The sequence below is a fragment of the Streptosporangium sp. NPDC006930 genome (assembly GCF_040635605.1).
Classification (GTDB): domain Bacteria; phylum Actinomycetota; class Actinomycetes; order Streptosporangiales; family Streptosporangiaceae; genus Streptosporangium.
The window spans coordinates 342,917-400,178 of sequence record NZ_JBEYID010000006.1 but is presented as its reverse complement, the minus strand read 5'-3'; the positions used below and the strand labels follow the sequence as shown (position 1 = coordinate 400,178).

At 69.1% G+C, this 57,262-nt stretch carries 51 protein-coding genes and 2 tRNA genes (2 of these 53 cut by a window edge); 23 read left to right on the top strand and 30 right to left on the bottom strand.

Annotated elements, in window-relative coordinates; genetic code table 11:
- The 3 genes from ABZ664_RS14210 to ABZ664_RS14200 form a co-directional block, all read right to left on the bottom strand.
- Nucleotides 1-904: the 5' portion of a BTAD domain-containing putative transcriptional regulator gene (locus ABZ664_RS14210; RefSeq protein ID WP_362508243.1), read on the bottom strand. It extends 1,967 nt beyond the left edge of the window; 904 of the gene's 2,871 nt are visible here — the first part of the coding sequence; its start codon is at nt 902-904; its stop codon lies off the left edge, out of view.
- A 334-nt stretch (nt 905-1,238) separates the two neighbouring features.
- Nucleotides 1,239-1,841 carry a DUF998 domain-containing protein gene (locus tag ABZ664_RS14205; protein WP_362508241.1) on the bottom strand — a complete coding sequence of 201 codons (603 nt, stop codon included), beginning with the start codon at nt 1,839-1,841 and terminating at the stop codon, nt 1,239-1,241.
- Between the two features lie 149 nt (nt 1,842-1,990).
- Nucleotides 1,991-2,064: transfer RNA gene (locus ABZ664_RS14200), tRNA-Lys, on the bottom strand.
- Nucleotides 2,065-2,356: 292 nt separating this feature from the next.
- Here ABZ664_RS14200 and ABZ664_RS14195 point away from each other — a divergent pair.
- Nucleotides 2,357-2,725, top strand: a complete 369-nt coding sequence (locus ABZ664_RS14195) for a PRC-barrel domain containing protein (RefSeq protein ID WP_362508238.1) — start codon at nt 2,357-2,359, stop codon at nt 2,723-2,725.
- Nucleotides 2,726-2,870: 145 nt separating this feature from the next.
- On the opposite strand, the gene ABZ664_RS14190 is transcribed toward ABZ664_RS14195, so the two are convergent.
- Nucleotides 2,871-3,470 carry a hypothetical protein gene (locus tag ABZ664_RS14190; protein WP_362508235.1) on the bottom strand — a complete coding sequence of 200 codons (600 nt, stop codon included), beginning with the start codon at nt 3,468-3,470 and terminating at the stop codon, nt 2,871-2,873.
- Nucleotides 3,471-3,527: 57 nt separating this feature from the next.
- Between ABZ664_RS14190 and ABZ664_RS14185 the strand changes: the two genes are divergently transcribed.
- Nucleotides 3,528-4,046 (top strand): DUF6328 family protein, encoded by a 519-nt coding sequence (locus tag ABZ664_RS14185; RefSeq protein WP_362508232.1) that lies wholly within the window; start codon nt 3,528-3,530, stop codon nt 4,044-4,046.
- A 25-nt stretch (nt 4,047-4,071) separates the two neighbouring features.
- Nucleotides 4,072-4,221 carry a GPGG-motif small membrane protein gene (locus ABZ664_RS14180; protein WP_184719841.1) on the top strand — a complete coding sequence of 50 codons (150 nt, stop codon included), beginning with the start codon at nt 4,072-4,074 and terminating at the stop codon, nt 4,219-4,221.
- Between the two features lie 406 nt (nt 4,222-4,627).
- Here the strand turns inward: ABZ664_RS14180 and ABZ664_RS14175 are convergent, their stop codons facing one another.
- The gene (locus ABZ664_RS14175; protein WP_362508228.1) at nt 4,628-5,341 is read right to left on the bottom strand and encodes a metallophosphoesterase; all 714 of its coding nucleotides are present in this window, start codon (nt 5,339-5,341) and stop codon (nt 4,628-4,630) included.
- Complete coding sequence (locus tag ABZ664_RS14170) at nt 5,338-5,583, bottom strand: BON domain-containing protein (protein ID WP_362508225.1); 246 nt, start codon at nt 5,581-5,583, stop codon at nt 5,338-5,340. Before ABZ664_RS14170 ends, ABZ664_RS14175 begins: the two co-directional genes overlap by 4 nt.
- Before the next feature lie 94 nt (nt 5,584-5,677).
- On the opposite strand from ABZ664_RS14170, the gene ABZ664_RS14165 reads away from it, so the two are divergent.
- Nucleotides 5,678-6,949 (top strand): glycosyltransferase, encoded by a 1,272-nt coding sequence (locus ABZ664_RS14165; RefSeq protein ID WP_362508222.1) that lies wholly within the window; start codon nt 5,678-5,680, stop codon nt 6,947-6,949.
- 98 nt (nt 6,950-7,047) lie between these two features.
- Here ABZ664_RS14165 and ABZ664_RS14160 read toward each other — a convergent pair whose 3' ends face one another.
- The 6 genes from ABZ664_RS14160 to ABZ664_RS14135 all read right to left on the bottom strand — a co-directional run bounded on the left by ABZ664_RS14160 (nt 7,048) and on the right by ABZ664_RS14135 (nt 11,671).
- On the bottom strand, nt 7,048-7,299 hold the full coding sequence (locus ABZ664_RS14160; RefSeq protein ID WP_350944918.1) for a DUF4235 domain-containing protein: 252 nt from the start codon (nt 7,297-7,299) through the stop codon (nt 7,048-7,050).
- 127 nt (nt 7,300-7,426) lie between these two features.
- Nucleotides 7,427-7,693 (bottom strand): DUF6458 family protein, encoded by a 267-nt coding sequence (locus tag ABZ664_RS14155; RefSeq protein ID WP_362508219.1) that lies wholly within the window; start codon nt 7,691-7,693, stop codon nt 7,427-7,429.
- Nucleotides 7,694-7,977: 284 nt separating this feature from the next.
- Complete coding sequence (locus tag ABZ664_RS14150) at nt 7,978-8,814, bottom strand: MetQ/NlpA family ABC transporter substrate-binding protein (RefSeq protein ID WP_362508216.1); 837 nt, start codon at nt 8,812-8,814, stop codon at nt 7,978-7,980.
- An 89-nt stretch (nt 8,815-8,903) separates the two neighbouring features.
- Complete coding sequence (locus tag ABZ664_RS14145) at nt 8,904-9,671, bottom strand: DUF305 domain-containing protein (RefSeq protein ID WP_362508213.1); 768 nt, start codon at nt 9,669-9,671, stop codon at nt 8,904-8,906.
- 89 nt (nt 9,672-9,760) lie between these two features.
- Entirely contained in the window at nt 9,761-10,627 is an 867-nt protein-coding gene (locus tag ABZ664_RS14140) for a lytic polysaccharide monooxygenase (protein WP_362508210.1), read from the bottom strand.
- 120 nt (nt 10,628-10,747) lie between these two features.
- Nucleotides 10,748-11,671 (bottom strand): NADP-dependent oxidoreductase, encoded by a 924-nt coding sequence (locus tag ABZ664_RS14135; protein ID WP_362508207.1) that lies wholly within the window; start codon nt 11,669-11,671, stop codon nt 10,748-10,750.
- Nucleotides 11,672-12,016: 345 nt separating this feature from the next.
- On the opposite strand from ABZ664_RS14135, the gene ABZ664_RS14130 reads away from it, so the two are divergent.
- Together ABZ664_RS14130 and ABZ664_RS14125 are read left to right on the top strand one after the other, a co-directional pair.
- A complete protein-coding gene (locus ABZ664_RS14130) occupies nt 12,017-13,270 on the top strand; it encodes an MFS transporter (protein WP_362508204.1) in 1,254 nt (417 codons plus the stop codon).
- Between the two features lie 2 nt (nt 13,271-13,272).
- Nucleotides 13,273-14,115: a MerR family transcriptional regulator gene (locus tag ABZ664_RS14125; protein WP_362508201.1), complete on the top strand. Its 843-nt coding sequence runs from the start codon at nt 13,273-13,275 to the stop codon at nt 14,113-14,115.
- Here the strand turns inward: ABZ664_RS14125 and ABZ664_RS14120 are convergent.
- The 6 genes from ABZ664_RS14120 to ABZ664_RS14095 form a co-directional block, all read right to left on the bottom strand.
- Nucleotides 14,099-14,725 carry a dihydrofolate reductase family protein gene (locus ABZ664_RS14120; RefSeq protein WP_362508198.1) on the bottom strand — a complete coding sequence of 209 codons (627 nt, stop codon included), beginning with the start codon at nt 14,723-14,725 and terminating at the stop codon, nt 14,099-14,101. The two genes, ABZ664_RS14125 and ABZ664_RS14120, sit on opposite strands and share 17 nt — an antisense overlap.
- The gene (locus tag ABZ664_RS14115; protein WP_362508195.1) at nt 14,722-15,198 is read right to left on the bottom strand and encodes an SRPBCC domain-containing protein; all 477 of its coding nucleotides are present in this window, start codon (nt 15,196-15,198) and stop codon (nt 14,722-14,724) included. Before ABZ664_RS14115 ends, ABZ664_RS14120 begins: the two co-directional genes overlap by 4 nt.
- Complete coding sequence (locus tag ABZ664_RS14110; RefSeq protein WP_362508192.1) at nt 15,195-15,533, bottom strand: metalloregulator ArsR/SmtB family transcription factor; 339 nt, start codon at nt 15,531-15,533, stop codon at nt 15,195-15,197. Before ABZ664_RS14110 ends, ABZ664_RS14115 begins: the two co-directional genes overlap by 4 nt.
- Nucleotides 15,534-15,876: 343 nt before the next feature.
- The gene (locus ABZ664_RS14105; protein WP_362508189.1) at nt 15,877-17,589 is read right to left on the bottom strand and encodes an endonuclease/exonuclease/phosphatase family protein; all 1,713 of its coding nucleotides are present in this window, start codon (nt 17,587-17,589) and stop codon (nt 15,877-15,879) included.
- Nucleotides 17,590-18,727: 1,138 nt separating this feature from the next.
- Nucleotides 18,728-21,865, bottom strand: a complete 3,138-nt coding sequence (locus ABZ664_RS14100; protein WP_362508186.1) for a M14 family zinc carboxypeptidase — start codon at nt 21,863-21,865, stop codon at nt 18,728-18,730.
- 365 nt (nt 21,866-22,230) lie between these two features.
- Nucleotides 22,231-22,920, bottom strand: a complete 690-nt coding sequence (locus tag ABZ664_RS14095) for a ThuA domain-containing protein (RefSeq protein ID WP_362508183.1) — start codon at nt 22,918-22,920, stop codon at nt 22,231-22,233.
- A gap of 254 nt (nt 22,921-23,174) precedes the next feature.
- Between ABZ664_RS14095 and ABZ664_RS14090 the strand changes: the two genes are divergently transcribed.
- From ABZ664_RS14090 to ABZ664_RS14055, 8 genes are all read left to right on the top strand, one after another.
- The gene (locus tag ABZ664_RS14090) at nt 23,175-23,846 is read left to right on the top strand and encodes a hypothetical protein (protein WP_362508180.1); all 672 of its coding nucleotides are present in this window, start codon (nt 23,175-23,177) and stop codon (nt 23,844-23,846) included.
- Nucleotides 23,847-23,907: 61 nt separating this feature from the next.
- Nucleotides 23,908-25,029, top strand: a complete 1,122-nt coding sequence (locus tag ABZ664_RS14085; RefSeq protein ID WP_362508177.1) for a transposase — start codon at nt 23,908-23,910, stop codon at nt 25,027-25,029.
- 13 nt (nt 25,030-25,042) lie between these two features.
- Entirely contained in the window at nt 25,043-25,678 is a 636-nt protein-coding gene (locus ABZ664_RS14080) for a hypothetical protein (RefSeq protein ID WP_362508174.1), read from the top strand.
- 335 nt (nt 25,679-26,013) lie between these two features.
- Nucleotides 26,014-26,355, top strand: a complete 342-nt coding sequence (locus ABZ664_RS14075) for a CU044_2847 family protein (RefSeq protein ID WP_362508172.1) — start codon at nt 26,014-26,016, stop codon at nt 26,353-26,355.
- Nucleotides 26,352-27,287 carry an AAA family ATPase gene (locus ABZ664_RS14070; RefSeq protein WP_362508169.1) on the top strand — a complete coding sequence of 312 codons (936 nt, stop codon included), beginning with the start codon at nt 26,352-26,354 and terminating at the stop codon, nt 27,285-27,287. The genes ABZ664_RS14075 and ABZ664_RS14070 overlap by 4 nt, the downstream gene beginning before the upstream one ends.
- A complete protein-coding gene (locus tag ABZ664_RS14065) occupies nt 27,284-29,044 on the top strand; it encodes a hypothetical protein (RefSeq protein WP_362508166.1) in 1,761 nt (586 codons plus the stop codon). Before ABZ664_RS14070 ends, ABZ664_RS14065 begins: the two co-directional genes overlap by 4 nt.
- 5 nt (nt 29,045-29,049) lie before the next feature.
- Nucleotides 29,050-30,348, top strand: a complete 1,299-nt coding sequence (locus ABZ664_RS14060; protein WP_362508276.1) for a CHAT domain-containing protein — start codon at nt 29,050-29,052, stop codon at nt 30,346-30,348.
- A complete protein-coding gene (locus ABZ664_RS14055) occupies nt 30,345-33,152 on the top strand; it encodes a hypothetical protein (protein ID WP_362508164.1) in 2,808 nt (935 codons plus the stop codon). Before ABZ664_RS14060 ends, ABZ664_RS14055 begins: the two co-directional genes overlap by 4 nt.
- Before the next feature lie 145 nt (nt 33,153-33,297).
- On the opposite strand, the gene ABZ664_RS14050 is transcribed toward ABZ664_RS14055, so the two are convergent.
- Genes ABZ664_RS14050 through ABZ664_RS14035 form a run of 4 tightly spaced genes read right to left on the bottom strand, consistent with a single transcriptional unit; the run spans nt 33,298 to nt 39,411 of the window.
- Nucleotides 33,298-34,971, bottom strand: coding sequence for a hypothetical protein (locus ABZ664_RS14050; protein ID WP_362508161.1), 1,674 nt, complete (start codon nt 34,969-34,971; stop codon nt 33,298-33,300).
- Nucleotides 34,972-34,985: 14 nt separating this feature from the next.
- Nucleotides 34,986-36,908: a hypothetical protein gene (locus ABZ664_RS14045; RefSeq protein ID WP_362508157.1), complete on the bottom strand. Its 1,923-nt coding sequence runs from the start codon at nt 36,906-36,908 to the stop codon at nt 34,986-34,988.
- A 20-nt stretch (nt 36,909-36,928) separates the two neighbouring features.
- On the bottom strand, nt 36,929-37,948 hold the full coding sequence (locus ABZ664_RS14040) for a hypothetical protein (protein ID WP_362508154.1): 1,020 nt from the start codon (nt 37,946-37,948) through the stop codon (nt 36,929-36,931).
- Nucleotides 37,945-39,411 (bottom strand): hypothetical protein, encoded by a 1,467-nt coding sequence (locus ABZ664_RS14035; protein ID WP_362508151.1) that lies wholly within the window; start codon nt 39,409-39,411, stop codon nt 37,945-37,947. The genes ABZ664_RS14040 and ABZ664_RS14035 overlap by 4 nt, the downstream gene beginning before the upstream one ends.
- Before the next feature lie 305 nt (nt 39,412-39,716).
- On the opposite strand from ABZ664_RS14035, the gene ABZ664_RS14030 reads away from it, so the two are divergent.
- Both ABZ664_RS14030 and ABZ664_RS14025 read left to right on the top strand, forming a co-directional pair.
- The gene (locus ABZ664_RS14030) at nt 39,717-41,117 is read left to right on the top strand and encodes a DUF4407 domain-containing protein (RefSeq protein WP_362508148.1); all 1,401 of its coding nucleotides are present in this window, start codon (nt 39,717-39,719) and stop codon (nt 41,115-41,117) included.
- 6 nt (nt 41,118-41,123) lie between these two features.
- A complete protein-coding gene (locus ABZ664_RS14025) occupies nt 41,124-42,890 on the top strand; it encodes a protein kinase (protein WP_362508145.1) in 1,767 nt (588 codons plus the stop codon).
- A 152-nt stretch (nt 42,891-43,042) separates the two neighbouring features.
- Here ABZ664_RS14025 and ABZ664_RS14020 read toward each other — a convergent pair.
- From ABZ664_RS14020 to ABZ664_RS14010, 3 genes are all read right to left on the bottom strand, one after another.
- Nucleotides 43,043-43,119, bottom strand: a tRNA-Lys gene (locus ABZ664_RS14020).
- Nucleotides 43,120-43,597: 478 nt separating this feature from the next.
- Nucleotides 43,598-43,993, bottom strand: coding sequence for an OsmC family protein (locus tag ABZ664_RS14015; protein ID WP_362508142.1), 396 nt, complete (start codon nt 43,991-43,993; stop codon nt 43,598-43,600).
- Between the two features lie 87 nt (nt 43,994-44,080).
- Nucleotides 44,081-44,404 carry a hypothetical protein gene (locus tag ABZ664_RS14010; protein WP_362508139.1) on the bottom strand — a complete coding sequence of 108 codons (324 nt, stop codon included), beginning with the start codon at nt 44,402-44,404 and terminating at the stop codon, nt 44,081-44,083.
- Between the two features lie 788 nt (nt 44,405-45,192).
- On the opposite strand from ABZ664_RS14010, the gene ABZ664_RS14005 reads away from it, so the two are divergent.
- Together ABZ664_RS14005 and ABZ664_RS14000 are read left to right on the top strand one after the other, a co-directional pair.
- Nucleotides 45,193-45,573, top strand: coding sequence for a phage holin family protein (locus ABZ664_RS14005; RefSeq protein WP_362508136.1), 381 nt, complete (start codon nt 45,193-45,195; stop codon nt 45,571-45,573).
- 4 nt (nt 45,574-45,577) lie between these two features.
- The gene (locus ABZ664_RS14000; RefSeq protein ID WP_362508133.1) at nt 45,578-47,110 is read left to right on the top strand and encodes an aromatic amino acid lyase; all 1,533 of its coding nucleotides are present in this window, start codon (nt 45,578-45,580) and stop codon (nt 47,108-47,110) included.
- Nucleotides 47,111-47,153: 43 nt separating this feature from the next.
- On the opposite strand, the gene ABZ664_RS13995 is transcribed toward ABZ664_RS14000, so the two are convergent.
- Nucleotides 47,154-48,146, bottom strand: a complete 993-nt coding sequence (locus ABZ664_RS13995) for a LacI family DNA-binding transcriptional regulator (RefSeq protein ID WP_362508130.1) — start codon at nt 48,144-48,146, stop codon at nt 47,154-47,156.
- Nucleotides 48,147-48,358: 212 nt separating this feature from the next.
- On the opposite strand from ABZ664_RS13995, the gene ABZ664_RS13990 reads away from it, so the two are divergent.
- Nucleotides 48,359-49,387 (top strand): amidohydrolase, encoded by a 1,029-nt coding sequence (locus tag ABZ664_RS13990; protein WP_362508127.1) that lies wholly within the window; start codon nt 48,359-48,361, stop codon nt 49,385-49,387.
- 157 nt (nt 49,388-49,544) lie between these two features.
- On the top strand, nt 49,545-50,063 hold the full coding sequence (locus ABZ664_RS13985; protein ID WP_362508124.1) for a cysteine dioxygenase family protein: 519 nt from the start codon (nt 49,545-49,547) through the stop codon (nt 50,061-50,063).
- A 147-nt stretch (nt 50,064-50,210) separates the two neighbouring features.
- On the opposite strand, the gene ABZ664_RS13980 is transcribed toward ABZ664_RS13985, so the two are convergent.
- The 3 genes from ABZ664_RS13980 to ABZ664_RS13970 form a co-directional block, all read right to left on the bottom strand.
- Nucleotides 50,211-51,308, bottom strand: a complete 1,098-nt coding sequence (locus ABZ664_RS13980; RefSeq protein ID WP_362508121.1) for a glycerophosphodiester phosphodiesterase — start codon at nt 51,306-51,308, stop codon at nt 50,211-50,213.
- A gap of 177 nt (nt 51,309-51,485) precedes the next feature.
- On the bottom strand, nt 51,486-52,361 hold the full coding sequence (locus tag ABZ664_RS13975) for a HAMP domain-containing sensor histidine kinase (protein WP_362508119.1): 876 nt from the start codon (nt 52,359-52,361) through the stop codon (nt 51,486-51,488).
- 189 nt (nt 52,362-52,550) lie between these two features.
- Nucleotides 52,551-53,204 (bottom strand): response regulator transcription factor, encoded by a 654-nt coding sequence (locus ABZ664_RS13970; RefSeq protein WP_362508116.1) that lies wholly within the window; start codon nt 53,202-53,204, stop codon nt 52,551-52,553.
- 414 nt (nt 53,205-53,618) lie between these two features.
- Here ABZ664_RS13970 and ABZ664_RS13965 point away from each other — a divergent pair, with 414 nt between their 5' ends.
- The 3 genes from ABZ664_RS13965 to ABZ664_RS13955 are packed head-to-tail and all read left to right on the top strand — an operon-like array spanning nt 53,619 to nt 56,505.
- A complete protein-coding gene (locus ABZ664_RS13965) occupies nt 53,619-53,924 on the top strand; it encodes a circadian clock KaiB family protein (protein ID WP_362508113.1) in 306 nt (101 codons plus the stop codon).
- Nucleotides 53,921-55,435: a circadian clock protein KaiC gene (kaiC, locus tag ABZ664_RS13960; RefSeq protein ID WP_362508110.1), complete on the top strand. Its 1,515-nt coding sequence runs from the start codon at nt 53,921-53,923 to the stop codon at nt 55,433-55,435. Before ABZ664_RS13965 ends, kaiC begins: the two co-directional genes overlap by 4 nt.
- Nucleotides 55,432-56,505, top strand: coding sequence for an ATP-binding protein (locus ABZ664_RS13955; protein ID WP_362508107.1), 1,074 nt, complete (start codon nt 55,432-55,434; stop codon nt 56,503-56,505). Before kaiC ends, ABZ664_RS13955 begins: the two co-directional genes overlap by 4 nt.
- Before the next feature lie 31 nt (nt 56,506-56,536).
- Here ABZ664_RS13955 and ABZ664_RS13950 read toward each other — a convergent pair whose 3' ends face one another.
- Nucleotides 56,537-57,262, bottom strand: partial view of an MFS transporter gene (locus tag ABZ664_RS13950; protein WP_362508104.1) — the 3' portion only. The gene runs 483 nt beyond the window's last position; the window shows 726 of its 1,209 coding nt (coding positions 484-1,209); the start codon falls outside the window, past its right edge; it ends in the stop codon at nt 56,537-56,539.

Here is a 57,262-nt window from a genome sequence, read left to right as displayed (position 1 = left end):
GGTGCGCCACGTGGACGGCGAGGGTGGTCTTGCCCATGCCTCCGGCGCCCGACACGGCCGAGATCGCGAGTGCCGAGATGTGCCCCGACCTCAGGGCGGCCACCATCTCGTCGATCTCGGACTCCCTGCCGGTGAAGTCGGCGGTGTCGGCGGGGAGCTGCCGGGGCACCTGCCTGAGGACCGGGCTCGCCGTCCTCGCCTGGCCGAGGGTGGGGTCCGCGGTGATGATCCGCTGGTAGAGCTCCGCCAGCTCGGGCGAGGGATCGATACCGAGCCCCTCGGCGAGCAGCTTTCCGGTGTCGGTGAACACGCCTATCGCCTCGGCCTGCCTTCCCGCGCGGTACAGCGCCAGCATCAGCAGCCCGCAGAGACGCTCCCTGGTCGGATGTTCCCCGCAGAGCACGGTCAGCTCGGCGACGACCTCGGCGTGTCTGCCCTCCTCGACCTCCTGGGCGAGCCTGCGCTCCAGCACGGCGAGCCGCCGCTCCCCGAGCCGCGCCCGCTGCCCCTCGGCGTAGCCTCCCTCCAGCCCCGCGAGCGGCTCTCCTCGCCAGAGCGCCAGAGCCTCGCCGTATCTCCCCTCGTTGGACAACCTCTCCATCGTGACCAGGTCGCAGGTCCCTCCCGCGAGGGCGTATCCGCTGCCGATCGAGGTGATCGCCTCGGCGCCGAGGGCGGAGCGCAGGCGCGAGACGTACGTGCGCAACGTGCTCATCGCGGCGCGGGGACGCTCCTCGCCCCAGACGGCGTCGAGCAGGTGGTCGTGGCCGACGGCCCTGCCCTCGGCCAGGAGGAGGACGGCGAGGACCAGCCGCTGCTGGGGAGAACCGGTCTCCACCTCCGCGCCGTCGCGCCAGGCGCGCACCGGCCCCAGGATCGAGAACCGCAACCCGGGATCACTCATCCGACAGCGCCGTCTTTCCTTTGTTCTCGAACGGTTCCATGGAACCGACGCCGTTCTCCCGCGCCGGGGCACCGCCCGGTCGGCTCGGGGCCGTTTCGCTCCGCTGTGCCGCACCGTGGCAGCTCGCCCCGATTCATCACGATGAAGCATCGTATGGCAGCACATCGACCTTCGCCGGGGAAAACACCCTCAATCCACTCCTAGATGGACGTGTCCCCTATAGGAGTTACAGCTGTCCAGATCAGGCCATTGGTGTCATCGCTGTCAACCGATCACCTTTACCCCCCGTCCCCCTTAAGCCCTATCTGTCGTACGCAGGAGGCGAATCGAAGCGTCAGAGTGCGTTCTGCGAGCCGAAGCGCAGGAACACCGCCGCGACCCAGAGCCATCCCGGGATGATGAACGCCCGCTGGATGAGTCCGGCCCTCGGTGAGTCACGCTCCCAGGCTTTGCCGAACGCGTAGGAGGCGGACATCAGGGCGGCTGCGGCGATGGCGGAAAGAACCTTCCAGGCCACCTCCGGCAGGACGAACGCCGCCACCGCCGCCGTGACGGGCAGCGAGAAGAACACAACGGCTCCGGCGTAGTCATGCAGTTTGTGGTAGACGGTGACGTCTGCCGGATCACCCTCCGGCGTACCCGGCGGATAGCCCCGCATCGGGTCCATCCTGAAGCCCGATGCCACAAGGCCCAGCCCGAAGATCGCCAACATCCCGCCCAGCAGCGGCTGCCGTCCCGCGGTGGCGATCGAGACTCCGCCGACGGTGATCGCGGCGCCGGAGACGACGAAGTTCGAGATCTGGATCCACCCTCGGGCACCGAGGGCCAGGGCGCTGACCGGGTGACGTATCGGCGAATAACCGGGACGGGTCAGTCCGTCGATCAGGAAGACGAGCACAAAGAACAGGGCACCGCTCGCGCCGATGACGTATGCCACTTGACGTCCTCCGTTGTCTCGCACGCCATCGGTAAGGCCTTACCGCGAACCAGCCGGCCGGCCACGGCTCGACGCCGGCGCTTCGGCGGCCTCGGCCTCTCGAAAACCAAGAAACCCCAGCTCGACGTACGAGCTGGGGTTTCCGTGGGTGCGCCGCCAGGGACTCGAACCCCGGACCCGCTGATTAAGAGTCAGCTGCTCTAACCAACTGAGCTAGCGGCGCTTGACGTTGACAAGCCTACCGGACCCGGCGCCGTGGTCCGTACATGATCGGATATATGCCTATCCGGAAGTCTGGAGATGAGCTGACATATGCCCATCGGAAGCACCAGACGAAGAAACTTCGCCCCGCGCCGGGCGGGGCGAAATCCCGCGATGACCTGGCGCCGAAGGCGAAAACAGGGCGGAGCGAACAGTGTTCCGTACCGGCTGACTTGGGCAAATGCCGTTTAGGGCTTCTCTCTCGGGTACGGGATCCGAAGCCCGAGGTATCACATCAAGGGAGACATTCAGCTATGCAGCCTGAGATCTGGAACTATCGAGCCGACGTGCACACCCAGGAAAAGACGCTCGACGTCGCCGGGTACCACGTCGAAGCCACCGACGGGAAGATCGGCTCCGTCGACGAGGCGACCTACGAGGTCGGTGAGAGCTACCTCGTCGTCGACACGGGCCCCTGGATCTTCGGCAAGAAGGTCCTCCTGCCCGCGAGCACGGTGACGCAGATCGACCCACAGGAGAAGAAGGTCTACGTCGCGCGCACCAAGCAGGAGATCAAGGACGCCCCCGAGTTCGACGAGGCGAACTTCAAGGAGCCCGCGTACCGCGACCGTGTCGGCGAGTACTACGGCCGCTTCCCCTTCGGCGGACCCGGCACCGTCTGAGCGTTCTCCGATCCCGGGACGCCGGGCAAACGACATGAGAGGGGGGCCCGCCAGATGGCGGGCCCCCCTCTCATGTCGTCCTGAGAACCGCCACGTCTCAGAAGGTCAGGTCGTCTCAGGCGCGGGCGCGGGTCGGAGGCGAGGCTCAGGGCCAGGTCGGGTCGCCCGAGGGGTCGACGGGGTCGGGAATGACATCGAGGCGTTGAAGGAGAGTGAGAAAGGTGGAGGCATAGGGGGAGTCCCGCACGACGGCGGCGACGCGGTTCCAGTCGACCTGCTCGCGCAGGGCACGCACCTGCGGCAGCAGCGAGCCGTAGTCGCAACTGTGCTCGGAGAGCGGCAGCAGCCACGAGATGACCAGGTCGGTGGCCTCCAGGACGGGCAGGATCACCGCCGAGGCCTTCATCGGCTCCGCGCGCTTCAGCAACTCGGGCGTGACCGGGTGGTCGCAGATCGAGAAGATCAGATCCACCAACCTGCCCTCGTCGAAGGCCTTGACCAGCCAGTCCTCCGGCGGCTGCCTGGAGGTCTCGAATCCCAGCTTGCCCAGCGCCTCAAGCGCGAGCGGCACGTCCTCCTGGGGAAGGACGAAATCGACGTCGTGGAGCGAGGGGGCGGCTCCGCGGGCGTAGGCCGCACAACCTCCGGCGAGCGCGAACCTGACATCCGCGTCCTTCAACCCGCTGCTCGCCCGCTTCAGCGTTTCCAGGATCGCGTCGGTGACCTCGTGACTGTGGCTTCCCATAACCCACGCGTACCCCATAGCCCTCCAGGTAGGCATGTCAAACCTTTCCTTGGGTAAATGATGCGCATGATTCACCCCGAACCCTCGCAAAAAGAACAACCAGCGCCCGGAGAGACACACAAGGAGCGGGTCGACCGCGAACTCGGCGAGTTGTTACAGGGCCTGCGCGTCGCCGTCACCGGCGTGCAGGTGCTTTTCGCCTTTCTCTTCAGCCTGCCATTCGCGGCGGGCTTCGAAAAATTGGACGACCTGGGGCACCTACTGTTCTTCATCGCCCTGCTGAGCGCGGGCGTCGCGTCCGTTTGCTTCATCACCCCGGCCGCCCAGCATCGTCTCCTGTTCAGGAGCAACCTGAAGGAGAAGATGCTGCACCGCGCCAACACCCTTGGCATCGCGGGGGCCGCCGGACTCGCGGTCGCGATGACGAGCACGGTCGCACTGGTCGCCGAGACGGTACTCAACGCCTGGCCCGCGGCGTTGTTCGCCGGGGTTGTAGCACTGCTGAGCGCCTGGCTGTGGTTCATCCAGCCGCTGGTTGATCTGTACAGAACCAAGGATGAGGAAGATGTTAAGTAGTGAATTGTGAGGGCAGAGGCCGGTTATGGCTACTTTGCTTTGGATCATCGCAGTCGTCCTCGTCATCTCCGGGATCTACGTCATCCTGGCCCGTCGCGACCTCCTCTGGGGGATCGTCCTGATCGTCCTCGGCTTCCTCGTCGGCCCCGGGGGTGTGAGCATCTTCAATGTGTGACGCGAGCCTCGCGCTCGCGACAACACAGATCGGTGTGAGCCGAGAGCTCGCACACCGTCCAGGTGCGGGCCACCCGACCCGCACGCCGGTTCCGTGCGGTCCGATGTCCGTACGCCGTCCGGTGCGGCCCTGAGGCCGGCACCATTTCTCGAAGCGGGTTTCACACCCGCGAGAACGTTCGCAGGAATGTAAGCGCCCCGAACTCCCATAAGAAGCCTCGCGGGCCGGGTATCCCCCGGCCCGCTTCTTCTTGTCCAATTGTCCGGGATACCGGTCGGCCGAGATATGGGCCCGCCTCTTCCTGTGCCGGGATAGGCCCGCTTCTCCCTAGGCCGGGATATCCGAGATACCCGCCGAGATATCAACGGATATTTGCATCATTCGGCACCCGAACGTGAGGCTCCCGTCAGAGGAGATACACCCCGTACGCCCGGCCCAGCACCGGCAGCGCCACATTACGCACCCTGATGCCTCCCGGCGTCACGCCCTTCTCCGTACCCGAGTGGGCGTGACCGTGGATGATCAGGTCGGCGCCCTCGGCGTCGACCGCCTCGGCGAGCAGGTAGCTGCCGAGGAACGGATAGATCTCCAGCGGTTCCCCGGCGAGGGTGTCCTTGACCGGCGAGTAGTGGGACAGCACGACCGTGTGGTCGGCCTGCAGCTCCTTCAGCGCGACCCGCCAGCGGTCGGCGATCCGCCTGGTGTGACCGACGAACGCCTTGATCTCCGGCTCGCCGAAGTCGCTGGCGCACTTGCCCGCGTATCCCCCGCCGAAGCCCTTGCCGCCGACCACGCCGAGCCGCACGCCGTCGATATCGAGCACCGTCGCGTCGTCGTGCAGCACCTCGATCCCGGTGTCGCACAGCAGGGCGGCGATCTCGGCGGGCTGGTCGGAGTGGTGGTCGTGGTTGCCGAGCACCGCCACCACCGGAATCGGCAGGTCGCGGAACTCGTCCGCCACCACCCGCGCCTCGTCCATGGTGCCGTGCCTGGTCAGGTCCCCGGCGAGCAGCAGGACATCGGCCTTCTCCCCGATGTCGTGGAGCCGCTCGCGGTAGCTCCCCCTGCGACTCTCGTCCAGGTGTACGTCCCCGACCGCCGCGATCCGCACGTCTCTCACAGCCTCTCCTCCCCCACCGGGCCCCGTACGTCCACGATGTCGATCTCGTTGTGAACCTTCAACCCGGGGGCCGCCTCACCTGCCACCTCCGCGATCAGCTCGCGGCGCTCGGAGCCGACGACCTGGCCTCGCAGGTAGAGCTGATCGCCTCGAATGTCCACCCGGATACCGAGTTCCGTGGTTCTCTCGTCCTCGGCGAGCGCGCGCTGCACGCGCGCCGCGACGTACTGGGGAGCCTCCATCGCCGAACTCCTTTCCGTCGGAAACTCCTCGCCTTCCCGCGAATTCCAAGGTCAAACACGTTTAAAACCCCCGGTCAGGGCAGGGTAGAACCTCATGCCCAAGACGCAGGCACGCCTGCCCCGTACACCCGGTGGAGACGTGTCCATGAAGATCGCGATGGTGTCAGAGCATGCGAGCCCCCTAGCCACCGTCGGCGGAGCCGACGCCGGGGGTCAGAACGTCCACGTAGCCGCCCTCTCCCTCGCGCTCGCCGCCCGCGGGCACGAGGTGACCGTCTACACCCGCAGGGAGTGCCCCTCCCAACCCGACGAGACCTCCCTGGCCCCCGGGGTCACCGTGGTCCACGTACCGGCCGGACCCGCGATGACCCTGGCCAAGGACGATCTGCTCCCCTGGATGCCGGACTTCGGCCGGTGGCTCGCCAGACGGTGGAGCGCCGTACCCCCCGACATGGTCCACAGCCACTTCTGGATGAGCGGCCTCGCCGCCCTCGCCGCGGCGAGGGACGCCGCCGTCCCCATCGTGCACACCTTCCACGCCCTCGGCACGGTCAAGCGCCGCCACCAGGGACCGGCCGACTCCAGCCCGCGCGAGCGTCTCAGGATCGAGGCGATGGTCGCCTCCCAGGTGGACGCGGTGATCGCGACCTGCGCCGACGAGGTGGCGGAACTGCGCCGGATGCACATCCCCCGGCGCCGGACGAGGATCGTGCCCTGCGGCGTCGACGTGCGGTCCTTCACCCCCTCCGGTCCGAAGAGGGACCTCGGGCCGGGGCCCGTCCTGCTCGCCATCGGCCGCCCCGTACGCCGCAAGGGCGTGGACACCACGATTCACGCCCTCGCCCGCATCCCCGGCGCCACCCTGGTCGTCGCCGGGGGTGAGGTCGACGACCCGGAGGCGAGGCGGCTCTCCCGGGTGGCCGCCAGGTGCGGCGTCGCGGACCGCGTGAGGTTCCTCGGCAAGGTGAACAGGCAGGACGTCCCCACCCTGATGCGTTCGGCGGACGTCGTGGTCACCATGCCGTGGTACGAGCCGTTCGGCATCGTTCCGCTGGAGGCGATGGCCTGCGGTGTTCCGGTGGTCGCGTCCGCGGTGGGCGGGCACCTGGACACCGTCGTGCCCGAGGTCACCGGTCTGCTGGTCCCACCGCGCGAGCCGTACGCGCTGGGCGGCGCACTGCGCCGGCTGCTCGCCGCGCCGTCCGTGCTGGCGGCCTACGGCGCCGCAGCCGTCGCGCGGGCACGGTCCCGCTACGACTGGAACCGGATCGCCGCCCAGACCTCCGCCGTGTACGCGGAGGTGCTCTCCTCCCGCGTCCCGGCGCGGCGGGCGACCAACGCCCGCCCGTGTCCCGGAGCCGCCTGACGGTTTCGGACGTGCGGAGGCCCCCGGTCCCTCGGACGGGATCGGGGGCCTCTCGCGCGAGGTCGGCCGCCGACGGTGACGACGGCCACCTCACAAAGTCACTTGCCGGTGGCTCTGTGGATGCTCCGGGCGGCGGAACGATCGATCGCGGCCCTCACCACGCCGAAGATGGCGCCCTGGATGGCGGACGCCACGAGGATCTCGCCCCAGCCGTACTCGTCCGACGTCGCCTGGGGGGCGTCGTCCTTGCCCGACGCGAGCTTCCAGACCTGCTTGAAGATGACTCCGGCGATCGCGCCACCGAGCATTCCGCTCACGGCGCTCGCGCCGCGGGATACGACTCTGCTCACGTCCTCTGCCCTCCGTTCGCGTTCACTGAAGCGGCCCGCCTACCCACGCGAACCAGTCCATAACGGATCCGGAACGACGGGCGACACCCACTGACGGTGCGGCTCCCCTGCGGGAGAGATCCGCGGTTCACACCACCGGAGGGTCGTTGTAGTGACGCTCCTCGTAGGTGCGGCGGTGGGTGACCGGGTCCTCGATCACTGTGGTGGCCGTGGTGTCCGCCACCGCCCGGCGGGCGAGGCTGAGCCGGTACACGGCGAACAGGAGCCACGCGAAACCGCCGATCATCAGGATGACACCGACGACGTTGATGTCGAAGCCCGCGATGTCGAATTCGACCGCCCACGTGAGAATGGCGCCGAGCATTATGAGAACGATGCCGCCTGCGATGGTCATGGGATCTCCTCCTTCGAGCCAACGCATCCCCTCTATCCTCCGTACGGATCTCAAACGTCACCCGGTGGCGACAGACGCGAACCCCGGCTTCTCGCACGTCGTCACAGGCATGGACGGCCCCCGAAAAAGACCGGAAAAGACTCGGCCGCGCCCCCCGCGACGGTGGGGGCGCGGCCGAGGGCATCGCGCGGAAGGTGACGGCACTCCCCGGTGAGGGATACCGGACGGTCCACCGCCTCGGGTGGGCACGAGCGGCGATCCCCCGAGGCGGGGCACCGGGCGGCCTACTCCGCCGGCAGGACCGCGCCCTTGTACCTGTCCTCGATGAACTTCTTGACCTCGGGGCCGGTGAGGAGTTCGGCGAGCTTCTTCACACGGGGGTCCTCCACCTTGGCCGGGACGGTGACCAGGCCGTTGGCGTACGGGTTGCCCTCGCCCTTCTCCAGGATCAGGGAGTCGGTGGCGGGCTGCAGCCCGGCCTCCAGGGCGTAGTTGCCGTTCACGATCGCGGCGTCCACATCCTCCAGGGAACGCGGCAGCTGGGCCGCCTCAAGGGGCTTGAACTCCAGCGCCTTGGGGTTGTCGGCGACGTCGCGTTCGGTCGCCTTCACCCCCACGCCCTCCTTGAGGGTGATCACGCCGTTGTCGGCCAGGAGCTTGAGCGAGCGGCCGAGGTTGCTCGCGTCGTTGGGCAGCGCCACCTGGGCGCCCTGGGCGAGCTCGGAGACGTTCTTGATCTTCTTGGAGTACAGGCCGAGCGGCTCGATGTGCACCGGGGCGACCCAGCTGAGCTTGATGTCCTTGCCCTTGGAGAACTCCTCCAGGTACGGGATGTGCTGGAAGTAGTTCGCGTCCAGGTTGCCCTCGTCGAGCTGGGTGTTGGGCTGGACGTAGTCGGTGAACTCGACGATCTCCAGGTTCAGCCCGGCGTTGGCGGCGAGGTTGTCCTTGACGTACTTGAGCACCTCGCCGTGGGGCACGGGGTTGACCCCGACCTTGAACGGCGCGTCGGCGTTCGGTGTGCCGCCGGCGGGCTGGGCCGTGTCGGTGGACGTCCCTCCGCACGCGGCCAGGGTTCCGGCCAGGATCAATCCGGCCACGACCCCAAAGATCTTGCGCATGACTCCCCCTAAATTCCTACACATCAAGTAGGAAATATATCTCACAAAAGGGAGTGCAAGGACAAATCTCTACTGATCCGTGCAGATCTTTACTCTCCGCGCAGGCTCAGCATCCGCGCGATCTGCGCCGTACGCGAGACGTCGACGAGCCTGGCCATCTCCGTGACCTCGGGGTGCAGCCCGGTCGCGACCTCCACCTTGGCCATCTGGGCGGCGTCGTCCTGCTGGGCGATCAGCATGTCGAGGAACCTGCGCTCGAACTCGGCGGGCGGGGCGGCGATCAGCGCCGCCACCTCCTCCTCGCTCACCCCGGGCATCCCGCCGTGGGCGGCGTGCTCGTCGTCCTCCGCGGTCGCGGGCTGCCCCCATGCGTCCAGCAGGCCGGACATCGAGACCGACTCCCGCTCCTGGGTCACGCCGATCGCCTCGGCGAGCTCCCTGACCTCCGGGCGGACCTGCCGTTCGCGCACCAACCGCACCAGCCGTACCCCCTGGGCGTTGTGGGGCACCATCATCTGCAGGAACATCACGTCGGGAGGGTTGAAGGCGACTCCGGCGGCGGTCCCAATGGGCGGGGCGGGCGAGGGAGTGGGCACTCCCGTACCGGCGCTCCGCACCGAGTGATCGGCCCCCTGGGCGGCCCCCTCCCCGGAGCCCTGGCCCGAGCCGTGTGCTGGGCCGCCGTGCGTCTCCTGGGTGGGCGTTGGCCGGGCGGGAACGCCGGCGGCGCCGTGTGCACCGTGTACCCCATGACCGGCGGGACCTCCGCGGAGCTCCTGGATGCTGTCGGCGCCGCAACCGGAGAGCAGGAGGGCCCCCAGGACCACCGCCGGGACCGCTGTGACCGCACGCTTCAAGACGAACTCCTCGGTTCTCGGGAGATTCCCGGAAAGAACGACGGGTCCGGCCGGGGTGGTGATCACCACCCCGGCCGGATCTCACCGGATCAGAGTCGTCGCCACAGGGCGGGGACGTTCGGCGGCTCCCAGCCGGCCAGCGCGGTGTGCGCCTGCAGGCACTGGTAGGTCGCGCCGCCGTAGGTCACCGTCGCGCCCACCGCGTAGGCGGTGCCCGCCTTCCAGGTGCCGCCCGGCTGGCTCGTCGGGGTGGGCGTCGGGGTCGGGGTCGGCTGCGTGGGAGTCGGCGTCGGGGTCGGAGTCGACGTGGGGTTGGGGTTGCTGCCGCCGAAGTTCACGTCGGAACAGGTGTAGAAGGCCTCGGTGCTGCCCACGACACGCTGCCAGATCGAGAAGATGAGCTGGCGGCCACTCCGCTGCGGGAGGTTGATCGTCCAGTTGGTGAACTGGGTGGGGTTCTGGTTGTTGAAGGTCCTGATGTGCTCCAGATCCGACCAGCGCAGCGGCTGGGTGGGACTCCAGCTCTGCTTGGTGATGTAGAACTCGAAGTTGCTGTTCGCGTGCGGCGCGGTCGCGTGGTAGGTGACCGTGAGCGGTCCCGGGGAGACCGAGGTGGCGGGCCAGTCGGCCCTGGCGAGGTTGAGCCCGCGATACTTGTCACGCCCGGCGCCGCACAGCTGGCCGTCGGGGATGATCTGGCGGTGGTTGCCACCGGCTTCGAGCCGGGACACCTCGTGCCAGTCGTAGAAGGCCTGGGTGCCCCCGGCCGCGACGGCCGCCTTGCACGCTGCCGACTTGGGGGTCTCCGGGCCTTCCGTCTTGCAGACGTACGCCCGACTGGGCGGGTTCGACATGGACCCGTGGGCGACCGCCGCGGTGGACGGCAGCAGAGCGAGCACGGACCCTACGCTGATCGCGGCGGCGGCACCGGTGGCCACCTTGTGTCGCAGATGCACGTGGACTCCTCCTGGAGAGAGAAATGGGAGGCAGGACTGTCCAACGAGCCGACGGATAGCACGTTATTAACAAGAAACCTTACTAAGGATTTCGGTCACAACGCCAGCGGTACGCAGATATCAGTCCGTGACCAGCACGACCTTGCCCTGTCCGTGCCTGCCTGCGACCTCGCGGTGGGCGTCCGCGGCCCGCTCCAGCGGATAGGTCCTGCGCACCGGAAAGACGAGGTCGCCCTTGGCGTACAGGGCGGCGAGCTCGGCGAGGCGGGACGCCTGCCTCACCCCCTGGGTCACCTGCACCCCCAGCTCCGCGGCCCTGCCGTGCTCGACGAGCGTGACGATGCGCTCCCCCTTCACCAGTTCCAGGGAGACGTCCAGCGCCTCGCCGCCCGCGCCGTCCACGACCAGGTCCACCCCATTGGGAGCGAGGGCACGCACCCGCTCCGCCAAGCCCTCCCCGTACGTGACGGGGGTCGCGCCGAGCGCGCGCAGGTAGTCGTGGTTCTCCTCGCGGGCCGTGCCGATCACCGTGGCCGCCCCCCAGAGCCGGGCGAGCTGGACCGCCGCGGTACCGACCCCGCCCGCGGCGGCGTGGACCAGGACCGTGTCCCCCTCCCCCACCCCGAGCTGCCGCAGCGCGATGTGGGCGGTCTGGGTCCCCGCGGTGAAACCGCCCGCCACCTCCCAGGGCATGTTCGCGGGCTTGGACGTGACGTTCTCCGCCGGTACGACCACGTACTCGGCGTAGCAGTTCAGCAGGTCGAAGCCCAGGACCTCGGCTCCGACAAAGACCCCGTCCACGGATCCTTCCACCCCCTCGCCCACCTGGTCGACCACCCCCGCGAACTCGTTGCCCGGCACCCGGGGCAGCTCACCGCTCACCCCCTGCGGGGTCCACCCCTCCCGAATGGCGAGGTCGAACGGCTGTACGCCCGCGGCCCGCACCCGCACCCGCACCTGCCCCTCGCCCGCCTCGGGCGTCGGAAGCTCCGCCACCCGCAACACCTCGGGACCGCCGAACTCGAAAAACGCGGCTGCCTTCATGGGATTCCCCTTCGCTCGCGTACGCCTTCGCTCGCGTACGTCGCCGCCCAGCCTGCAACCTCAAGCTTGATCGAGGTCAACTCACCCGTGCCGGGCACCGCCGGGGCGTCATGTCGGCCGCCACCGCGGCCATACCCGTGGTCGCGGCGAACAGCTGTCGACGGGGCAGTCCCAGCTTGCGCCCAAGGGCGCCGCCGCCGACCCGTGTGGGCCCGGGTTCGCACATCCCGTCCTCGCCGATGCAACTGCTCCAGTAGGTGTCGATCTCCCAGAAGTTTCCGCTTCACCGGGCGCCTTCGGCTTCTGACTTGACTGTGCCGTAGCGGCATGGTTTGTGATGCGTCCATGAGTCGAAGTACCTGGGTTTATCTGGGGTCGTACAGTCTTTCCCTGCTGGGGAACGGGGTCGCGTCGGTACTGTTCCCGTTGCTGGTGCTCGCGAAGACCGGTGACATCCTCGCCGCCGGTGTCCTGGCGTCGGTGACCGCCGCGGTTGCCGCGGTTGTGGGGATGCTCACCGGGGTGGTCGTCGACCGGGTGAACCGGCGGACGGTGTCGATCGTCAGTGACGTGTTGTCCGCGGCGTCGGTTGCCGCGGTCCCGGTCGTGGATGCCCTGTGGGGGTTGAACCTGACGTGGTTCATCGTGCTGGGTGTGATCGGCTCGTTCGGGGACATGCCGGGGATGACGGCGCGGGAGACGCTGCTTCCCCGCCTCGTCCAACTCGACGGCGGTAAGCCGGGTGCACTGGATCGGCTGGTAGGTGTCCGCGAGTCGCTGGCGGGCGCGCTGATGCTGATCGGGCCCGGCCTGGGCGGGCTGCTGGTGTGGCTGGTCGGTGTGAGTGCCGCCGCGTTGTTCATCACCGCCGGAATGAGCCTTGCCGCGGCGTTGCTGTCGTTCGCGATGTCGTCCCGCGTGGGAGAGATCACCCTGACCGATGTTCGCACCGCGGGGGCGGGTGTTCGCGGGGTGTTCACCGACCTGGTGACCGGGTGGCGGTTCCTGCTCGGGCACCGACTGGTGCTGGGTGCGAGCCTGCTGTCGGCGGTGTTCGTCGCGGTGATCGTGGCGTTGCAGGCGACGATCATGCCCGCCTACTTCACGAGCGAGAACCTGCCTGAGTTCAGCGGGTTCGCGGCAACCGGTATCGCGCTCGGCGGCCTTCTCAGCGCGGGCGTGTACGCGGCGACCGTGGGAAAGGTGTCGCGCCGCGCCTGGTTCGTGATCGGGATGGTCGGCATAGGCATCGGATTCACCGTGATCGGCATGATGGCGGCGCCCTGGACGGTTCTGGCCGCGGCCGTGTTCATCGGCCTGACCAACGGCCCCATGTCCGCGGTGCTGGGGGTGGCGATCATCGAGGCGACTCCGGATCGGATGCGCGGACGTGTGCTCGGTGCGCAGAACGCTCTCATGCTCGCGGCACCCGCCCTCACCTCGGCTCCCATCGCCGCGATCGCTTCCGGGTTCGGGCTCGTGACGGCGGGGATCGGGATCGCGGTCGTGATCGTGGTGACCGTCGTGGTCGCGCTGTGCGTCCCCGCGTTCCGGTCGTTGGACACAATAGGTGTGGCAGTGGACGCGAAGGAGGGGTGATCGTGGCGTGGAGCACCAGGCAACTCGCGGACCTCGCCGGCGTCACGCTGCGCTCGATCCGTCACTGGCACGACATCGGGCTCCTGCCCGAACCCGAACGGCTCGCGAACGGCTACAAGCAGTACACCGCCCAACACCTCGTACTCGCGCTGCGCATCAACCGCCTCGCCGGCCTCGGTTTCCTCCTCGACGACGTCGCCCGGATGCTCGATTCCGAAGAGGACGGCCAGAAATCCCTGCGCGGACTGCGCACGGAACTCGACACCAGAATCGCCGACCTCGAACGTATTCGATCCGAGGTCGACGAGCTGATCAGTCTCGGGGTGTCACCTGATCTGTCTCCCGAAGCACTCCTCGCGATGGAGGCACTCGGCAACGATCCCGCCTCACGCAACGTCGCCCTCTTTCTTACCCACCTGATACCGAAGGAGGACACGCTCACCTTCGTCAGGGCCCTGAAAGACGCACCCGAGGACCTCCTTCACGTCAACACCGCGATCCAGGAGCTACCCGCCGACGCCTCGGAACACGAGATCGTCCCACTCGTCGACCGTGCGGTCGCCGCGATCCGCGTATTCCTCGCCGCCCACGGCAACGCGCTCCCGGACTTCCCCGACAGCGCCAGGGACCGAACGAACACCGACGCACTGACAGCACTCATAACGGAGCACATGAATCCCGCCCAGCGGCACACCATGCGACTCATCGGCGAACACTTCGACCGCAGCCCCGAGTGGGACATCATGTTCGGTGCCGCCACGCTGTCCCCGGCGGAGGGGCGATGCGCACCCGCGACGGTGCCAAGCGGGTCCGATCCTGGTCACCGCGCTAGACGAAGGCCGTGACGCCCTCGTATTCCGCTGTCGGGGCGGCGCCGGCGGTCTCGTACTGAAGCAGCAGCAGGCCTTTCGCCGTCACCTCGTGGCGGACGAGTCGAAGGCCGACGGGTCCGCTCGGACGGTCGAACAGCCGCCGCCCCGAACCGGTCACGGCCGGGGCGACGACGAGCCGGAGCGTGTCGACGAGGCCCGCCGCCAGCAGGGCGTTGCCGAGCCGGGCACTCCCGTGGATCTGGAGTTCCCGTCCTGGCCGCGCCCTGAGTTCCCCGACGGTCTGGATCGGGTCGCCGCGGAGCACGGTCGTCGGATGCCAGCTCCCTTCGGTGAGGGTGTTGGTCACCACGTACTTCGGCAGCGAGTTCATCCGCGCGGTGTACGGGTCGTCCGGGTCGGTGATCTGGGGCCAGTCCCGGGCGAACGCCTCGTAGGTTCGCCGCCCGAGCAGCAGACCGTCGGCGAGGTCCAGCCAGTCGGAGGTACGCCGGACGAAGAGTTCGTCCAGGTGGGGCACGAGCCAGCCGCCGCGGGCGAAGCCGTCGCTCGTGTCCTCGGTCGGCGAACCGGGACCCTGGCTGACCCCGTCGAGGGTGACGAACTCCGTGAGAACGATCCTCACCGTACGGCCTCGCTCTCCGCGACCACGGCGAGCTGCTTGACGACCGAGCCCACGCCGTCGAAGAAGCCGAGTTCCTCGTGGCGGGCGCGGGCGGCCGGATCGGCGTGCCGGACGATCATCCGGTAGTCCGTGCCGTCCGGGTGGTCGTTCAGCGTGACCTCGGCTGTCATGAGCACCGGTGCCGGGTTCGCGGGGCGCCAGGCGCTGTCGATCGCGTTCGTGTACGCGATCCGCTCAAGCTCGTCGACGACGAGGAAGCTCGCGTCGAGGTGCGGGACGAAGTCGACCCCGTCGTCGCTCAGTCGCGTCACGAGCGCGCCGCCGGGCCGGACGTCGAGGCGGTCGACGCGGCACACGGTCGGCGCCGGAACCCACCATTTCTCGAAGAGGGACGGATCGGTCCACGCGCTCCACACCGCGGCGCGCGGGGCGCGGATGACCCGCTGCAGGATCAGGTCGAGATCGGGATTCACGGTTGTTTCTCCTTTGGATCGGTGACGAGGCGTTCGAGCCGGTCGGTGCGCTCTTCCCAGACCTGGCGCTGCTCTTCGAGCCAGCCGTCGACGAGAGCGAGACGGTCGCGGTTGAGCACGCAGGTGCGCACCCGGCCGAGCTTGACCGTGCGGATCAGGCCGTTCGCCTCCAGCGTCCGCACGTGCTTCATGAAGGAGGGAAGGGTCATCGGGAACTCGCGGGCGAGATCGCCCACGCTCGTCGGACCGCGGCCGAGGCGTCGGATGACGCCGCGGCGCGTCGGGTCGGCGAGGGCGACGAACACACCGTCGAGCTCGGCCGAATACTGTGCCATGCGGCTAAGTATTGCCCGCAGAAACACTTAGCGCAAGGGCAAAGTATTCAGGTCCTGTCCAAGCAAACAGCCCTCGGGGCATGGGAGGAATCCCGGACGCGCGGAGGCCGGGCGTCACGTGCGTGACGCCCGGCCTCGCGGTCCGGTTACCGGTGGGACGGCCTGGCTAGCCGATCAGGTGTCTCATGTCCGCCCTCCTGTTCGGTGATCCCGGCGGAACCGAAGCCACCCGTGCGGAGTGAGACAGGATGCCGGCTCACGTGGCCCCGCTCCACAGGCCGGTGACACCGTCCTGATGCTCGCCGTACAGGCGAGAACCACCTGCGGGTCACACCCACCTCGGTCAGGGTGCCTTCCTCGGGAGGTACAGGTCGACGGAACTGTGGATGATCAGGTGGTCGGAGCAGGGGTGGGTGTCACAGTTACCGGCGTCGACGATGTCGACGCCGGCGATCGGCACGCTGAAGTGGTCACGGCTGAGGAAGGTGTAGTCGATCTTGCGGTTGCCGCCGACCCGTGTGGGCCGGCCGCCCCTGACGGGCTCGCACATCCCGTCCTCGCCGATGCAACTGCTCCAGTAGGTGTCGGTCTCCCAGAAGTTTCCACTCCCCGCCGGGTAGTAGAGCGTGCCGATCGCGGCGTCGTCCGGGGTGAGGTTGAGGTCGCCCATCAGGATGAACGGCCTGGAGTTCGCCTCGGGGCCGAACACGCGGGTCAGCTCCCGGGTCTCGGCCTGTGCTCCGGAGGCGTCACCGTCGGCCAGGTGTGTCGAGCAGGCCTTCACCGACTGATTGGCCGGCGGGAAATTGGCCACGACGCAGGCGACGCTGCGCTCCTCCGTGACCACGGGCTGGTCGCGCTCCTCCAGCTTGTGGTCGCTGGTGAACATGTATCCCTTCTGCTGGGTCACTTCGGCGCGCACCAGGATGGCGTTCCCGGCCTCGTTGCGGGTGTCGGGGAAGACGATGCAGTCGGGGACGAACGTGCGGGACTCCTGGAAGTATCCCTGCATCGCGTATCCGGCCGCCGCCAACTGGTCCACCAGATGCGCGTACTGACGGTCACAGATCTCGTTGAGGGAGATCACGTCGGGGCGGCGCGCCTGCACCTCCCGCACGATCCGCCCGATGATCGGGTAGGTACCGTTGTTCAGGATGCCGCCGGACAGGTTGAAGTGCATCAGCTTCAGCGGCGTGACGGGGTTGAAGCGCACGCCGCTGGTGGCGACGCCACTGGTGTTGCTGTTACGCAGATGCCACTGGAAGGGGCCGTTGGTCAGGGGCAGCGCGACCGCGGGGGTGTCGGAGCCGTTGCCGTCCCAGTCGCCCGTGGCGAAGAACACCGACGACGCACTGCCGCTGCCGTAGGTGAACGTCACATTGGCCGATCCGGCGTTGTTGGTGTTGCGCAGCTGCCAGGTGAAGGGGCTGGTGGCGGTGTTGACGAACCCGATGGTGTCGCGGCCGTCGTTGTTCCAGTCGCCCGCGATGGGCTTGCCCGCACCGCTGCCGTAGGTGAAGGTGAGGTCGGCGCTCCCGGCGGTGTTGTTGTTGCGCAGCAGGTAGGTGTTGGGACTGCCCGGCCGGAACAGGCCCGGGGTGTCGTCGCCGTCCTTGTCCCAGTCTCCGACCAGGGGCTGGGTGTCCGAGGCCGCGCCGTAGCCGAAGGTCACGTTGGCGGATCCCGACGTGTTGCTGTTGCGCAGTCGCCACGACGGCGTTCCGCCGGTGCTTACGAAGACCCCCGGGGTGTCGATGTCGTCGTTGTTCCAGTCGCCCACGATCGGGGTCGCGCCACGGTCGCCGTAGGTGAAGACGGTGTCGGGGACGAGGTTGTCGACCCAGAAGTTGTCGTATCGGTCCGTCAGATACCACGTCATCGGGTTCGTGGACGTGTCCACGATGCCGTACGTGTCCGTACCGTCACCGTCCCAGTCTCCCGAGATGATGACCCTGTCCTGGGATTGCGCCGCGGCCGGTGCGACCTGCGACACGACCGCCATCGGCACCACGGTGAAGAGCGCCGAGACGATAATCGTGACAATCCTTCGTAACACTCGAATACCTCTTTCGAATTCCTCGCGAGGTCGAGGTGAGTTCATGCTGGGTCGGCGAATCACGCAATCAATGAAGCGCATGATTCTCGGCGGACCGGCACGGTCTCGTAGCTGCGGGGCATGAGACGGTGGAAATCAGTCCGCTGAGGCTCCGTTCGGTGATCCGGCACCGATGCGGAGCGGTGAACCCTCAGGCGGCGCGGGCACGGGGGACGATGTCGGTGTCGATGCCGTGTTCGGCGACGGTGCCACGGTGAGGGGGTGTGGTGAGAGCCGTCGGCCTCGCCACTCGCGATCGGAGCGGGGGTGCCGGCGAGCCGTCATGGATGTCGGCGGCGGTGACCTGCACCGCCCACGACGTCCGGGAGCACCGGTGACGATGCCACGTCCTCTGTCGACGCTTCCCCTTCTCAGCGTCGTTTTCCCAGGTGGCAGCGGGTGCGTTGGCCGAGGATGTGACGCCCGGGCGTCGGTCACCCGGGAAGTCGGTTCGAACTCGCACCTTCGGGCGACGCGGACCGGTCGGCGCGGCGAGCCACTGAAGCAGCACCGGGCGAGACGGTTGCCCGCCCCGGCCGGGGACGGATGGTCGTCGCGCCGGGTGGTGCCGGGGCACGGCGGTACGGTCGGGACGAGGAAGGTGCGCAGGTCATGCTCACGCGGTCGGCGCTTGGACGAACCAAAGCCATCAGGCGAGCTCCAGATGTATCGAGGCGAACGCGACTTTCATTCGAACTTGATGGCGAAACTACATTGCCAAACTCCAGGCTGTAAAGCCTTTTCGATCCTGGTCGAAAAGCGTTGAGTTTCCTCACAGGGTGTGCGTCTCATCGGCCGGGAAACGGCCGGAATCCTCGCCGCCGGAACGAAGGAGCACACCCGGCGAGATGCTCAAGGACTACTGGGACGACTCACGGGACTGAACGCGGCTTTTGGGCGACGTCAGCGTGGCCGGTCTTCTTTCATCGGCCGGCAACGCCGGGCTCGGCGGGTTCCCGTCCGGCATCCATGACCACTGTGAATCCGGTGACTCAAGCGCGAAGGCCGGGCGTCACGAGGGTGACGCCCGGCCTCACGGTCGGGGCCGGTCGACGGGGACACCCGTCAACCGGGGATACCCGTTACCGGCGGGAGCCGGCTAGCCGATCAGGTGTTTCATGATCTTCTTGATGGTCGCGGCGCGCTCGGCCGGGGAGGCCACCTGCTCCAGGCCGAAGCCGAGGAAGACGGTGTCCTTCGTCGAGACGGCCGCCGTCTTGTCGGCCTGCGCCCTGGCGAAGTCACCGGCGCCCGTCGGGCTTCCCGGAGGCGGTCCGGGGATCGCCCAGGCGCCGAGACCGGACTCGAAGCCCTCGGCGGCGAGCTGGCCGCCGCTGGTGGTGACCTTGGTGTCGTCCACGAACGCGCCGGCACCACCGGTGGCGGGGTCGGTCACGTAGCTGACCGACACCTCGACCTTCTTGCCCGCGTACGCGGACAGGTCGAAGGCGACCGGCTGCCAGCCGCCGGAGCCACCGGTGAAGGCGTTCCAGGAACCGCTCGTCCCGGTCGGCGTGCAGGGGTCGCCCGGGGTGAGGTAGCGCAGCAGCCACGGGTGCTCGTCCAGCAGGAAGCCGGCCTCGCACTGGGCGGGGACGTCGGCGCTGGTTCGGCCGTTGAGGTCGGGCAGGGTCGTCCAGTCGTCCTGGCCGACCGTGTGCGCCTCGACGATGACGTTGTCGTAGCCCTCCTCGGTGTCGTACGAGAGCTGGAACTGGAGCTTGGGCTGCTGCGCGGCGGGGACAGCCGCGAGGTCGATCGTGCGCGTCAGCCTCTTGTACGCGTCGTCGGTGTGCGGGCCCGCCACGTACCAGTCGCCCTCGACCGGGTCGAACGGGCCGGTCGCCCCGACGTAGTCGCCCGAGGCCCAGCTCTTGAACTGGGGGAACTTCGCGGGCGGCAGCGTATTGCTGGTCACCTGCAGGTTGCCCGCCTCGTCCAGCGGGTTGTCGGCGAGCGCCGGGCCGCCGAAGGTGCCGCTCGTGCCGTTCAGTCCGGGGCCGGTGCCGGTGAACCCGGTCGGCCCGACGCGCGGGTTGCGGCCGTAGACACCGAGGTAGTACTGGGCGAAGTCGTCGGCGAGGATGAGGCACTCCTCGAAGAAGCCGTCCTGGGTGCTGATGACGCAGTCGGAGTCCGGTGCGCCGTCCAGGCCGTAGTAGATGCCACCGAGGCTGCTGCCGAAGAAGCCGAAGTATCCCGCGGTCTCCCCGGTGTAGAGCAGCTTGCCTCCCTCGTTGAGGTAGTCACGGACGGAGACGGTCAGATCCTGCTGCTCGCGCTTGACGTCCATGTCGGGAAGCGGGCCGAACGGGGTCTCGGTCTCCACGTCCTGGGCGTCCATCGCGAGCCGGTCGTCACCGAGGTACCAGGCCACCGCCTTGAAGTGGCCGAGCACCCCGAGGTGGTGCGGCACGCCCTGGGCGTCGACGTCCCACGTCTCCGAGGCGTATCCGGCGGTCTGCAGCGCCTGCCTGTACTGCGCCGCGTACTTCGGCGCGGTCACCGACGCCGGGTAGTCGGGGTTGAATCCCGTGTAGTCCTCGTTCGCCACGATGAGGACCTTGGCCTTGGACTTCTTCTCCAGCTTGTACGTGAAGTGCTCGCTCTCCACGGTCCCGACGCCGGGCTTGTGGCCGGTGAACCAGACCTCGACCTTGTCTCCCGGTTTCGCGCCCTCCACCTTGGAGCGGTACTCGGCGAAGTACAGGTTGTTCTCGTCGCCGTACCGCTCGCCGCCCTTCCACTCGCTGAGGCCGCGCAGGCGCACGGGACCGCCGTTGATGCGGAAGCGCAGCTGCTTGGTGAGCAGGGACCGCCGCATGGTGACGGCCACCGGCTGCGGGTCACCGTACGAGACGGTGAAGCTGTCGGGCCGGAAGTCGGGGACCGTGCGGCCCACCGGGGAGACCGGGGCGTCGGGGGTCTTCACGGACTTGGCGAGGTTGACCGCGAGCGGGACGTTCTTGGCGAACTCCGCCTGGATCAGGGCCTCGCTGTCGGGGAAGGTGAAGCCTGAGCCGCCCGCGCAGTCGGCGAGCGTCCACTCGTCGTCGGGGACGCTCTCGACCGCGACCTCGCAGGTGCTCATCTCCGGTGTGATCGTGAGCGCGTCGTGCTTGTTGGTCATGTGACCGTCGGTCTCGCCGTTGGTCGTGTAGAGCTCGGCGCCGATGTCGGGGTCGTAGCCGGGTACGGCCGGGGTCGCGTCGTCACCGAGCAGCGCCTCGAAGACGAGGTCGTCGGGAGAGGGGGTGGCCTGCTGCCAGCCGATGCCGTACAGCAGCAGCTGGGCGGCCGAGTGGTAGTTGAGGATGTAGGTGAAGTCGACCCGCTTGGCGAGGTTGTCGACGGCCTTGGTCTCGGGTTCCGACTGCGCGCTCGGGCCCCGGTAGGTCTGGCTCGCCGGGTTGTCGGAGGAGCCCTCGTTGTCGTAGCCCCACTTGTAGGCGAAGTTACGGTTCAGGTCGACGCCGTCGGCGCTGGTGATCTGGCCGTCGCCGTTGTTGTCGCGGAGGTTCTTGCGCCAGAGGCGGTTGCCCGCGGTGAAGGTGTGGTCGTAGCCGTCGGGGTTGGACACGGGGATGAACCAGAGCTCGACGTTGTCGACGAGCTGGGTGATCTCAGGGTTGGTGCCGTAGCCGTTCAGGTAGTGGAGCAGGAGCCTGCGGTTCATCTCCGGGGTGATCCACTCACGGGCGTGCTGGGCGGACATGTAGAGCACGGCCTTGCGCGCCCCGTCCTTGAGCTGCCGCGCGTTCTTCGTCACCTTGATCGCGGTGAGCGGCTGCCCCTTGACCGTGGTGCCGAGGTCGACGACCTTGGCGATGTTCGGCTTGGCGTTCGCCGCGTTGACGATCTGCTCGCGGATGCCGCCGGCGCCGCTGTACGGCTTGAAGACGCCGTCCCCCTTCGCCGCCTGCCTGCTCGCCGCCGCGAGCCGCTGGACCTTCAGGTCGAGGCCTACCTTGCCGAGCTGCTCCGCCTGGGCCGCGCCGAGGATCGCCTCGACGCTGACCTTCTCACCGTTCGCGGACCTGGTGATCCGCAACTCCTCACGCTCGACGCCCGACTTCAGCAGCTCGTCCATCTGCTGCGGGGTGAGCTCGCCGACGTAGACGCTCACTCCGTCGTCGCCGTCGGCGGATGGATCGGGTACCGCCGCCGCGGGCGTGCTCACCATCAGGCCCAGAAGCAGGACCGCGATTGCGAGAACGACCGATCTCGCATGTTTCATTGCGACCTCCGTACATCCCCCGAAAGATAGGAATGCACGAAATCTGGGGGATAGTCGGACCTGAGTCAACGTCAACCCTCGCCATGATTCCGCGCTGACCTGATCTGGTCAGGACGCGTCCGGGGCTTCCGGAGTCACGAGGGGCGCGCGGCGTGCGAGTCCCCGAAGACGCCGTCCGGAGACGTCTCCGGTGAGGAGGGTCCCGGCCGGGCGAACCCCCCCGCCGCCCCGCCCAGCAGTCACAAGCAACACCGCGGCACGGGACAGCGACCCGTGCGACCCCGGCGCCCGGCCCGGCCCCGGGTGCGCCGGCCCCCGGCCGCCCCCCCCCGGCCGGGACCCTCCTCACCGGAACCGCGAAGCCGTCAGCTCCCGAAGTCGCCCGTGGCGACCCCGGCCGCGTAGCGAAGCCCGCCGTACAGGTGGGCGCGGAAGTTCGGCTCGCTGTAGGACTCGATGGTGTGGCCGAGACCGGTGTACCAGGACCGGCCGCCCTGGTACGTCCTGTACCAGGCGATCGGGTGGTCGGCTCCCATCGACCCGCCGGAGTAGGTCGACTCGTCCAGCGTGGCGAGCACGTGGACGGTGGAACGGGGGTTGGTGCGGTAGTTGTACAGCTCGTCGGTGCGCACCCAGGTCGTCGGCAGGTGAGCCGTCGAGGGGTGCGTGCCGTCCTCCACCCGTACGGTCGCCTGCTGGATCTCGGGGTGGGAGGAGAAGTAGGCGCCGACGAGTCCGCCGTAGAAGGGCCAGTCGTACTCGGTGTCGGCGGCGGAGTGGACGCCCACGTATCCGCCACCGTCCGCGACGTACGACTCGAACGCCGTCTTCTGCCCGGCGTCGAGCACGTCGCCGGTGGTCATCAGGAAGACGACCGCCCGGTATCGGGCGAGGTTCTCGGCGGTGAAGACACCGGCGTCCTCGGTGGCGTCGACGGTGAAGCCGTTCTCGGTCGCGAGTTCGCCCAGCGCGGCGATGCCCGCCGGGATGGAGTCGTGCCGGAACCCGGCCGTCTTGGAGAAGACCAGAACCTCGTATGCCGGATCAACGGTCATAAACGGAGCACCCACACCAATCGTGACGACGAACATCGCGGTGATCACCGCGATGATGTTACGTACCCTAAATCCCCATTTTTCACAGGAAGTAGGCGTATCGCGTAGATCGCTGGGTGCTGTACTCCCGCGCGTGGCGGTACCGGACGCCGGGATCCCGCTCGGCGGGGCTCACCGGCGCCGGTCGGGGCCAGATGGCCGCGATCGGATAAACCAGTCGAAGCCGGGGCGGACCAGCCGAGATCATTGCTTCCATGACGTTCCACGACGACAAGGACAGCGGCCGATCCCGCCGGGAAATCCTCGCCGAGTTGCACGACTCACTGGATCGGCGGTACCGGCCCGAGGACGTCGCCGATCTGGTGCTGCGAGCACTGGACGGGCAGCTGTCGCGGCGCGAGCGTGTGGTGTTGGAGCGCGCGGCCAGGTACTCCTCCCGTCGCGCGGACCGGTTCTCCTCGATGTCCACCGATTACGCGAGGCCGGTGGGTGGTGCCCGGCAGGTCGCGGCGGCGAGCCGTCTGTTCGAGCGGTCGGTGGAAGTCGACCCCGACGTTCCCGAGTCGCTGCTGGAGTTCGCGGCGAACATGGGACGCGAGATCCGGTGGACGCCGGACCGCGGTGACTTCCTGGCCGACCGGCTCAACCGGGACGCCCGGGAGGCCGCGGGCATGGATCTGTCCAAGCGGCAGTACAACCGCCGGTTCAGGGTGCTGCGCCGGGTCGCCGCCAAGGCGGGCACGCTGGGTACCGAGCAGGTCAAGCGACGTCTGCTCATGGTGGGCGTCACGGGATTCGGCGCGGACATCCCACTGGAGCGGTTCGTCTCCGACGTCGACGCCGCGTGCTTCGTGGCGTACTACACCGCGCGCCGTAAAACGCGCCGGAAGTTCAGCAACGGTTCGCCGGGATCCCCTGGGCTTTAGCCCTGGGGAGGAATGGCGTGCGGCGCCGCACGTGCCGGTCCGAGCGGGTAGATTTCACAGCGTGAAATTCGTTGTGCAGGTCCGGCTGTTCCCCACGCCCGCCCAGGAGGCGGCGCTGGCGGACACGCTGCGCCTGTGCAACGACGCGGCCAACCTCGTCTCCGGCATCGCCTGGCAGACGAAGACGTTCCGCAACTACGACCTGCGCAGGCACACCTACGGCCAACTCAAGGACATGGGCCTGTCGGCCCAGCCCGCCCAGCACGTCATCAAGAAGGTCTCCGACGCCTACACGACGGTGAAAGCCCAGGTGAAGGCGGGGCTCCGCAAGCCGCTCGACAGGCCGATCGCCTTCCGCCCGGACGCCGCCCAGCCGTTCGACGACCGGTGCCTGTCCTGGCAGGTCCAAGAGCGCACCGTGTCCATCTGGACCACCGGCGGCCGGATGAAGGGCCTGCGGTTCGGCTGCTCCGACGACCAGGCCCGCGCGCTGGCCGCCTACCGCAAAGGCGAATCCGACCTCATCCACCGCGACGGCCTGTGGCTGCTGACGGCCACCTGCGACGTCCCCGACGTCGATGTCACCGAACCGGACGCCTTCCTCGGCGTCGACCTCGGGATCGCGAACATCGCCACCACCAGCGACGGCACCCGGCACTGCGGCAAGCACCTGAACGCGGTCCGCCACCGCAACCGGGAGTTGCGCCGCCGCCTTCAGGCCAAGCAGACCAAGTCCGCCAAACGGCTGCTGAAGCGGCGTCGCCGCAAGGAGGCGCGCTTCGCCCGCGACGTCGACCACGTGATTTCCAAGACCATCGTGACCGAGGCTGCACGCACCGGACGCGGCATCGCCCTGGAAGACCTCCAGGGCATCCGCGAGCGGGTACGGCTCCGCAGGCCCCAGCGGGTCACGCTGCACTCGTGGTCGTTTCACCAGCTCGGTGCGTTCGTCGCCTACAAGGCCGCCCGGAGCGGGGTCGCCGTGATGTACGTCGACCCCGCTTACACCTCCCAGGGGTGCTCGGCCTGCGGGCACATCGACCGGCGCAACCGGCCGAACCAGGAAACCTTCTCCTGCACGTCGTGCGGCTTCGCTGAGCACGCCGACGTCAACGCAGCCCGCAACATCGCCGCACGCGGTGTCGCGGGCTGGGCTGCCGTCATGCAGCCGCACGCGGCCTGAACCCTCACATCCGGTGAGTGGCGAGGAGCTGCAAGCCCCCGGCTTCAGCCGTGGGGTCATGACCCTGTCCGGGCGGGACAACCCGTTCGACGAGATCGCGTCGATGCTGCTCGACCGGTGCGCGGACCGGAGCGACTGGTGGATGATCGCCCAGGTACGCACGACTCCTGACATTCTGGGACGCCTGACCGACGAGGAGCGTGGACGGCTGCTGGGCCAGTGGGCGGCCGTCATGCGGCACAGCGCCGACGTGCTACGCGCCTGCTGGAACCCCGGCACCGACCGCACCACGATGATCGTACGGCGCGGGCACGACTCCACGGAAACACGGGTCGAACTTCGCGGCACCACTTCGACGAATGACAGATCCTGCCGCGAAAGAACAGGATTCCAGAAAAGGCGGATCCGGCCGGGTCAGGCTTTCCCATCGCACATCCGCCGAATCGAGGCGGCCTTTCTGGCCGCGCGTCGACGGCGCCTTCCCGAGATTTCCGGTCATACGGCGACGAGGCGGCGGCGACTTTCCGGTCACGCGTCGGCGCAGGACCGGAGATGGACGCCGGACCGCCGTTCCCCCCTTCAGCATCGAACCAGAATTAGAATGATATTTCGTACTATTCCACCTAAATCACCTTATGGATCTTTGTGATCTCGCACTGACACGGCCCTCACATCGGCGGCCCCGGCACGCGCGAAGGCCGCGAAACGCGGCCGGCCCCTCGGCTCCCGCCGCGGTGAGACGGTCGACTCCCCGGGGGAGTGAGCACCTTCACGACCTGCGGCGACACGAAAGCCCAGCCCCAACCCCGTCGGAAACGAGACATCTCATCCGAAGGACCGACGGCAGGAGAATCAACCGAGCCGTATTCCAAAGAAAGCACATCAGTGGATATGGTGACGCACGCCGGCATCTACGGCAGAATCAATGACCTGCCATGCGGCACAACGAACAACATCGATCTCCTGTGAGGTTTCATGGTTGTGGTGGCGGCTCCGACTGCCTCCGGTCACGGGGTCATCAACATAGAGCTCGACGAATTCGAGACGAACGACCACGCCTCGATCTACGACGACGACACCCGGGGGGCACTGGAAAAGCCCTTGGAAATCAGCCGCCACCTGTTCAGCGAGGCACTCCAGATGGTGGCGAACTGCGCCTACGAGGCGCGCAACCAGATCGAGGCCATGGAGGAGAAGACCCGTCCCGACGAGTTCGAGATGCAGCTCGCCGTGAAGGTCGACGGCAAGGTCGGCGCGAAGATCGTGGAGTTGAGCTCGGGGGCACAGATCATGGTGACGCTGCGCTGGAGGAAGCCGGCTCCATGACCAAGGTGCGGATTCTGCCCTACAGCCACGTCGTCGGACAGACCGACCTGCTCCGATGCCTGGAGCTGGCCTTCGTCGCACCGGGCATCGGCGGCGTGCTGGTCAGCGGCGAGCGCGGCACGGCGAAGTCGACCACGGTGCGCTCCTTCAGCCTGATGGCCTACGGCGAGCTTCCCGTCACGCTGCCCATCAACGCCACCGAGGACCGCGTGCTGGGCGGCTGGAGCATCGACGCGCTGATGGCGGGCAAGCCCGAACGGCAGCCGGGCCTGCTGGAGGCCGCCGACAAACAGGGCCTCCTCTACATCGACGAGGTCAACCTCCTCGACGACCACCTGGTCAACATCATCCTGGACGTCACCTCGACCAACGTGCTCGTGGTCCACAGGGAAGGGCTCGACCGGCCGACGATCGCCGTCAAGTTCACCCTGGTCGGCACCATGAATCCGGAGGAGGGGTGGTTGCGCCCGCAACTTCTCGACCGGTTCGGCCTGCTGGTGCCCGTGAGTGCCGAGACGGCGGCCGAGCAGCGGCACGAGATCCTCCGCACGGTCCTGCGGTTCGAGGAGGAGATCACCAAGCCTGACTCCTCGTGGCTGGAGAACGGCGCCAGGCAGGACCGGGAGATAAGAAAGCGGCTCAACCGGGCCAGGGCGAGGGTGGGAGAGGTGAAGATGCCGGACGAGATCCTCGGCCTCTGCTCCCGGATCTCGGCGAAGTTCGAGGTGGCCGGACACCGCGGCGAGAAGGTGATGGCACTCGCCGCCAGAGCACGGGCGGCACTGGACGGACACGGCACCGTCACGTCCGACGACGTCCGCGCGGTCGCCGAGTTCGCCCTCGCGCACCGCCTTCCCGAGGCGGTGTACGGCGAGTCGATCAAGTGGACCGCCAAGGAGCGAGACCAGCTGGACACGATCATCTTGGGGTGACCATGGCCATGCCGACCGCGTCGCGAGTGAGGTACGCCCTGGCGTGCGCGGCGCTCGATCCACGGCTTCGCGGGGTGCTCCTGTTCGACCTTGAGCCCGCCCTGCTGCTCGACGTCGGGCAGTGGCTCGGCTCACTCCTCGGAAACCCCCACCCGTACGTGCTGGGAGCGTCGGCCGTCGCGGACAGCGCGTGGATCGGCCTGTCCTCCGGGCCCACGTTCGGCGTCTCCCCCGGGCCCCTGGTCGACAGGCCCGGCGCTCCTCCTCTCACCGTCCTCGTCTCCGACCTCGCGAAGCTCTCGCTCACCGGGCAGCGGGCCGCGCTCACCCTCCTGGACACCGACGTGGCCCACCTGGAGCGCGAGGGGCTCGGCGTGACCTGGGCACCGCGAAGCCGGTGGGTGGCCGTCTGCGCCCGCGCCGACATCGGCCGGATCCCGCCACATCTGCTCGACCGCTTCCCCCTGCGCATCGACGCCTCAGGACTCTCCGCCGACCTGGACCCTCCGTCGGAGAAGTGGCGTCGCGCGCTGGCCGGGGGCCGGCCGGCGACCGTACCCGACGAGGTGGTCACAGAGGTCGTCGGCCGTACCGCGACAGGCACGGCCGGTGCGCGCCGAGACCTCGCCCTCGCCAGGATCGGCCGGGCGCTGGCGACCCTCGACGGCCGTGCGCGAACCACGGAGGCCGACGTCGAGCGAGCGGTGTCGCTCCTGCGTCTCCCCCCACCACGCGGCCGGGGTCACGGCGACGACTCCGGCCCCGGCGGTGGCGTCCGGGGAGATGACGCCACCGTGGGAGGCGGAGGGTCCAGGCGGCGGCGCGACAGGGAGGAGCGCTCCCCGCAGGCGCGAACGGACGGATTCGACGTCGTCTCCCCGGCTCCCGCCGAGCCGCTCGCTCCGGGCCCCGCCCCGCCCGCCGACCTCGGCGGCCCCTACCCGGAGGACGACATCGAGCCGGAACGGGACCCGGGGTCGCTTCGCTCCCAGACGACGCGGCACTCCTCCTCACGGCCGAGCCACGGCAGGTCCATCGGATCACGCCCCGGCGCCTTCGGCGACCTGGCGATCGTCGCCACCATCCTCGGCGCCGCTCCCCTGCAGGCCCGGCGGTGCGAGGATCACTACTCGCGCCCCCCGCATCCCCTGCACCTGATCCCGCCGGATCTGAGGGTCCATCGCCGAGGCGCCGACCCGGCCAGGCTCCTCGTCCTCGTCCTCGACCACACGTGCAGGGCGGGCTGGAACTGGCTCGACGCCCTCGCCCCCTATCTGCAGTGGGCCTATACCGGCAGGGCAGGTGTCTGTGTGATCGAGGTCGGCGCCGCGGGCGTCGCCAACGAGCTCCGCGCCCAGCGGTTCAGCGCGTCCAGCCTGCTCGACCCGCGGGTCGTACGGGCACTGGAACGGCCCGTCGGCCGCTGCACCCCGCTCGCGCACGGGCTCGACCTCGCCGTCGAGACGCTGCGCCACCGGCTCCACCTGGGGAGGGTGCCCGCCGACGACGTGCTGCTCGTCATCGTCACCGACGGGCGCGGCAACATCCCGTTGCGCGCGAGCGCGACGGGTGAGCTGCCCGACCTCGTCGGCAGGGAGGGAGTGGAGGACGCGCTGGCGATGGCACGAGAACTGAGCAGGATGAAACGGATCCACGCCGTCGTCCTCGATCCCGGGCCCCGACCGGGCGCCACCCTGACCCGCGCGCTGGCCGAGGCCTGCGGCGCCCGGCTTCAGCACGGCGGTGAACCCCGGTGAGCGGCATGCCGAACGGGCTGCGCAGGGCGCTGATCAACGGCGGACGTCCCTTCAACCCGCACGCCGCCGGACCGGCGCGTCCGCGGCCCCCCGAGGATCCCGGGGTGGCGGAGGCACCGGTCGGCGCCTCCGGGGCGGAGGTTTCCACGACAACCGTCCTTCCCTCCACCTCCGTCGACCCGACCGCCGGTCTGCCCCCCAGGACCGCCCGCCTGAACGTGTGGCGGGAGAGCGGCACCGGCAGGGAGAGTTACGGACTCGCGGGGATCTGCTGCTGCGGCATCGCGCTCACCTACCAGAGACAGCCGCAACAGGTGAGGCCTCCCAAGCTCGCCCTGGGAGACCTCATCCGTCGCGGCAGCGGCGGGGAGTCTCCGGTCGAGACGTTCTGGCGCCTCAGAAGCTGGTCCAAGGACGCGAGCGAGGGTCTCAAAGGCTTCATCTCCGCGATCCGCCGGGCGCACGGCGACGACGTGCGCATGATCATCGAGGATTTCACGGGCTACGACCTCCCCTGGGAGTTGCTGCGGCACCGTGACAGGGGCCTGGCCGGTGAGTGGCTGGGCGCGCTGTTCCCGATCGCGCGCTCGGTGGGGACACCGCCCGCCGCGGTGACCGACTGCACCGGAGAGATCCTCGCCTACGTCGCTCCCGACATGTCCGACGACCGCGCCCTGCTGGATCGATTCCGGACGACCACCACGGACGTCACCCTCAAGGACCTGCTGAATCTTCTGGACGCGGAGGGCGACCCCGTCTCACTGGTCTACGTGGCCTGCCACGGAAGATACGGGAACGCCGACAAACCCTCCTTGGGAGCCGAGATCAAACTCCTCGAGGGCTCTCGCGACTCGAAGCGCGGGATCAGTCTCCGCCAGGTCCACGCGCGCGACCTGCTCCGCCTGGAACGAGCCGGCGGACTCGTCTTCCTCAATGCCTGCCACTCCGCCAGGGAGAGAGTCGACCCCGACCTCGACAACACCGTCCTGCGCAGCTTCGCCAGGGTCTTCCTCGACGCGGGGGCCTCCGGGTTCATCGGGACCATGGGAGAGGTCGGCCTGAAACACGGGTACGACCTGGCGAAGGGCCTGCTCGACGCGCTCTCCGAGAACCCGGAGACGCCCGTCGCCGTGGCCCTGCGCGACCATCGAAGAAGGGTGTCGGCCTCGATCGGGGACGACCTTGACGAGGACGACAAGGGAGCCGTCGGGAAGCTGCTTCCGTTCTTCTACGCCTTCATGTACGCGTACTTCGGAAGCCCGGAGACCACCCTGAGGCCGACGCCACGCGAGGAGACCCGGTGAGTCCGCCCACCATCCAGCTGGAGCCGCTGGTCAGCTGGCCCCGGACCATGACGGTGGGCCAGGAGTATCTGGTCACGGTGGACCTCAGGCTCGCGCGGCCCGGCGACGAGTGGCCGTACCGGGAGGAGGAGTTCGTCTTCAGCTGCATGCTCGACGGCGGGGAGCGGATCGCCGTCGAGTCGGTGGACGACATCTCGGTGATCCTTCACCGGTTCGGTGGCACGTACGGGCCCGCCAGGTTCGTCGTGACCGCGCGAGGAGAGGCCGGGGACCACAGGCTCCGGCTCAGCCTCAGCACCCAGAGGGGCGCCACCGTGAGGACCGACATGCTGCCCGTACGCATCACCGCGCTCCCGCCCGGGGAGAACCGTCGGGTCGACCTTCAGGCGATACCCGGGATTCCCCTGCCGGGAGACCGGACAAGGCGGGAGAGGACCTGGATCGCCGCGATCCATCGGGGAGACGATCCCAGGCCGGTGGGCGCCGGAGTCCTCGTCGGCGAGAACCGGCTGCTCACCTGCGCCCATGTCGTCGTCCCAACCGGCCACCGACCCACGGACCGGTTGTGGGTGACCTTTCCCAGGTCGAACACGCCGACGCGCCGATACGGCGCCTCGGTGATCTCGGTGGCGGGGACCTCGGGCGCGTTGTCGGGGGCGTCTCCGGGCGACCCCGCGTTCCTGCTGCTCGCGGAGCCCCCTTCACCGGAGGTGGTCGCGGCGCCCCTGCGTCTGGAGGAGGTGGACGACCTGGTGGGGCGGCGGTGGCTGGTGGAGGGGCCGGTCGGCGTCGAGGGCCGGAGTGTGATCGTCAAGGGGATGGTGGATCCCGCTTTCGCTCACGGGAACGTCACGCTCACCACCGACCCCGGCCATCGGCTGGATCCCGGCCTCAGCGGCGCCCCGGTGTGGTCGCCGGGCTACGCGGCCGTCGTCGGAATTGTCGCCTCCGCCGACGGCCTCGGCGGCGGGGTGGCGATCACGATGCGTGAGGTGAACAGACTGCTTCCCGGACAGCTGCCCGAGGCGCCCGGAAGCAGACCGGGCGGTCCGGACCGGATGAACGGCCCGAACCTCTGGGGACGCCCCGCCCTCGTGCCGGACCCCATCACGTCGTACCTCGATACCGATGCCCCGCCGCCTGTCGACGTCGATTTCCTGGACGAAGCCGCCTACGTGCTGGATGAGATGGACGCCCGTCCCGCTCCCGTCCCGCCGAAGCGGGCAGACGTGATCTTCGCCATCGAGATGTCCGGGAGGCACGAGGCGGTCCAGCGACGCAGGCAACTGGCCGCGGACACCATCGAACGGCTCGCGGTCACCTATCCCGGCGAGGTGAACGTCGCGGTCGTCGGCTACACCTACCACGACTACAAGCGCCGCGGCGACGGGCGCCGGCCGGTGGTCACCGGCTCCTGGCTGGAGCCCGCGGAGGACGCCCTGGAGTCACTGGCGAATCTGGAGTCGACGTCGGCGGTCTTCCCCGGGGCGGCTCCCCTGGAGGACGCGCTGCATTACATCGACGAGCGTCTTCCCTCCGGTGAGCAGGACCGGCCCGTCGTCCTGCTGGTGCTGGCGGGGCAACCGCCCCACCCGGCCAGGGCGAGCCGAGACACCGCGCTTCCCTGCCCGAACCGCTACGACCATCGCAAGCTGACCGATCGGCTCGCCGAGCGCGGGGTGCGTCTCATGGCCGTCACCGACGACCCACCCGGCCAGGTGTCCCCGCACCTGCGAAGGATCGGCGCCGACCACGCCGTGGAACTGCGACGGGCCGACCCCGCCGCCCTCGTGGACGCGATGGCCATCCGGCACGTCGCCTCCGCCGGGAGTCCCGCGCTCACGCGCGTACTCGCGGCCGGGCGCGATCTGGCAGCCGAACCCGAACACATCGTGCGCCGTATCGGGTTGCTGGGCGCCGTGGGCAGCGGCAAGTCGGCCTTTCTCGGCGCGCTCAACGTGGCGGTCCTGCGCCAGAACTCCGGCCTGTCGGTGCTGGGCGCCGACAGCGCGGCGGCCACTCGGCTCGTCGCACTCACCGACGTCCTCGTACGGGAACACAGGTTCCCCCCGGCGAGCGCCGACCTGGACGACGCGGAGGTGACGATCCGCACGAGCCGGTTGTCCCGGGGCTTCATGGGGATGGGGCGCCGTGAGACCGGCGTCGTCCTCCACCTCGGCTCCATGACCACCTCAGGTAGGCCGCGCGAGGACATGGCACGATGGCTCGCCGCCTGTGACGATCTGATCTATCTCTTCGACCCCCTCCGCGAATCCGGGTGGGACGACGCCACCGGCTTCTTCCTGAGGACGCTGCCGAAGCTCGGCCTGCCTCTCGACGAGACCGGTCGCCTGCCGCACCGTCTCGCGGTCTGCGTGACCAAGTTCGACGACTACAGGGTGCTGGAGACGGCTAACCGGCTGAGACTGCTCACGACCGACCCCGAGGACCCCTTCCGGTTTCCCCGGGTGGTCGGCGAGGACGCCGAGGAGTTGTTCACGCAGCTGTGCGGATTGTCGGACGTATACCCCGGCATGTTGCCGAACGTCCTGAGCCGCCTGTTCCACGAAAACCGGACCAGATACTTCGTGACCTCGTCGATCGGCTTCTATCTCGATCCCAGGAAGAGGCTTTTCGACATGGAGGACCACCAGAACATCGTTCCGGCGGCCCCCGGACGCGAGGGCGGTCAACCGGCCTCCTCCACCGAATCCGGTACCCACCCCGCCGGTGAGGTCCGGGTACGCGGCGAGGTGCATCCGATCGACGTGGAGAAGCCCTTCCTCTGGCTGGCGCAGCCGTGAGGCGGAGCGCTCCGGGGTTCTTCTCTCCCCGGTCCGAGGCCGGAGGCGTGCGCGGTAGGTGATCCGAGGCGGCGCGTGAGCGTGCTGCTTCCGTGACAGGGGAACGTGCGTGCGCGACGGATCGGGATCCTCCGGGTTGTCATCGCTAGAGCTGGAATTTCTCGAAGGTCTTTGATGTGATGCCCCCCTGGACGAGTAGCTCGCGGAAGACGAGCTGCGCGAGCAGCTGTCGGGCGGGGGCGTCGCACAGCAGTGCGAGCGCGGCGAGCCGCGGCACCGGCAACACCTCGGTGTGAGAGGTGAAGGCCTCCCGCAACTCGTCGGAGTCGATGGACGAGCCGTAGTCGGCCACCAGCAGGACGAGGCACCTCTCGAACCGGCTGTCCGCGTCGGTCCCCTCAAGCCGCTCGATCGCGGCCCTGAGACGTGCGCGGCCCCGCAACGCCGTGCCGATGCCGGCCCGCTGTGAGGGCTTGGCGCAGCGGGCCGCGAGTTCCGAGCACACCAGCCGCACGACGGAGGTGTCGATCGGCTCCCGGTCTCCCGCCTCGACCAGTTTCTCGACGGAGAGCGACGCGAGGGCCGGCGCGGACCGGCGCGGGTCGAGGCGGCCGGCGAGCCTCACCGTGACGGCCGGGTCGGCCACCGGCATCCGGGACAGCGCGGTCAGAAGCCGCGCGGGAACCGGATCCACGTCCCTGAGGATCTGCTCAAGCCCGTCCACGGTGAGCTTGGGCCCGTAGGCCACGCTCAGCACCAGGTCGTAGAGATGCTCCTGGACCGACGGGACCAGGACGGGGCTCCTGGCCAGGAGGCGGCGGTCGCTCACGATGTTGCGGCGGCGACGCACGCCGCCGTTCACCGCGGCCGAACCCCGCAGCGCGTCGAGCCGGGCCAGGTGATCGGGGATCAGGCCGACCTGCTCCTCCTCGATGCTGTCGGCGCAGGCGATCAGCAGGTCGTCGATCGACGTGTGGGTGGGCTCGCCACCGGACTCGACGATCGAAGGGACGACCTCCAGGTCCTCCGTGGAGAACCTCCGCTGCCCGGTGTCACGGGCGAACCGCGCGATCAGCCCGGCGAGTCCCTTCTCCATCCCGCTCGCCAGCATCTCGTGATAGCGGTGGGCGACGGGATGGCTCTCGGGAACGCTCACCCCCTGCTTCCAGGTGATGGTGAGCGCGTTCTCCGACGGGTGGTCGGCGAAGAACAGCCTGCTCCGGTGACCGGTCGCGAGGGGAGCCCACGTCGAGGCGATCAGTTTGGTCCTGAAGCCGTACGGGAGCAGCGCGGCCACCGTGTCCAGGAACCTGAGCCGGTCGAGCAGCGACGCTCCGCCGCCTTCGACGACGCAGACCTTTTTCCCCGTGAGCAGGAGGGCCGCCGCGCCGATGACGGTCTGGTCCACGGCCTCCGCGGTGACCTCGGCGTCCAGTGCCGGCGGGTCGATGACGAGCGGACCGCCGTCCGGCGGTCTCTGATCGTTCAGCGCCCGGTAGAGCCGCTCGTAGGAGACGGGGCCGAAGGCGGCCTGCGCGTAGGGCACGCAGAAGCAGCGGGTGACCGCTATCTCCCGGCCCAACCCGTCGAACGTGCCGGACCACTCCTGGACGGCGAGGAAGATGTGCGCGTCCTCGGCGGCGCCGGCCCAGGCGATCGTCACCTGGGGGAGCTGCCTGGGGGTCGTCATCGCGTACCGCTCGACGAGCTCGGAGAAGCCCGAGCGGGGGATCCGTCCCTGACCGCAGGACAGGACCTCGGGCAGGCCCTTGCTTCCCGGGGACATGCCCCACAGCGCCCACTCGACGGTTATCGGCATGGCCGGCCTCCCACTCAGAAGTCCGGGAAGAGCAGGAAGAGCTCCACGAGTGCGATGATCATGAGCGCGACGATCACGGAGTACAGGGTGAAGGGGGGCACGGGATACTCGGCCCTTTTGCCTCGTCGCCCGCGCCCGAACCACTGCCTCCGCTTCTTCCTCGGCGGATCGGCCGCGATCAGGTGGCCCACACCCGACTCGGATTCGAGCAGCGACCTCTCGATCTCCTCGATGACCTTGCGGTCGAGTCCCGAATCGCGCACGAGGTTGATGGCGGACTTCTTCAGGGCGTCCCCCGCGCCCTTGCCGAACAGGAACGCCGCGGTGGCGAACAGCGGCGCCGACTGCCAGCCCGAGGAACGGACGACCTCCTCGAACTGCTTGGGGCCGAACTCCGGCCCGTAGGCCGCCCTCAGCAGGCGGTAGAGCCTCTCGAACCGGGCCCGGTCTCCGGTCGGATGAAGCCCGCTGATCGCGTCGGCGAGATAACCGTACTCGCGCAGGGCCTCGGCGATCTGGGGGTCTTCGGCATCGCCGCCACCCCGCCTCACGAGCTCGTCACAGGCGATCTCCATCACCCGCATGTCGTAGGGCTGCCGTGCGGCCATCGCGACCAGGTCCCTGGTCTGCAGTGGCCTGAGTATCTCCTCCAGCTCCTCCCTACCCTGGTCGTGCGCCGTTTTCATGGAGGCGACCGGATCGGGAGAGGGCCTGTGGACGATCGCCGTCGTCGACACCCTGACCGGCGGGGCCACCTCCCGGGCGACCTCGTCCGTCCGCGGCGCGGACGGGGCCGGCGGACCGTGTCCGGCCATCTGGATCACCGCGAGCAGGTAGGCCCGCAGTTCCTCGGGCAGACCGTCCTTCGGCGGCAGCAGCCGGCGGTCCCTGATGATTTTCTGGTACCGGGCCCGCTCGTCGTCCGAGATCGCCGACCCTCGGTTCGCGACAGCGTCGTCCAGCCTTTCGAGGACATCCCTGATCTCGGCCGTCCCGCCGCGTTCGAGGACGTCGGCGCACTCGGTCAGCAGCCCTTCCACCGAGTCCTGAGCGCGCGGGGACACGGGCGGGGGCATGAGTGCGGGTACTGAGGGTTTGAACCCCCGTAGGAGGTCCAGCGCACGGGCCCTGCCGTTCTTGCCGAACGTGAGCGGTTCGGTCCGCGAGGCGAGCCAGTCGACCAGATCGGCGTCCGGATCGTGACGCGCCAGCAGGGTGAGGTAACGGTACGCGTCCTCCTCCCGATCGGGGATCTCCGCCGGCCGCCCCCAGACGACCGGGTATGTCCCCGCCGGGACGTGCTGGGTGAACGCGAGTCTGATCTTGTGGTCGGCGGTGCTGCTCGCCCAGGTCGACGCCGTCAGCCTCGCGCGCATGCCGTACGGGAGCAGCGCGGCCACCGTGTCGAGGAATCGCAGACGCTCGATCATCGGAACGGCCTCGCCACCCACGACGCAGACGTGCTGACCGGTCATGAGCAGCGCGGCCGCGCAGATGGCCGTCCAGTTGATCCTCGCCGCGACCGCGCCGGAGTCGAACGCGGGCACGGGGACCACGAGTTGCCTCTCCGTGTCCATCGGGAACGCCCCGAGAGCCTGGTAGAGATCTTCGTAGGACACCGGGAAGGCGGACTGGGCGATGTGGGCGTACGGCACGCAGAAGTAGTGGGTGCGGGCGATCCTGCGGTGCCGCCTGTCCTCCTCGTCCGACCAGCTCTGGATGGCCAGGACCAGGTGCGCGTCATCCCCGCTGCCCACCCACGCGATCACGACCTGGGGCAGCTCCTCGGGAGTGCCGATCGTGTAGACGGTCCTGATGTCCTCGAAGTCGTCGCGGCTGAGCAGCCCCTGGCTGCAGGCGAGGATCCTGTAGTCGTCGCCGCTGCCGGGGAGCTTTCCCCCGACCGCCCATTCGAACGGCAGGCGCACCGTGCTCATCGGCCAGTCCTCCTGATCGGCTACGGCGCGGAAATCCGCTGTCCGAGCCAGAGCATCGGCTCCATCACATTGATGGGGCGCACTTCGCCGCGTATCCGGATCTCGGTGTTGTATCGGGTCTCGGAGGCCGGCTCACCGTCCGCCGGCCGGGAAATCATCGGAACAAGATTCTGATAGTCGTCCATGTCGAAGAGCTTGTTCTTCGGGCCGACGTAGAAACCAATCGATGACGTGACAAAGTACCTAATTCGGTCTTCACGGAAAAATCGCCCAATAGCATTCAGTACCATATCCGCGTTTCCGCTCGCCGACACCCTGCACAGCTGCTGGAACAGCTCTTTCGCGTCGTCGTTCGCCACCCGGGGAAACCCGAAGGGATCCTCGGGGTCGGTCGTGAGCAACCTCAGCCGCTTCGCCGTCTCCAGCACCTTGAAGTCGTCGAACTTGGTGATGCAGACCGCGAGATGGTGCGGCAGCTTGCCGTCCGTCACCGCGGATCCGGCGATCACCTGCTCGGCGAGCTGGGCCAGGGCCCCGTAGAAGTATTCGAACGCGTCACCGTCCTCGTTCTCCCTGATGGGATCGAAGAGGAAGACGATGCCCCTGCTGTGCACCAGGTTGCGGAGCAGGTCCTGCTGGGAGGCGCCACCCCCTCGCTGGTTGCCGAACGCCCCGCCGGGCGGGTCGAGAAGATTGATGCCGATCTTGAGGGCACGGGTCGTCCTCGACCTGCGGAACCAGCGTGCGCGCCGCCTGTGCTGCCCCACCAGGAACCAGTTGTAGTTGTCCAGCCCCTGCGTCGCCGGAGGGAACACCTTGTCCCGCGACAGTGCCGTGGTCTTCTCCGTCAGAAAGCTGGTGGACTGGGCGTCCGCGCCCACGACGCTCCAGTCGCCCTCCTGGCGGAGCAGGGCGATGTTGAGCGCGGCGAGAAGCGTGGTCTTCCCACTGCCCGGAGCGCCCCACATCGCGATGTTGGGCAGCGAACGCTCGGATCCGAGGTCGGGAGCCACGCGCTGCCCGCTCCACATGTTCGTCATGGCACCTCAATCAGGGGGAAGGGGATCGGTTGGTCCTGAGGCGCCGTCAGACCGAGCTCGGCACCGAACTCTCTGATGTCCAGGGCGTCCAGCCAGGTCAGCGCGGTGGCGCCCAGGCGGGACCAGACGGGGTCGGCCTCTCCGACGTCTCGGTCGCAGATCGCTCCGAACGCGATGCCGGGGTGCTGTCCGAGCCGGCGCAGCAGCGCGCGCCAGTCGTGCCGATACGGGCAGGGCAGGATCGTCCCGTTCACTCTGGCCGGATGCGGCGGCCGGTCGCCGACCGTGAGGAGCACCGTCCGCTCGGCCTCTCCCTCACCGATCCGGCCGGCCACCACGGCGAGCATGTCCTCCAGCTGCGCACCGTGCGGGTGGCCTTCGGGCGCCGGGTCGCGCTCCTCCAGGCGGGACAGCGAGGCGAGGGCCTGCCCGGGAGGAACCAGCCAGTCCGCGACCTCCACCTTCACCTCGGGAACCCTCCGGTCGTAGGAGTGCGCACCGTAGGTGACCAGTGAAACCTGGAGGAAGCCCGAGGGGTCCGCGGACATCCTTGTGATCATCTGACGGATGCGGTCGAGCCGCGTCGTGACGTCATCCGGAGCACCGCTGATCTCCACCGCGCAGATCAGGTGCCGCGAGCCGTCCCGGGTGTCGAGCCGGCGCGGGACCGCCTCGACCAGGTCGGCCCAGCTGCGGTCGTCGTCCACCAGCCCCGGCAGGCCGAGGAAACGGACCCGGCCGGGTCTCTCCAGCTCGACCGTGAAATCGTGAAGGCCGGGGACGAGCCTCGCCGACTGCACCGACAGCAGCAGCGGCCTGTGCCCCCAGGCCACCACGGCGAACGCGGTGCCCCTCTCGTCACCCGCCTCACAGCGAGCGCTGACCTCGACGACCGCGCCTGGCCTCGCCCCGATGCCGAACAGCTGGTGAGCGGCGAGTTCGAGCCCACCCGTCACCGCGCTCCGTCTCAGCACGACCAACTCGTACGGGCGGTCCAGCGGGTCGTTCCTGACGACCTCGCGCAGCAGCGCGTCGACCCGCACGTCCGCCTGGACGAAGGCCATCGCCTCCGGGCACGCCGCGTGCAGCCAGGCCATCGCCTGCCCGGCCAGAGGACTGTCGGGGAAGGAGCAGACAAGGATCAGCACGTCGTGGGAGTGGACGCCCGCGGCGCGGAGGACGGCTTCCTCCGTGGGGTCCTGCCTCGCGGCATCACGCCGCGCGGGGTCCTGCCACGTGAGGTCACCCCGCGCGAAATCGCGCCCGCCCTCCCCCGACAGAGAGGTCCACGGGATCACCGGGGTGAACCGGCAGCGCGGCCTGCCCAGGTCGTCGCGGCGCAGGTGGAACGTGGTGATGCCGTCGGCGGCCACCTCCACCACGGTCAGCCCCCCGGACTCGTCGAGTCCCGCGACCGCCCCGGCGAGAGCCTTGCGGAGCGGAACCTCACCCGGCTCGGTCACCTGATGGCCTCCGTAACGCGTCTGAAGAAAGGCACGGAGCACCATCGGCGCGACGACTCCGCCCGCCTCCCGAAGCCCCCGGCGAATTCCCGAACATCTGCGGCGTAATTCCCTTTCCGCCTTTTGTCAAGGTCGCGACGGCCTCACAATGATCATCTCCGGGACGCTCCCCGGGCTTGATTTCCCTGCGGTATAAGGAATCACACCTTACGGAATTATAATAGTGTCCATGTCATGGCGACGCCCCGCGCTCGTGATCTAAAGTTCATAGCCGCCGGTTCGAGCGCCATTCGGAAGGGGAATAGATGAGGACACTCCTGATTGCCCTGTCCGGCGCACGCCCAGAAATCCTGAAGCTCTGCCCGACCGAGCAGGGCAAGTTCGAGGGCATCGGCGGGGCGGTGCTCACCACCAGCGTGCTGGCGGTCGTGTCGATGACATTCGCCCTCAACTCCGCGCTCGGCGTCTCCCTCCTCATCGCCATCCCCGCCAGCCTCGTCTGGGGCCTGGCCATCATGAGCCTCGACCGCTGGCTGGTCAGCACCATGCACGCCGACGGGTCGCGCCGCTGGCGGGTGGCCCTGCCACGGATCCTCATGGCCCTGCTGCTCGGCATCGTCATCTCCACCCCGCTGGTGCTGCAGATCTTCAAATCCGAGATCGACGCGCAGATCGTCCAGATCAAACAGCAGCGTGCCAACGAGTTCGCCACGCGGCAGAGCGCGGGCAGCGTCGGGCGTGAGGTCGGCGACCTCCGCAAGGAGGTGACCGCTCTCCAGAACGTGATCACTTCGGAGGGCGACGTCCCGCTGGATCCCTCCAAGGACCCGAAGGTCAAGTCACTGACGGCCGAGCGCGACGCCCAGCAGAAGCAGGCGGAAAAGCTCTACGACGAGTGGCAGTGCCAGCTCTACGGCGGCAAGACGTGTCCGCGCAAGGGCAACGGCCCCCTCGCCCAGGCCAGCGAGAGGACCTACGAGAAGGCAAAAGGCCGGGTCGACCTGCTCAACCGGCAGATCGAGGAGCGCAAGGCGGAGCTCACCGCCACGGACGAGAACAGCAGGTCAGAGCGCCTCGCCCAGGCGAGGCAGGCACTGCCCAGGACCCAGGAGTCGCTCGACGCCGCCGTACGGCGTCAGAGCGACCTGCAGAACGCGTTCGACGCGGAGAACCGGGCCACCGGCGGGCTGCTGATCCGGCTGCAGGCCCTCAACGAGGTGTCCGGTGAGGACATCACCCTCAGGGCGACCCACCTCCTGCTGATCCTGCTGTTCCTGCTGATCGAGTGCCTGCCGGTCGCGGTCAAGCTGATGCAGAAGCCGGGCAACTACGAGAAGATTCTCAACCTCGCGGCGAAGCAGGAGTTCCGCGACGCGCGAGACAGCTACAGCTCCCAGTTCGGTTCCGCCATCCCCTCACCGGGTTCCGCGACACGGCAGGACCCCGACGACCCCGCGTCGATATGGGATATCTGGGAGGAGCCAGACCCGTTACGCGCCGCTCACAGGGTGCAGACTCCGGCCGGGCCGTCGAACACCGCGCGTATGACCGACCCTCGCACCCTGGACGGCGACCACTACTCCGCCGAGGACGACATGCTGCGCGCGATGCCGAACACCCGGGTGTTCGGCAGATCCGACTCCGGCGACGGCCCTGCGGGCGAGCGGCCCGGCAGGATCGAGCTGTTCCCCGATGACGACGACTGATCCTGCGTGACCCCCGAGACGAACGGCCGCGTGGTCAACGGCCGCTACCGGCTCCTGTCCGTGATCGGCAGCGGCGGGATGGGCAACGTGTGGCTCGCCGAGGACGAGGTGCTCGGCCGCCGCGTCGCACTCAAGGAGCTCGTCCTGTCACCGAACGGAGAGCCCCTGTCCGTGCGCCGCCAACGCGTGCTGCGCGAGGCGCGGGCCGCGGCGCGGATCAGGCACCCCGGCATCGTCGAGGTCTACGACGTGTTCGTGGAGGACGATCTCTCCTGGATCGTGATGGCCCACGTCAAGGGCCACTCGCTCCAGGACCTGATCGAGCAGGGTCCCCTCGACGAGCGCCGGATCGCCGAGATCGGCGGGCGGGTGCTGGCCGCGTTGACCGCCGCACACCGGGTCGACGTGCTGCACCGCGACGTGAAGCCCGCCAACATCCTCCTCGGCGAGGAGAACGAGGTGTTCCTCGTCGACTTCGGCATCGCCCATATCGTCGGCGAGAGCCGCCTCACCTCGCAGAACGCCTTCGCGGGCACCCTGGAGTACATGGCGCCCGAACGGATCAACGGCCTCCCCCCGGGGCCGCCCGCCGACCTGTGGTCCCTGGGTGCCACCCTCTTCCACGCCCTGGAGGGCCACTCACCGTTCTTCCGCGGCAGCGTGCCGGCCACCATGAAGGCCATCACCTTCGACGCCCCTCCCCCCCTCACCCGTACGGGGCCGCTCTCCGACGCCATCGTCAGGCTGCTGCGCAAGGCCCCCGAACGGCGGATGGACGCCTGGGAGCTCAGGGAGGTTCTGAGGTCGATCGTCGCCACCCCCCGGAGCCACCCCGCGCAGCACCGATCCAGGTCCGCTCCCGCATCTCCTTCTCCCGGCTTCGCGCCCTCGCCTCCACCGCATCGCCGCGAGGCGACCCCCGCGTCTCCCCCGCCGCACCATCGCCAGGCGTCCCCCGCCTCTCCTCCACCCGATCTCACCCCCTCGCCTCCATCACCCCGTCACGAAGCGAACCCCTCACCTCCCTCCCCCCACCTCACCCGCTCCCCCTCGCGCCGCCCCGTGCCCGGAGTCGCGGATCGCACGCCGGAGAGGTCCGTGGATCTCGGAGGGATGGATCCGGCGGAAACCGCACGGGTTCTCGGCGCCATGGCGGCCTCACCCGCGGCGCGGCTGCTCGCCCGCCTTCCCACGGAGAGCGCCCAGCGGGTGCTGATCCGGATGGAGCCGGACGTCGCGGCGGCGATCCTGCGGGAACTGTCGGCAGTGAGGGCCGCCTCGATCCTCGACGCGGCTCCGGCGAGGACCGGCGGCGCCGTGCTGAACGTGATGGCGGCCAAGCCTCAGGAGGCCGCCGCGATGCTGCGAGCGATGGGGACGACCCGCGCGGGCCAGGCACTGAGCCACATCGATCCCGGGCGGGGCGGCGCACTGCTGGGCGCCGTTCCCCCCGGTGAGGCCGCGAAGATCCTCGCGTGTACGGACACGCGGACCACGGCCGGAATCGTCCGCGCCCTCTCGGCGAGCCCGCTCGCCATCCGCCTGATCGAGACGATGCCGGTGAAAAGGGCGTGTGGCGTGCTCGGCTACCTGCCCCCGGCCGTCATCGCCGGACTGCTCGGATCCTCCTCCGACGGCCGCGCCGACCGCCTGCTCAACGGGCTCGACGACGCCGTACGCGCTCAGGTCCTGCGCCATATGCGTCCGCCGAGGGAGCAACGGCCGCGCGCGGGAGGGGCACGCCCGGAAAACCCGGGCGGTGGCCGGAGGTGACCGCCGGACGATGGCCGGGTGAGGACCGGGTGAAGGTCTGGTGGGAGCCGGACGACGGCCGGATGAAGGCCTGACAGGGACCGGGCGGGGCCGGAAATGACTGAGGGCACCTCCGCGATGCGGAAGGTGCCCAGGTCATCGGCTTGAGCCGGTGGTGCGCCGCCAGGGACTCGAACCCCGGACCCGCTGATTAAGAGTCAGCTGCTCTAACCAACTGAGCTAGCGGCGCTTGCGACGGAGGTAACTCTAGCAGCAGCCTCAGCGCGCTCGCACCCCGATTGATCCCGGTCGGCCCCTGTCCGGATCCTCCCGTGAATCGCCCGGAATCCGAATCTGCCCCTGAACAGACGCGGGGCCGGACAGTCCCCCAACTGTCCGGCCCCGGCCTCTTCGCGGGCTTTGCCGTCGTCTCCCCCAAGACTCGGGCGGCTCCGCTCAGGAACGCGATCCCCCTCGCGTTCTTATCCGGTGAAAAGTCTCTGCAACGCTCCCCCCGGGCTTCGCAGACCCCTCGACCTGCAACAACACTACCTAGTCAAATGCAACGAGCGCGTCATCCAAAGGTTGATTTTGCGCCTACACCCAACCTTGACCCGGTATCACCGAAGCGCCGTCAGCCCTGCGGGCATGGGGAAGCGTGCCGTCGAGGAGGCGATCGCATTGGTTGGGGGTCGGTGGCGCATCGGCTGGGGCGCCCGGCGGGGTCGTCAGGGGAGTTCGAGATTGATCTCGGTATTGTCCTTCAGAGCGCGGCTCACCGTGCAGTACTTCTCCTCGACGCGGTGGGCCACGGCGCGGAAGACCTCGGCGGCCTTCTCGTCGCCCTCGGGCAGTTCCACGTCGTAGGTGATGGTGATCGGCCCCAGCCTGGAGGTCTCGATCTTCTCGGCCTGGACGGTCATGGCGAGACGGACCATGCGGTGGCCGCGCTGGGCCGTGAGCGGCTCCACGGTGACGATGTTGCAGCCGCCGAGCGCGGCGAGCAGCAGCTCGACGGGGGTGAACACCCCCTGCTCGTCACCGCCGCCCATCGCGACCTCGGCTCCGCGGTCGTTGCGCGCCACGAACCCGTCCTCGGTCCGCTCCACTCTCACCTGTGCCATGGCGTCCCTCCCCTGAGAACCTGCCGATCACCCTACAGAGGCGCGCAGGTGGAGGAACGCCCGGGTTGAGGCAGGAAGGAGACTCCCTCAGGCTTCGGGATGTTTGGAGAGGTATTCGATGTAGAACGGTCGCAACGCCTCTCCCAGCTCTCCGTGGCCCGAGGCCATCGCATCGCTGAGCAGGGCCGAGACCTTGCTGAGGTCGTTGGTCGTCTCAGTCTCGCTGCCCGTGGACGCATTCGCCGCGGGGATCAACGTGAGCAACTCCCACAGAAAGCCGAGATCTCCGTGGTGCACGGCGTAGTGCACCGCGCGATCATGCAGTTCCTGGGCCGACAGCGTCTCAAGCTCGTCCGTTTCCAACAGACCCACCCCCTCACGCCCCTTCTGCCCCGAGAATATGACCATCATGCGCAATTGACGGTATGCACCGTCAACGCGTCGGCCGGAGCGGTGTCTTTCCCGTGGTGGCGCCGCGAAAGCATGTCGATGAACGCCCGAAGAGCGGTCTCCGGCCGTCGACCACGGTCCCGACTAAGGTGATCTTGGTTTCACGGAGTCATATACCCTCTTCATCGATCATGTCCGCCGGCCTGGTTTCCGTCTCCGGCCCGGCTTTCGTCCCCGCCTTGGTCCCCGGGCCCGGCTTCGGAGGAGGCCCCGGCTTGGGAACCGGCCCCGGCCTGGGTGGAGGTCCCGGCTTGGGGACCGGACGTGATTCGGTCCCGGGTTCCGCACCGGGTTTCGTTTCGGGCTTCGTTCCGGCTCCCTCCTCGGGGCCCCTCCCGAAACTCTTCCCGGGTTCCACCCCGGGGCTCCTCCCGGTTCGTGCGGACGGCTCCCCCTGTCGGCCGGCGGACGATCGGTTGTCGGACATGATGAGGCCCTCCTCGGCGATTCGTGCTCCTCACCTGGGACTCTCCCACCCGGCGGAGGTCCTTCCCGCCGAGGAACGGCACGCCTGACAGGATCTCGCCACTTTCATGACCGCATACGGTCACGGATGCGAAACTCTCCACGGGAGCCGGGGGCGGCTCGCCGTCCCGCCGATCGGGGCGACCGGTGCCTCCGTGTCACCCGGTGACGATCGGAGCCGCAGATGCCGGGGCGATACAGCAGACTCCCTGTTATACGCATATATCCACTCTCAAAACGTGGATCTATCACCCGTCCCACCATCCATGCGAGGATGCCGAAACGTGAAAATACTCATCAAAATAGTGGTTGTAGCAGCCGCTCTATGGGCGGCGACCCAACTCGTGAGCGGTATCGCCGTGTCCGCGGCGACCCCGACCAAGGAGATCGGCACGCTCGTCGCCGTCGCCCTCATCTTCGGGGTCGTCAACGCGGTCCTGAAGCCGATCATCGCGACGCTCGGCTGCGCCTTCTACATCCTCACACTCGGCCTGTTCGCCCTGGTGGTCAACGCCGGCCTGCTGTTGCTGACCAGCTGGATCGCCGAACAGCTCCATCTGCCCTTCCACGTCGACGGCTTCTGGGCCGCGTTCTGGGGAGCGATCGTCATCGCTCTGGTCAGCTGGCTGCTCGACCTGATCTTCGACGCGATCGTCGGCGACTGAGCGGATGACCCTCGTCCTTGACGGCGCCCACCTGACCTGCGAGCAGGTCGACCGGGCGGCCCACGGCTCCGGGATCGCGTTGGGCTCCACCACCCGCGCGCAGGCGGCGTGGCGGATGGCCGGCCTGCTCAACGGACCCGTGTACGGCCGGACCACCGGGGTGGGCGCCAACAAGGACGTGGAGACCGAGGACACCGGCCTGGACCTGCTCCGCAGCCACGCGGGCGGCGCCGGGCCGACGATCGAGGCGTTCCGCGCCCGCGCCACCCTCGTCGTCCGTCTCAACCAGCTGCTGGCCGGCGGCTCGGGAGTCGACCCGGCCCTTCTTCCCGTTCTCGCCGCCGCCGTCAACCTGGGTCTCACCCCGCCGATCCGCACCTACGGCGCCATCGGCACCGGCGACCTCACCGCCCTCGCCACCACCGCGCTCTGCCTCCTCGGCGAGCTTCCCTGGACCCGGCCCTCGGACACCGTACGGATCGAGGCACGAGCCGGGGACACCGGGAATCCCCCGACCGAGTCCGAGACCAGAGCCGGGCCCGGGACCCGAGCCGGAATCGGGGCCCGAGCCGGAATCGGGGCCCGAGCCGGAATCGGGGACACCCGGTCCTGGGAACGAGCCGAGGGCAGCCCTCCGGGGACGCGGCCGTGGGATCCCGTGCCCCGGTTCGCGCTCGCCTCCGTGGACGCGCTGCCGTTCATCAGCTCGGGCGCGGCGACCCTGGCGGACGCGGCGCTGGCCTGTCACCGCCTGGGAGTCCTCCTGTCCGCCGCCACGGCGGTCGCGGCCCGCTCCTTCCGGGCGATCGAGGCCTCGCTCGAACCGCTCTCCCCCGTCGTGCAACGCGGCCCCGAGCAGACCGAGGTAGCGGCCGGGCTGCGCGCCCTGGTCGGCCCCACCAGCCCGCGCCGCGTCCAGGACCCGTACGGCTACCGGGCCTTTCCGCAGGTCCACGGAGCCGTGCTCGACGCTCTCGGACGAGCGGAACGAACGATCACCGAGGAGATGAACGCGGCTCCCGAGAACCCGCTGATCGCCGGCGGCCGGGCCTGGCACAACGGCAACTTCCACTCGGCGCGGGTCGCGCTCGCCCTCGACGCCCTGCGGGCCGCGCTCGTGCAGACCGCGACGCTGAGCGCGGCCAGGCTCGCCACCCTGAACGACCCGGCCCACACGGGCCTGCTCCCCTTCCTCGCCGAGCGTCCGGGACTGTCCGGGGTCATGATCCTCGAATACGTCGCGCACTCCGCCCTGGCCGAGCTGCGCCACCTGGCCGCCCCGGTCACCCTGGGCGGAGCCGTGCTCTCCCTCGGCACCGAGGACCACGCGAGCTTCACCCCACAGGCGGCCCGCTCCGCGCTCGCCGCCGCCGAACCGCTGGAGATCGTCCTGGCGTGCGAGCTGGTGGCCTCCGTACGAGCCCTGCGGCAGCGCGGCCTGCCCTGCGACCTGCCACTCGATCCGGCGATGCGCGACCGCCCCCTGGACGCCGACCTCGACGCGGCACGCGGGCTCCTGCCCGGTCTCGTCCCCTGAGACCTCCGAGTTCTTCACGACCCGCGAGGTTCACGTGACCGGCTCAGCCCACCGAGCCGCGTTCGCGGAGCTGGGGGGCCTGGACGATACGGCGGCGGCGCGTGGCGGTGCCGTCGGCGGCGGCCACGACGATACGGACGGCGGCGCGGACGATGCCGTCGATGTCCCAGTCGACCGTGGTCAGGCCGGGGGTGAGCAGGCCCGACATGGGGTGGTCGTCGTAGCCCATCACGGACACCTCGTACGGTATGCCCAGCTTCCGCTCGGCCGAGGCCGCGTAGACGCCGTAGGCGATCGAGTCGGCGAAGCAGAAGAACGCCCGGTGTCCGGCGTCGAGCATCTCGCCCGCGACCCTGGTGGCCGGTCCCAGCGACTGCGAGGCGGTGACCATCTCGATGTCGAGTCCCAGCCGCCCGGCCTCGGCCATGACGTGCACGTCCGCGGGCCGGTCGGGGGTGCTGGCCCGGGTCGAGGTGAGGACGGCCAGGCGCCGGTGACCCCGCTTGCGCAGGTGCTCCAGCGCGAGGGTCACCCCGGCCCGGTTGTCGAAGACGACCTCGCCCGCGGTGCGTGCCCCGGCCAGGGCGTCGCCGATCGACACCACCGGCAGCCCTTCGCACAGCTCGGCCCAGAGCGGCGCCGCGGGGTCGACCGGCTGCACGATCAGCGCGTCCACCCGCTGGTCGCGGAGCTGCCTGGCGAGCGTTTTCTCCCTGGCGGGGTCTCCGGCGGCGTCCAGGATGAGGGCGTACCGGTCGTTGTCCTTGAGCGCGCGGCCGATGCCCACGGCGAGCGCCTGCTGCCAGAGATCCTCCAGGGAACCGCAGAGCAGTCCGATCATGCCGGTCCTGCCGCTGGCCAGGGCCCGGGCGATCGGGTCGGCCTCGTAGCCGAGCTCGGCCGCGGCCCGGCGCACCCGCTCGATGGTCTCCTCCGACACCTGCATGCCGCGCAGGGCGTAGGAGACAGAGGCCGGTGACAGACCGGTGGCCTTCGCCACCTCACGGATGGTCGCTCGTTTCCGGGGCTGGGGCATCGGTCCACCCTATTCCCCGGGACCTTCGGGGGCGTGCTCCTCGCGCGATCAGAGGCGTCGAAGGGCGGCGGGAGGTATTGACACGATACGGGGTGAAGCGGTTCACTGAAGCGGTTCACTGAACCGTGTCACTGTTGGATGTGGCAAGGTGAGAGTGTTTACCCGTATTCTAGGTAGGGAATGCCGTGAAGCGTGGAAGGAGGAGATCCGTCGTGACCGTCGACGTTCACCAGCATCTGTGGACGCCCGCGTTCGTGGACGCGCTCAGACGGCGCACGGCCGCGCCCCGGCTCGACGGCTGGACCCTCCACACCGGCGGCGAGCCCGCCTACGAGGTCGACCCCGCCGATCACGACCTCGCCGGGCGCCTCGCGCTGAACGCGGATCTCGACCTCGCCCTCGTGTCGCTGTCCAGCCCGCTCGGCATCGAGTCCCTGCCTCCCGAGGACGCCTGGCCGATCATCGACGCCTACCACGAGGACGCCCTCGCCCTGCCCGCGCCCTTCGGCGCCTGGGCGGCGACCTGCCTCAGCGAGATCGACCCCGCCAGGCTCGCCAAGACCCTCGACACCCGAGGCGACGCGCGAGACGACACACGAGATGTCGCCCGGCGCGACGTACGGAGCGCGGCGGGAGACGACACGGGAAACGGCGTACGAGACGACGCGAAGGACCGCGAGACGGAGGGCGGCACGCGGGGCGCGCGGCCAGGATTCGTCGGGCTCCAGCTGCCCGCGACCGCGGTGCGCGACGCCGCGGGCCTGGCGAGAGTCGCCCCGCTGCTCGACATCCTCACCGAGCGCGACCTGCCGCTCTTCGTGCACCCCGGTCCCGCCACCGATCCTGAAGGGCCCGGCTGGTGGCCCGCCGTCGTGCCGTACGTGCAGCAGATGCACGCCGCGTGGTACGCCTTCACCGCCTTCGGACGGTCCCGCCACCCCCGCCTGCGGGTCTGCTTCTCGCTGCTCGCCGGGCTCGCCCCGCTCCACTCCGAGCGCCTGGCCAACCGGGGCGGCAAGGGCCGGGGACAGGTCGATCCCGACCTGTTCCTGGAGACCTCCTCCTACGGCCCGCGCGCCATCGACGCGATCGTCCGCGAACTCGGCGTCGACATCGTGGTGAGCGGCTCCGACCAGCCCTACGCCATCGCCCCCGATCCCGCGCTCGGCGACGCCGCCTGGCACGCCATCGCGGTCACCAACCCGAACCGCCTGCTGAACGGAAAGGAGTCGCGCAAGTGAACCAGTACCAGGGCCGCGAGAGCTGTGCGCTCCCGGCGACCAGAGCCGCGAGCCCGCGGCGCGCACGAGCCGCCCGGCCCGCCGACCGCACCGGTCACGCCATTCACCCCGGACGAGTGGACATCGCGGTCTCCGGACCGTTCGGCGGTGAGACCTCATGAGCTACGAGGCCCTGCCCGCTCGCGCCCTCGACCGGCGCGAACTCCTCGACCTGGTCAACGAGCTGGCCGCCGACCCGTCCCGGTGGGCGGACCAGGTGGACTTCCCCGAGGAGGGCGGGCGCCACTTCGCCTCCCTCTACCGCGACTCCCACGTGGACGTCTGGCTGTTGTGCTGGCGGCCGGAGGACGACACCGGCTGGCACGACCACGACACCTCCTCGGGGGCGGTGCGCGTGGTGGCCGGGACGCTCCTGGAGTGCAACCCCCGCATCGGCGGCGAGCACCTGGAGACCGTGATCTCGGAGGGCGAGTCCTTCTCCTTCGGCCCCGACCACATCCACCGGCTGACCGGCGCGGTTCACGGCAGCGTCTCGATCCACGCGTACTCGCCGCCGCTGTGGCGCCTGGGCCAGTACTCCATCAGCGACAGCGGAGTGATGCGCCGCGTCTCGGTCAGCTACGCCGACGAACTGCGTCCGATGGACGACGCCGAGCAGATGGCCGGCGTCGCCTGACGGGAGCCACCGGGTCGGTCCTCGCCGACCGACTCGGGGCCCGAGTGTCCCCGCCCTCACCGCCGCACCCGTCGTTCACGGGTGCGGCGGTCGTAGGACCGGACGCCTCACCGCGGACTCATACCTTCGTTACAGCGGCTTGACGGTCTAGAAGACGCGCGCCCTGACGGCGTTGGCCATGCCCGGGTCGTCGGCGAAGACGCCGTCGACGCCGAGGGAGTAGAGCCTCTCCAGCCAGCCCATCACGTCGCCGGTGGCGCGCGGGTAGGCGGGGCTCGCCGGGTCACCGAGCCGGAAGTCCACCGGGAGCTGCGCGTTCTCGTTCCTCACGGTCCAGGTGTGGACCTTCAGGCCGGTGCGGTTGGCGTCGCGGATGAGCGTGGTGGGCAGCAGGAGGCGGCCGTCGGGTCCGGCGGGCACGATCCGCCTGGTGTCGACGCCGATGCCGTCCGCGTAGCCCGCCACCTCGCGCAGCCCCGCGGGGGTGACCATGGTGTCGTAGGTGCGCGGGTCTCCGGCGGCGACCCAGTCGTACGGGGCGCCGGTGGCGGTGACGAGCTGGATCAACGGCAAGCTGGTCTTCTCTCTCAGCTCGCGCAGGTTGGCGGTCTCGAAGGACTGGATGAAGACCGGGTCGCCGCTCCCGCGCCAGCCGTGGCGGCCGAGCACCGCCAGCAGCGGCTCCTCCAGGGAGAGCCCGATGGAGTCGAAGTAGCTCGGGTGCTTGGTCTCGGGGTAGACGCCGACCCCGCTCCGCTTGGCGAGCGCGACGACCTCGTCGAAGGTCGGGATCTCCGCGAGGCCGTTGAAGGCGGTGTTGCCAGGACGCAGGTCGGGGATGCGCTCCTCGGCCCTGAGCGTCTTCAGCTCGGCGAGTGTGAAGTCCTCGGTGAACCAGCCGGTGATCGAGACGCCGTTGACGGTCTTGGTCGTCCGGCGCCCCGCGAACTCGGGGTGGCTCTCGACGTCCGTGGTGCCGCCGATCTCGTTCTCGTGCCTGGCCACCAGCACGTGGTCCTTCGTCGAGACCAGGTCGGGCTCGATGTAGTCGGCACCCAGCGCGATCGCGGTCTCGTACGAGAGCAGGGTGTGTTCTGGCCGGTGCGCGCTGGCGCCCCTGTGGCCGATGATGACGGGTTTACCGGCGCGGGACTCGGCGATCGCGGGTTCGGATTCTGGCAGCACGAAGGCGACGGTACCGGTCATGAGGACCGCCAGCAGCACGCCCTGAAACCTACGGATCATGTTCAGGACGGTAGAGGCACCCGATGACCAACGGGGCGACGACTCGCAAAGGAAGTCAGCCACAGTCAGCCACAAGGACAGCGGGTCACAAAGTCAACGGCCTCGGGGCACCGGCCTGGGGTCTTCTTGAAGCTCGCCATGATTGACCCGGTGGCCCGAACCTCAGGTGCGCGAAGGTCACACGGGGTTGCCGGGCATCTGCCCCCCGAAGGCGTCGTGCCCGTCGTGAAACGGGAGTCCGGAGGGTTCTGTGAGCGGGAGCCGCAGCACGAAACACGCGCCGCCGATGGGGGAGTCCTGGACACTGAGGGTTCCCCGATGGCCCTCGGCGATCTCGCGGGCGATCGCCAGGCCGAGGCCGGTGCCGGTGCCGCCGCGGTCGCGGCTGCGGGCCGCGTCCAGCCGGGTGAACCGTTCGAAGATCCGTTCCCGGTCGGCCTCTGCGATCCCCGCTCCGTCGTCGGAGACCGACAGTTCCGCGGTGTGCGCGTTATGGGTGACCTCGACCCGCACCACTCGTTTCGCATGCCTCTGGGCGTTGTCCAGCAGGTTGGCGAGCACCCGGGCGAGCTGGAGACGGACCGTGTTGACGTTCACCCCGGGTACGAGCCGCAACTGGACGCCGAGCCGGTCCGTCCGCCGGAAGATCTCCGTCTGGACCAGCTGTGCCAGGTCCACAGGCTCCCACTCGATCGGCGTGTTCTCCCTGGCCCTGGAGAGCGTGAGCAGGTCGGCGATGATCGCCTCAAGTCGATCTACGTCGCTCAGTGCGCGCCCGAGCACCTCGCTCAGATCGTGATCGCCGGGATGCAGTTGAGCCTCCTCGAGCTCCACGCGCAGCGCGGCGACGGGGTTGCGCAGCTCGTGTGAGGCGTCGGAGGCGAACCGACGCTGCTGCTGCAGCGCCTGCCTGAGTCGTTTCAGCGTGCGGGCGACGGTCTGGGCGACCTCGACACCGTCGGAGAGCTCGGGGGTCTCGTGGCACCCGTGCCCGAGGTCTGAAGACGCATCGAAATCATCGACGCAGTCACACAGACCGGCCATGTCCCTCATATCAGCTTTTCCTTCCCGCAACCAAGCCTTGGCAGTGTGCGGTGCGTGGTCACCACGCTAGGAGGACGGCGAGCGGCCCCGCCACCCCCAGGCGGTCCGATGTTCACCCCCCAGATGGGGTGGATCGGCGACCTCCTCCGGAGGGGACCCCTGCGTGTCGGATCTCGGCCCCGCGGCTCGGCCGTACGCCTACCGGCCTGGCAGGAGACCCGTCCGGGTAGCCACGACGACCGCCTCAAGCTGACTGTGCACGCCCAGCTTCGCCATGACGTTCTTGACGTGGCCACGAGCGGTGTGCGGGCTGACGACGAGCCGTGCGGCGATCGCCCGGGGGGCGAGCCCCTCCCCCATCAACCCGAGGACCTCCAGTTCGCGCATGGTGAGCCCCGCCCGGTTCTCACGGCCGTCTCGGGGCGGCGTATCGGGTGAGGGGCTCCGCAGGAGCACTTCGAGCGTCTCCCCCTCAACCATGATGATCTTCTCGTCGACCGAAGCCCTGATCACTCTGAGGATGGCCGGAAACGTCGCGTCCTTGGCGAGGAATCCGGCGGCACCCACCGCCTCGGCGGCCGTGAAGAGATCAGGAGTGGCGTCTCCCGTCAGAATGAGGACGCGGGTATCCGGGTAGGCCGCCTTGATCCGCCTCGTCCCCTCGATTCCGTCGACGTCGGGCAGGTGGATGTCCATGAGCACCACGTCAGGGTGGTGTGCCTTCATGAGGGGCACGGCATCCTCGACCGTTCCAACGGCCCCCACACAGTCCAGATCCGGCTGGATGTCGATCGCGATCTCAAGGGCGCCGGCAAGCGCCCGCTGGTCCTCTACCACGAGGACTCGGGTCATCGGATGACTCCTGCTCACTTGGACCGTGAACGCCTCCCGGCTCGTGGGCGGCCCTCGCCGCCATACGGTTCCCCGGGCCCGTGGCCCTGCGGGCGAATCAGGGGTCGGGGGCGTAAAACAGGCCGAACGGCCGACACAGCCTGTCCGAAAACCCTGGTCACGACGCTACTCGTGGCGCGGGGCGGTGGGCAAGGCCCGCCGGACCCGGTCATCGGGGTCGCGGGAGTCGCGGGAGTCACCGTGCGGCGGGTGTGACCGCGGGGACCGATGAGCATGCGAGGTACCGGGGAGGGTCGTGCTCATCTGATCCAGGTGCGCGCTGCGGCCCTTCCGCACCCCCGATGGGGCACGGGCGGCGGCACATCCCCCGGGGGCGCCGTTTGGGATTCGCGCAGGCTGGAGACGAGTTTCCAGGTGACCACCTACTCGTTCAGACTGTACGTGGCCGGCAACACGGAACGGTCCAAGGCTGCGGAGGTGAACCTGCGGTTCCTCTGCGACGCCCGCCTGTCCGGCACGTACGAGGTCGAGGTCGTCGACGCCGCCGAACGACCCGACCTGGCGGAGGAGGGACGGATCCTGGCCACCCCGACGGTGATCAGACTCGCGCCGCCCCCGCAACGACGGGTGATCGGGGACCTGTCCGACCATGACCGCGCCGCCGTCGCCCTCGGCTTCCCGGTCCTCGAAGAACCGCCCTCGGAAAGGCCACGACGATGAGCGGCGGCGCAACGATCGAGCAGATGCCCACGGGGATCAACGGTTTCGACCACATCGCCCTGGGCGGGCTGCCCGCCAACCGGTCCACACTCGTGAGCGGCACGACCGGCAGCGGTAAGACACTGTTCGCCGTCGAGTTTCTCGCTCGCGGGATCATGCGCTTCGACGAGCCGGGGGTGTTTGTCACCTTTGAGGAGACATCCAGCCATATCCGGCGTAACTCGGCCTCGCTGGGCTTCCCCATCGAGCAGTGGGAGGACGAGGGGAAGTGGGCCTTCGTCGACGCGTCAATGGGCATCGGTGAGGAGGAGCCGACCGTAGGGTCCTACGACCTCGGCGCGCTGGTGGCCCGCGTCCAGCACGCCGTCCGCCAGACCGGGGCCCGCCGTGTCGCGCTCGACTCGCTCGGCGCGATCTTCACCCGCTTCACCGGCGTCGAGACCATCCGCCACGAACTGGTCCGGATCGCCTCCGTCCTCGAAACGCTCGGGGTCACCTCGGTGCTCACCGCGGAGCGGCCCGCCGAGTATGACGGCGTGACCCGCTACGGGGTCGAACAATTCGTGCTGGACAACGTCGTCATCCTGCGCAACGTCCTGCGACAGGGGCGGCGGAGCCGTACCGTCGAGATCGTCAAGTTCCGCGGCGCCCCGCACAGTTCCGGGGAATGGCTCTTCACCATCGACCCGCAGGACGGGATCGTGGTCATTCCCCTCGCGTTCCTGGCGTCCTCCGGCCGCGCGTCACCGGACCGTGTCTCGTCGGGCAACGCCGAACTGGACAAGATGTGCGGCGGCGGCTTCTACCGGGACGCGATCGTCCTGATGTCCGGCCCTACCGGCACGGGCAAGACGCTGGCGGGTCTGCGTTTCGCCGCCACCGCCTTCGAGGCGGGCGAGCGCAGCCTGTTCTGCACCTTCGACGAGACCGATGAGCAACTCTTCCGCAACGCCGAGGGCTGGGGCCTGGACATCAGGTCCATGCAGGCGTCGGGTCTGCTCCGGGTCATCTCCAACTACCCGGAGGTGGCGTCACCAGAGAATCACTTTCTCCAGCTCAGGCGGACCGTCGAGGAGTTCGGTCCCCGTCGGCTGGTCATCGACACGCTGTCCGCGCTCGAACGCGTCGTCACACCACGGGCACTGCTCGACTTCGTCATCGCGCTGGGAGCGGTCCTTCGCCAGAACGAGATCACCACACTTATCACCGCGAGACCCACGGGGCGGGTCATGGCGACGGGCACGCCGACGACCGCGGAGATCGCCGGCTTCGCCGACGTCTGGGTCCTGCTCGAATACGTCGAGCGTGTCGGGGCGATCCAGCGTGCGATAGCCGTACTCCAGACACGGGGTTCCGCCCACGACCAAGGCATTCGCGAGGTGACGATCGACGGCACCGGCATGCACATCGGTGAGCCCTTGCGGGGCATCTCCCAGATCCTCGCCGGGGACATCAGTCCCGCGACCCTGTGGGTACCCGGATCCGAGGCGGCAGAAGGGCCCCCGGGGTGAGGATCGGAGGGGATCCCTCAGCCGAGGGCGGGGCCGCCGCGGGCTCCGAGCCGGGGCGGCCCGACGACGCGGGAACTCCGGGCAACATCAACCAGGTAATCGTGTCGGCCTCGGCGGACGGGATCATCGCGGTCGACGAGCAAGGCGTGATCCGGCTCTGCAACCCCGCCGCCGCGGAACTCTTCGCCCGCACGGCGGAGGAACTCATCGGCACCCTGTTCGGCTTCCCCCTCGTCGCCGGCACGGCGACCGGGATCGACCTGATACTGCCCGGCGGACGCAGGCGGGTGGTCGAGATGCGGATCACCACCACGACCCTGGAGGGCGAGCATCTCTACGTGGCGATACTCCGCGACGTCACCCGCCAGAGGCGCGAGGAGCGAGAGATGGAAGCGGCCCTGGATCGCCAGAACGTCGCCGTGGCGATCGCGGCCCACGAACTCCACAATCCCCTTGCGGCGATCAGCGTGCTGGTGGACGTGCTCCGTGACCGCCTGGTCGCGCTGGCCGAGGAGCAGCGGGCCGAGATCATCGAGCGCATCGCCGATCGCACGGCCCGTCTCCAGGGGCTGGTCCGGAAGCTCCTCACCGCGTCGACGATCGACGCGAGGGGCGCGTCCGCCTCCCTGGAACGCGTCCCCGTGCTCGAATTCATCCTCGAACGGCTGGGCGAGCTGGAGGAGCGATCCCAGGACGTGCACCTGTCCTGCGATCCCGAACTGGTGGCCATGGTCGATCGCAAGGAGTTCTCGGCGATGCTGGAGAACTACCTGGAGAACGCCTTCACCTATGGGCACCCACCGATCGAGATGTCCGCGTTCGGGCGGTCCGGCTGGGTCCAGGTGCGGGTGTGTGACCGGGGGGCGGGTGTACCGGAGGGTTTCGTGCCCCGGCTGTTCGAGCGCTTCAGCCGGGCGCCGGCGGTCGAGCAGGAGACGGAGGGAACCGGGCTGGGGCTCTGGATCGTCCGCAGCCTCGCCCAGGGCAACGGCGGCGACGCCTGGTACGAACCCGGCAAGAACGGGGGCGCCTGCTTCTGTCTCCGCCTGCGCCGAGAGCCGACGTCCTGAGCCGCTCCGCCGATCCCCAGGGGGCGACGGGTCAGGCCGGGGAGGGCGAATCCTTGGCCGCCCGGGTTCCCTGCGGGGCACCCGTACCGGTCTGCCCGGTAGGGCGCCCCGCCATGAACCCGACCCCCAGTTGCAGGGCGCACGCGCCGAGCCCGGCCAGCAGCGGCAGTGTCCAGCCGTCCGAGAGCTGGTGGAGCGCGCCGATCAGGAGCGGTCCGAGCGCGGCCAGCGTGTAGCCGACGGACTGGGCGACGGCCGACAGCGCGGTCACCGAGACCGGGTCGGGCGCGCGGAGCGTGATGATGAGCAGGGCGAGCGCGATCGAGGCGCCCTGCCCCACCCCGAGGACGATCATCCACAGCCACGGCAGGGCGGCGGGCGCGACCAGCACACCGAGGTATCCGGCGATCGTGAGAACGGTCGCGGCGGTGACGTACGGCACCTGGGAGCGGGCACGTCCCGCGAGCACCGGGACGGTCAGCGTGGCCGCCACCTGGGCCAGGTTGGTGAGGCTGAGCATGTATCCGGCCTGGTCGGCGGGGAGTCCCGCGTCCTTGAAGATCGTCGGTATCCAGGCCAGCATGATGTAGAAGGTCAGCGACTGTATGCCCATGTAGGCGGTGACGTACCAGGTCACCCGGCTGCGGAGCAGCAGGGCGAACGGCCTGGGCGCGGCCTCCTGGCGGGCGGGGCGGCGCAGCGCCTGGGGCAGCCAGAGCGCCGCCGCGGCCAGGGCGGGGATCGCGGTCATCGCGGT

Coding starts and splice junctions, on each gene's coding strand:
- ABZ664_RS14180 (WP_184719841.1), top strand. CDS start 4,072: ATGGCTACTTTGCTTTGGATCATCGCAGTCGTCCTCGTCATCTCCGGG.
- ABZ664_RS14030 (WP_362508148.1), top strand. CDS start 39,717: ATGAGGACACTCCTGATTGCCCTGTCCGGCGCACGCCCAGAAATCCTG.
- ABZ664_RS14195 (WP_362508238.1), top strand. CDS start 2,357: ATGCAGCCTGAGATCTGGAACTATCGAGCCGACGTGCACACCCAGGAA.
- ABZ664_RS14130 (WP_362508204.1), top strand. CDS start 12,017: ATGAGTCGAAGTACCTGGGTTTATCTGGGGTCGTACAGTCTTTCCCTG.
- ABZ664_RS14045 (WP_362508157.1), bottom strand. CDS start 36,908: ATGAGCACGGTGCGCCTGCCGTTCGAATGGGCGGTCGGGGGAAAGCTC.
- ABZ664_RS14015 (WP_362508142.1), bottom strand. CDS start 43,993: ATGGCACAGGTGAGAGTGGAGCGGACCGAGGACGGGTTCGTGGCGCGC.
- ABZ664_RS14150 (WP_362508216.1), bottom strand. CDS start 8,814: ATGCGCAAGATCTTTGGGGTCGTGGCCGGATTGATCCTGGCCGGAACC.
- ABZ664_RS13970 (WP_362508116.1), bottom strand. CDS start 53,204: ATGACCCGAGTCCTCGTGGTAGAGGACCAGCGGGCGCTTGCCGGCGCC.
- ABZ664_RS14090 (WP_362508180.1), top strand. CDS start 23,175: ATGACGTTCCACGACGACAAGGACAGCGGCCGATCCCGCCGGGAAATC.
- ABZ664_RS14010 (WP_362508139.1), bottom strand. CDS start 44,404: ATGATGGTCATATTCTCGGGGCAGAAGGGGCGTGAGGGGGTGGGTCTG.
- kaiC (WP_362508110.1), top strand. CDS start 53,921: ATGAGCGGCGGCGCAACGATCGAGCAGATGCCCACGGGGATCAACGGT.
- ABZ664_RS14040 (WP_362508154.1), bottom strand. CDS start 37,948: ATGACGAACATGTGGAGCGGGCAGCGCGTGGCTCCCGACCTCGGATCC.
- ABZ664_RS14135 (WP_362508207.1), bottom strand. CDS start 11,671: ATGAAGGCAGCCGCGTTTTTCGAGTTCGGCGGTCCCGAGGTGTTGCGG.
- ABZ664_RS14155 (WP_362508219.1), bottom strand. CDS start 7,693: ATGACCATCGCAGGCGGCATCGTTCTCATAATGCTCGGCGCCATTCTC.
- ABZ664_RS14000 (WP_362508133.1), top strand. CDS start 45,578: ATGACCCTCGTCCTTGACGGCGCCCACCTGACCTGCGAGCAGGTCGAC.
- ABZ664_RS14190 (WP_362508235.1), bottom strand. CDS start 3,470: ATGGGAAGCCACAGTCACGAGGTCACCGACGCGATCCTGGAAACGCTG.
- ABZ664_RS14100 (WP_362508186.1), bottom strand. CDS start 21,865: ATGAAACATGCGAGATCGGTCGTTCTCGCAATCGCGGTCCTGCTTCTG.
- ABZ664_RS14170 (WP_362508225.1), bottom strand. CDS start 5,583: ATGGAGGCTCCCCAGTACGTCGCGGCGCGCGTGCAGCGCGCGCTCGCC.
- ABZ664_RS14050 (WP_362508161.1), bottom strand. CDS start 34,971: ATGCCGATAACCGTCGAGTGGGCGCTGTGGGGCATGTCCCCGGGAAGC.
- ABZ664_RS13975 (WP_362508119.1), bottom strand. CDS start 52,361: ATGAGGGACATGGCCGGTCTGTGTGACTGCGTCGATGATTTCGATGCG.
- ABZ664_RS14060 (WP_362508276.1), top strand. CDS start 29,050: ATGCCGAACGGGCTGCGCAGGGCGCTGATCAACGGCGGACGTCCCTTC.
- ABZ664_RS13985 (WP_362508124.1), top strand. CDS start 49,545: ATGAGCTACGAGGCCCTGCCCGCTCGCGCCCTCGACCGGCGCGAACTC.
- ABZ664_RS14095 (WP_362508183.1), bottom strand. CDS start 22,920: ATGACCGTTGATCCGGCATACGAGGTTCTGGTCTTCTCCAAGACGGCC.
- ABZ664_RS14185 (WP_362508232.1), top strand. CDS start 3,528: ATGATGCGCATGATTCACCCCGAACCCTCGCAAAAAGAACAACCAGCG.
- ABZ664_RS13995 (WP_362508130.1), bottom strand. CDS start 48,146: ATGCCCCAGCCCCGGAAACGAGCGACCATCCGTGAGGTGGCGAAGGCC.
- ABZ664_RS14110 (WP_362508192.1), bottom strand. CDS start 15,533: ATGGCACAGTATTCGGCCGAGCTCGACGGTGTGTTCGTCGCCCTCGCC.
- ABZ664_RS13980 (WP_362508121.1), bottom strand. CDS start 51,308: ATGATCCGTAGGTTTCAGGGCGTGCTGCTGGCGGTCCTCATGACCGGT.
- ABZ664_RS14165 (WP_362508222.1), top strand. CDS start 5,678: ATGCCCAAGACGCAGGCACGCCTGCCCCGTACACCCGGTGGAGACGTG.
- ABZ664_RS14070 (WP_362508169.1), top strand. CDS start 26,352: ATGACCAAGGTGCGGATTCTGCCCTACAGCCACGTCGTCGGACAGACC.